Source organism: Clostridium sp. AF37-5, from assembly GCF_003477605.1.
In the GTDB taxonomy this organism is placed as follows: Bacteria; Bacillota; Clostridia; order Lachnospirales; family Lachnospiraceae; genus Eubacterium_F.
The window spans coordinates 1-57671 of record NZ_QUDR01000016.1 but is presented as its reverse complement, the minus strand read 5'-3'; the positions used below and the strand labels follow the sequence as shown (position 1 = coordinate 57671).

47 protein-coding genes and 1 pseudogene (1 of these 48 running past the window's edge) are annotated in these 57671 nt (G+C 40.7%); 41 read left to right on the top strand and 7 right to left on the bottom strand.

What is annotated here, in order from left to right; all coding sequences use genetic code 11:
- The 7 genes from DW019_RS15300 to DW019_RS10560 form a co-directional block, all read left to right on the top strand.
- Nucleotides 1-517, top strand: partial view of a collagen-like protein gene (locus DW019_RS15300; RefSeq protein ID WP_118443337.1) — the 3' portion only. 365 nt of this gene lie to the left of the window's left edge; 517 of the gene's 882 nt are visible here — the last part of the coding sequence; the start codon falls outside the window, past its left edge; it ends in the stop codon at nt 515-517.
- 15 nt (nt 518-532) lie between these two features.
- Nucleotides 533-1531: a collagen-like protein gene (locus DW019_RS14845; RefSeq protein ID WP_207663930.1), complete on the top strand. Its 999-nt coding sequence runs from the start codon at nt 533-535 to the stop codon at nt 1529-1531.
- Between the two features lie 15 nt (nt 1532-1546).
- On the top strand, nt 1547-1825 hold the full coding sequence (locus DW019_RS10580; RefSeq protein WP_022375925.1) for a hypothetical protein: 279 nt from the start codon (nt 1547-1549) through the stop codon (nt 1823-1825).
- Nucleotides 1803-2999, top strand: a complete 1197-nt coding sequence (locus tag DW019_RS10575) for a hypothetical protein (protein ID WP_117479101.1) — start codon at nt 1803-1805, stop codon at nt 2997-2999. Before DW019_RS10580 ends, DW019_RS10575 begins: the two co-directional genes overlap by 23 nt.
- A gap of 14 nt (nt 3000-3013) precedes the next feature.
- Nucleotides 3014-12952, top strand: a complete 9939-nt coding sequence (locus DW019_RS10570; RefSeq protein WP_118443336.1) for a hypothetical protein — start codon at nt 3014-3016, stop codon at nt 12950-12952.
- Between the two features lie 79 nt (nt 12953-13031).
- Nucleotides 13032-13466 carry a phage holin family protein gene (locus DW019_RS10565; protein ID WP_118443335.1) on the top strand — a complete coding sequence of 145 codons (435 nt, stop codon included), beginning with the start codon at nt 13032-13034 and terminating at the stop codon, nt 13464-13466.
- Nucleotides 13456-14160, top strand: coding sequence for a peptidoglycan recognition family protein (locus DW019_RS10560; protein ID WP_118443334.1), 705 nt, complete (start codon nt 13456-13458; stop codon nt 14158-14160). The genes DW019_RS10565 and DW019_RS10560 overlap by 11 nt, the downstream gene beginning before the upstream one ends.
- An 89-nt stretch (nt 14161-14249) precedes the next feature.
- Here DW019_RS10560 and DW019_RS10555 read toward each other — a convergent pair.
- The 3 genes and pseudogenes from DW019_RS10555 to DW019_RS10545 all read right to left on the bottom strand — a co-directional run.
- Nucleotides 14250-14345, bottom strand: a pseudogene (locus DW019_RS10555) (manganese catalase family protein); the annotation flags it as partial.
- A complete protein-coding gene (locus tag DW019_RS10550; protein WP_022376622.1) occupies nt 14345-14611 on the bottom strand; it encodes a spore coat protein CotJB in 267 nt (88 codons plus the stop codon). The pseudogene DW019_RS10555 and the gene DW019_RS10550, both read right to left, overlap by 1 nt.
- A complete protein-coding gene (locus tag DW019_RS10545; RefSeq protein WP_117479107.1) occupies nt 14611-14859 on the bottom strand; it encodes a spore coat associated protein CotJA in 249 nt (82 codons plus the stop codon). Before DW019_RS10545 ends, DW019_RS10550 begins: the two co-directional genes overlap by 1 nt.
- 153 nt (nt 14860-15012) lie before the next feature.
- Between DW019_RS10545 and DW019_RS10540 the strand changes: the two genes are divergently transcribed.
- From DW019_RS10540 to DW019_RS10520, 5 genes are all read left to right on the top strand, one after another.
- Entirely contained in the window at nt 15013-15393 is a 381-nt protein-coding gene (locus tag DW019_RS10540) for a transcriptional repressor (RefSeq protein WP_117479108.1), read from the top strand.
- Nucleotides 15394-15440: 47 nt separating this feature from the next.
- Entirely contained in the window at nt 15441-15983 is a 543-nt protein-coding gene (locus DW019_RS10535) for an NADH peroxidase (RefSeq protein WP_022376619.1), read from the top strand.
- A gap of 405 nt (nt 15984-16388) precedes the next feature.
- Nucleotides 16389-18662, top strand: a complete 2274-nt coding sequence (gene secD / locus DW019_RS10530) for a protein translocase subunit SecD (protein ID WP_118443333.1) — start codon at nt 16389-16391, stop codon at nt 18660-18662.
- A gap of 189 nt (nt 18663-18851) precedes the next feature.
- Nucleotides 18852-19889 carry a DUF6273 domain-containing protein gene (locus DW019_RS10525; protein ID WP_118443332.1) on the top strand — a complete coding sequence of 346 codons (1038 nt, stop codon included), beginning with the start codon at nt 18852-18854 and terminating at the stop codon, nt 19887-19889.
- 88 nt (nt 19890-19977) lie between these two features.
- On the top strand, nt 19978-22074 hold the full coding sequence (locus DW019_RS10520; protein WP_118443331.1) for a PDZ domain-containing protein: 2097 nt from the start codon (nt 19978-19980) through the stop codon (nt 22072-22074).
- Nucleotides 22075-22091: 17 nt separating this feature from the next.
- Here the strand turns inward: DW019_RS10520 and DW019_RS10515 are convergent, their stop codons facing one another.
- Together DW019_RS10515 and DW019_RS10510 are read right to left on the bottom strand one after the other, a co-directional pair.
- A complete protein-coding gene (locus DW019_RS10515; RefSeq protein ID WP_022377177.1) occupies nt 22092-22730 on the bottom strand; it encodes a thiamine diphosphokinase in 639 nt (212 codons plus the stop codon).
- Complete coding sequence (locus DW019_RS10510; RefSeq protein ID WP_118443330.1) at nt 22730-23563, bottom strand: Mrp/NBP35 family ATP-binding protein; 834 nt, start codon at nt 23561-23563, stop codon at nt 22730-22732. Before DW019_RS10510 ends, DW019_RS10515 begins: the two co-directional genes overlap by 1 nt.
- Before the next feature lie 154 nt (nt 23564-23717).
- Here DW019_RS10510 and DW019_RS10505 point away from each other — a divergent pair, with 154 nt between their 5' ends.
- The 9 genes from DW019_RS10505 (at nt 23718) to pfkA (ending at nt 34481) form a co-directional block, all read left to right on the top strand.
- The gene (locus DW019_RS10505) at nt 23718-24305 is read left to right on the top strand and encodes a hypothetical protein (protein ID WP_022377179.1); all 588 of its coding nucleotides are present in this window, start codon (nt 23718-23720) and stop codon (nt 24303-24305) included.
- A gap of 761 nt (nt 24306-25066) precedes the next feature.
- Nucleotides 25067-25993, top strand: a complete 927-nt coding sequence (gene hprK / locus DW019_RS10500; RefSeq protein WP_117479718.1) for an HPr(Ser) kinase/phosphatase — start codon at nt 25067-25069, stop codon at nt 25991-25993.
- 14 nt (nt 25994-26007) lie between these two features.
- Nucleotides 26008-26931: an ROK family glucokinase gene (locus DW019_RS10495; RefSeq protein ID WP_118443329.1), complete on the top strand. Its 924-nt coding sequence runs from the start codon at nt 26008-26010 to the stop codon at nt 26929-26931.
- A 12-nt stretch (nt 26932-26943) separates the two neighbouring features.
- On the top strand, nt 26944-27813 hold the full coding sequence (gene murB, locus DW019_RS10490; protein WP_118443328.1) for a UDP-N-acetylmuramate dehydrogenase: 870 nt from the start codon (nt 26944-26946) through the stop codon (nt 27811-27813).
- Between the two features lie 21 nt (nt 27814-27834).
- Nucleotides 27835-28728, top strand: a complete 894-nt coding sequence (gene rapZ, locus DW019_RS10485) for an RNase adapter RapZ (protein WP_022377183.1) — start codon at nt 27835-27837, stop codon at nt 28726-28728.
- Nucleotides 28707-29642: a DNA-binding protein WhiA gene (gene whiA / locus DW019_RS10480; protein ID WP_022377184.1), complete on the top strand. Its 936-nt coding sequence runs from the start codon at nt 28707-28709 to the stop codon at nt 29640-29642. Before rapZ ends, whiA begins: the two co-directional genes overlap by 22 nt.
- Entirely contained in the window at nt 29623-29874 is a 252-nt protein-coding gene (locus tag DW019_RS10475) for an HPr family phosphocarrier protein (protein WP_022377185.1), read from the top strand. The genes whiA and DW019_RS10475 overlap by 20 nt, the downstream gene beginning before the upstream one ends.
- Nucleotides 29875-29968: 94 nt before the next feature.
- Nucleotides 29969-33436 carry a DNA polymerase III subunit alpha gene (locus DW019_RS10470; protein WP_118443327.1) on the top strand — a complete coding sequence of 1156 codons (3468 nt, stop codon included), beginning with the start codon at nt 29969-29971 and terminating at the stop codon, nt 33434-33436.
- Between the two features lie 67 nt (nt 33437-33503).
- Complete coding sequence (pfkA, locus tag DW019_RS10465) at nt 33504-34481, top strand: 6-phosphofructokinase (RefSeq protein ID WP_118443348.1); 978 nt, start codon at nt 33504-33506, stop codon at nt 34479-34481.
- 68 nt (nt 34482-34549) lie between these two features.
- On the opposite strand, the gene DW019_RS10460 is transcribed toward pfkA, so the two are convergent.
- Complete coding sequence (locus DW019_RS10460) at nt 34550-34792, bottom strand: hypothetical protein (RefSeq protein ID WP_022377188.1); 243 nt, start codon at nt 34790-34792, stop codon at nt 34550-34552.
- Between the two features lie 230 nt (nt 34793-35022).
- On the opposite strand from DW019_RS10460, the gene DW019_RS10455 reads away from it, so the two are divergent.
- From DW019_RS10455 to DW019_RS10440, 4 genes are all read left to right on the top strand, one after another.
- Nucleotides 35023-35481, top strand: a complete 459-nt coding sequence (locus DW019_RS10455) for a DUF6465 family protein (RefSeq protein ID WP_118443326.1) — start codon at nt 35023-35025, stop codon at nt 35479-35481.
- A gap of 481 nt (nt 35482-35962) precedes the next feature.
- The gene (locus DW019_RS10450; RefSeq protein ID WP_117479726.1) at nt 35963-37180 is read left to right on the top strand and encodes an LL-diaminopimelate aminotransferase; all 1218 of its coding nucleotides are present in this window, start codon (nt 35963-35965) and stop codon (nt 37178-37180) included.
- A gap of 34 nt (nt 37181-37214) precedes the next feature.
- Complete coding sequence (locus tag DW019_RS10445) at nt 37215-38117, top strand: DUF1002 domain-containing protein (RefSeq protein WP_118443325.1); 903 nt, start codon at nt 37215-37217, stop codon at nt 38115-38117.
- A gap of 146 nt (nt 38118-38263) precedes the next feature.
- Complete coding sequence (locus DW019_RS10440; protein WP_118443324.1) at nt 38264-40144, top strand: oligopeptide transporter, OPT family; 1881 nt, start codon at nt 38264-38266, stop codon at nt 40142-40144.
- On the opposite strand, the gene DW019_RS10435 is transcribed toward DW019_RS10440, so the two are convergent.
- Entirely contained in the window at nt 40145-41902 is a 1758-nt protein-coding gene (locus tag DW019_RS10435; protein ID WP_118443323.1) for a flagellar hook-length control protein FliK, read from the bottom strand.
- Between the two features lie 104 nt (nt 41903-42006).
- On the opposite strand from DW019_RS10435, the gene uxaC reads away from it, so the two are divergent.
- The 16 genes from uxaC to DW019_RS10360 all read left to right on the top strand — a co-directional run bounded on the left by uxaC (nt 42007) and on the right by DW019_RS10360 (nt 57655).
- Nucleotides 42007-43416 (top strand): glucuronate isomerase, encoded by a 1410-nt coding sequence (gene uxaC / locus DW019_RS10430; protein ID WP_118443322.1) that lies wholly within the window; start codon nt 42007-42009, stop codon nt 43414-43416.
- A gap of 16 nt (nt 43417-43432) precedes the next feature.
- Complete coding sequence (locus tag DW019_RS10425) at nt 43433-46273, top strand: glycosyl hydrolase 115 family protein (protein WP_118443321.1); 2841 nt, start codon at nt 43433-43435, stop codon at nt 46271-46273.
- Nucleotides 46274-46386: 113 nt separating this feature from the next.
- Entirely contained in the window at nt 46387-47118 is a 732-nt protein-coding gene (locus DW019_RS10420; RefSeq protein ID WP_182431099.1) for a LytTR family DNA-binding domain-containing protein, read from the top strand.
- A gap of 2 nt (nt 47119-47120) precedes the next feature.
- Entirely contained in the window at nt 47121-48383 is a 1263-nt protein-coding gene (locus tag DW019_RS10415) for a GHKL domain-containing protein (RefSeq protein ID WP_182431098.1), read from the top strand.
- A complete protein-coding gene (locus DW019_RS10410; RefSeq protein ID WP_118443318.1) occupies nt 48370-48939 on the top strand; it encodes an accessory gene regulator B family protein in 570 nt (189 codons plus the stop codon). Before DW019_RS10415 ends, DW019_RS10410 begins: the two co-directional genes overlap by 14 nt.
- 90 nt (nt 48940-49029) lie before the next feature.
- A complete protein-coding gene (locus DW019_RS10405; RefSeq protein WP_118443317.1) occupies nt 49030-49182 on the top strand; it encodes a cyclic lactone autoinducer peptide in 153 nt (50 codons plus the stop codon).
- A gap of 379 nt (nt 49183-49561) precedes the next feature.
- On the top strand, nt 49562-50119 hold the full coding sequence (locus tag DW019_RS10400) for a leucine-rich repeat protein (RefSeq protein ID WP_118443316.1): 558 nt from the start codon (nt 49562-49564) through the stop codon (nt 50117-50119).
- A complete protein-coding gene (locus tag DW019_RS10395; RefSeq protein WP_118443315.1) occupies nt 50120-51202 on the top strand; it encodes an FtsX-like permease family protein in 1083 nt (360 codons plus the stop codon).
- Nucleotides 51202-52425 (top strand): ABC transporter permease, encoded by a 1224-nt coding sequence (locus DW019_RS10390; RefSeq protein ID WP_118443314.1) that lies wholly within the window; start codon nt 51202-51204, stop codon nt 52423-52425. The genes DW019_RS10395 and DW019_RS10390 overlap by 1 nt, the downstream gene beginning before the upstream one ends.
- Before the next feature lies 1 nt (nt 52426).
- Nucleotides 52427-53095 (top strand): ABC transporter ATP-binding protein, encoded by a 669-nt coding sequence (locus tag DW019_RS10385; RefSeq protein ID WP_118443313.1) that lies wholly within the window; start codon nt 52427-52429, stop codon nt 53093-53095.
- An 81-nt stretch (nt 53096-53176) separates the two neighbouring features.
- On the top strand, nt 53177-54223 hold the full coding sequence (locus DW019_RS10380; protein ID WP_182431097.1) for a leucine-rich repeat protein: 1047 nt from the start codon (nt 53177-53179) through the stop codon (nt 54221-54223).
- A gap of 25 nt (nt 54224-54248) precedes the next feature.
- The gene (locus DW019_RS10375; RefSeq protein ID WP_182431096.1) at nt 54249-55214 is read left to right on the top strand and encodes a leucine-rich repeat domain-containing protein; all 966 of its coding nucleotides are present in this window, start codon (nt 54249-54251) and stop codon (nt 55212-55214) included.
- 21 nt (nt 55215-55235) lie between these two features.
- Nucleotides 55236-55412 (top strand): hypothetical protein, encoded by a 177-nt coding sequence (locus tag DW019_RS15085; protein ID WP_182431095.1) that lies wholly within the window; start codon nt 55236-55238, stop codon nt 55410-55412.
- A gap of 95 nt (nt 55413-55507) precedes the next feature.
- Entirely contained in the window at nt 55508-56674 is a 1167-nt protein-coding gene (locus DW019_RS10370) for a leucine-rich repeat protein (RefSeq protein WP_118443310.1), read from the top strand.
- 65 nt (nt 56675-56739) lie between these two features.
- The gene (locus DW019_RS10365; RefSeq protein ID WP_118443309.1) at nt 56740-57201 is read left to right on the top strand and encodes a DUF3990 domain-containing protein; all 462 of its coding nucleotides are present in this window, start codon (nt 56740-56742) and stop codon (nt 57199-57201) included.
- Nucleotides 57202-57208: 7 nt separating this feature from the next.
- A complete protein-coding gene (locus DW019_RS10360; protein WP_347474419.1) occupies nt 57209-57655 on the top strand; it encodes a hypothetical protein in 447 nt (148 codons plus the stop codon).
- Nucleotides 57656-57671 lie beyond the last annotated feature (16 nt).

Genomic DNA, 57671 nt, shown 5'->3' with positions numbered 1-57671 from the left:
AGGAGAAAAGGGAGAGAAGGGTGATTGCGGACCGCAGGGTGTGCAGGGGCTGACTGGACCGGAAGGAAAAATTGGACCAGAAGGTCCACAAGGAATTCAAGGTGTGCAAGGTGAAAAGGGAATTCAGGGAGTGCGTGGACCACAGGGGACACAAGGGCTGCCTGGTCCAAAAGGGGAACAGGGAGTAAAAGGAGACAAAGGAGATACTGGAGAAACCGGGGTACAAGGATTGCAGGGGGTACCCGGAGAAACCGGACCACAAGGTTTACAAGGACCGAGAGGTGCAACTGGTGAAATCGGACCAGAAGGTCCACAAGGAATTCGAGGTCCAAAAGGAGATAAAGGAGATAAAGGCGAGAGAGGTGACAGTGGTGTAATCAATCCAATTAATGGATTCTTTTATCTGATGGGAGACGCTGACGGAAACCTATATGCGGTTACTACAGATGATGAGACACCGCCTCAATTTGAAATAGATTCTACTGGAGACATTTATTTAATATTACCGGATGAATAGATAGGAAGTGATACAATGGCAAAATTTTTGATTGGAAATTTTAAGGGGCCGCAAGGTCTTAAAGGAGAGAAAGGAGATACCGGGGCGCAAGGACCTAAAGGAGATACTGGAGCAACGGGACCGCAGGGAGAACAAGGGGAAAAGGGTGATACTGGTGCGAAGGGGGACACCGGAGCACAGGGACCACAAGGCCTTAAAGGAGATACCGGAGCAACGGGACCACAAGGACCCAAAGGAGACACCGGAGCAACGGGACCGGAAGGGCCACAAGGACCACAGGGAGAAACTGGACCACAAGGGATTCAAGGTGTTCAGGGACCAAAAGGAGATACTGGGGCGCAAGGACCAATGGGGCCGGCAGGAATAAGCACATTGCTTAATTATATTGCAACGCGTCCGGCATCTGCAGATAAATCGAGTACATCCGATAGGATGGGAGCAGTAGAAGCATTTGTTGCCAGTTCTAAGATGACAACGGGAAAGCCCGGGGGTGATGCAAAGATACTGCAAATGAATTGGGATAATACGAGTGGTTGGGATTCACAACTGGCCATGCTTAATAATGGAATATTGCAGCATAGAGCCATGTCAAGTGGAACTTGGGACACATGGAAGACGCTGCTGGATTCAAGTAATTATACAAAATACACAGCAAAATACGAAAAAGGAACATGGACTCCTAGACTGTTTAATACAGCAAGTAATGAGATTAAAACGTCAATTGCAGCGGCTACGGGAAATTATTATAGACTGGGAGACATTGTATTTATAGAGGCAATGATATTAACAACAAGTAGTTATGCTTGTCATCATATAAGCGGACTGCCATATGAACCTGACCATAGTCGTCCATCAAATGTCTATCCGATTGGAATTGTGTCGAGTGGCAATGGAACTAATTCACCATTTAATCTAATTAGCGGCAGTGGTTCATATTATGTCCAGAATGGGGCATACGCGTCCGGAAAAACATATAGCGATTGGTATGTATACGGTTGGTATAGAAAGGCTTAACGAGGAGGAATTGAAATGGAAATTAACGAAGAAAAAACGGTAGATATGTTGTCGACAGAGAGTGTGAGCATCTTAACAAGAAAGGTACTAATTGATGGAGAAGTGAAATCTCAGGTTGGAGAGAATCATAGACGAACCTATCTCAATTCCGTATCCGGAAGAGAAGAATTGTTGAAGGAGCAGACAGAAAATGTGGTAAATGCCGTGTTTGCAATATGGGGTTCGGAACCGGTGGTAGAGGAACCCATCATAGAAGAGGAGGATGAGGATTATGGCGAAAAAGAAGAGCAGTAGCAGTAAAATAACAATCACCAAAGCAACAACTGTGAAGACACCGACAATAAAGTCTTATACGCCATCGAAAGCAGTAAACGCCGCAAAGAGTACGTTGCAAAAGACGGAGAAGGCAAGGCCGGCAGCTTATACCAGTAAGTATGGAACACAGATAACCGGATTGGCGGATGCGATTGCAAATCGCAAAGGTTTTTCCTATGACTATACAAAGGATGCTTTGTATCAGAATTATAAGGACCAGTATCAGAGGCAGGCACAGTTAGGGATGCAGAATGCAACGGCGCAGGCGGCCGCGTTGTCCGGAGGATATGGAAACTCTTATGCGGCTACGGCCGGCAACCTTGCGTATCAGGAAAACATGTCAGCCTTGAATAATATAATTCCTAGTTTGTACGAGGCAGCGTACAACCGTTATCAGACGGATTTGGATAATCAGAGATCCGACTTGTCCATGTATCAGGGACTTGACGAAAGTGATTATGCGAAGTATCGGGACAAGGTTGGCGATTGGCAGGATGACAGAAACTATTATGCGAATCGATATGATGCGGCATATAATAACGATTTTAACAACTATACTGCGAATGTATCTAATCAGCAGTGGAAGTATGAACAGCAAAATGGCAACAGCCAGTGGAGACAGCAGCAGAACGCATCCAATTACTGGCAGAATAAGGATTACCAGTTATCAAAAAAAGCTAAGGCCGCTGCTGCATCCGCTAGTAAACGAAGTGCGTCGGGCAAAGGGGCATCTTCAACCGGTGGGATTAAGATTCCAACGGATATTAAGTCGAAGGTTAAGGAATTGGCTAAGAACAATGACACGCAGGGTATCGCAGAATATTTGAACAATATGGAAAAGAGTGGCGTGTTATCTGCTGATCAAAGCAATTATGTATGGAGTGTTTTATTGGGATATACAGCAAAAGATTTACCGACATATATAACCTCTGATGGAACTACTACGAGAGGGTTAAGCAAATATCCAACCTATGACAGTGCAGTGGCGGCCGGAGCAGATGCGAAGACTACATTATCCTATGTTGATTTTATGCGAAATCTGCCTAGCAGCAGGGAGTTACAGACAGTAGGCTCTTACAATGACTATTTGGAAAAACAGGTGAATAAAAACAAAAAGAAACAGTCCTCAAAGAAAAGCAAAAAGAAAAAGTAAGGAGAATATATATTATGGCAAATAAGAAAAAGAAACAGAATAATCATGCATCCGGTTCCGGGAGTATTATATCAAATTATTTTGAGAGTCAGGACAAGTTGTATGAAAGAGATATGCAGGGACAAAAAATAGCAAGTGAGACCAGAGCAAAGGCTGATTCTTATTATGGTGAGGATAAAAAGTATTCGGATACCGACTATACGAATCAGTCAGAATCCCGCTATCGCCGATTGGCAGAGAAAGCAGTAGAAATTAAAGAAAGAACGCAAAAGAACAGCGAAAAGTATAAGAGAACCAATACGCTGATTCGCAATGCAGCAAAGGCAGAAAATAATATGCTGTCGGAAATTCCGAGACGGGAACAAAGGGAAAAACAGGAACAGCAGAGAAGAAAGCAGAGAGAACAGCAGAGTACAAATGGAAGTAATGTTCGCAATAATAATGCGGAAAAGACAAACCAGTTATTTCGGACTTCATCTGGTAATACATACAGAAATCCATCACAAATGAACTATGATGAAATTCAAACTGCGCTTGCAAATGTAAAGGAAAATAAAGACTTGTTTAAGTCCAGAATCGCAGATAGTGGTTTGTTTAAACGGGGATTTTCGGGAGAATGGGAAAAAGTTCAGCCAAAAGATTTTGAGGAAAAGTTAGGAAAAAAAGGTGTATCGTGGGAAGATTACAAGGAATACACCAGTTTGTGGAATAAGTACCAGGATAATGTTGAGTATATGAAAGAACTGGAGAGTAATCAACCACGTGTAGAGCTGGAGCATGAATACGATAAGTTGGGGGATACCGATAAGCAGTTAGTAAAAAAGGCAGCAGATTATGTGTGGGTAGAGAAAAGAAAATACAGTGCAGATAAAAATCATTTAGTTCCGACGATACAGGACAAGCTGGAAGTAAGCAGTAATCCGGATTATTTGTCACAAGCATATGAGAAATTTCCTAAGTTGAAGGAATTAAAGGAAAAAGGAATTGATGTAGATTACATTATCGACAGCGAGAACATTAACACAGATAATAAAGAACAGGAGGCATGGGATGAAGGGACAAGAAAAATAGCAGACGAACATCCGGTAGTATCTAGTGCGTTAAGTGTGGGGTCAAACTTGCTTTCACCGTTGGAACTTGCAGAGGATGTAAATCATGCGGTTAAAAACCTGTCATCGGATAAGTCTTATCCCATTAATCATGCCAGCCATCCATACAGTTCTTATACGAATAATGTAAGACAGACCGTGTCAGAAGGCATCGATAATGATATCGGTAAATTTGTTTACAATGCTGGAATGTCCACGGTTGATTCTGCTGCGGATATTCTTGTGACGAAAGGGGTTAAGGGAACCAAGCTAGCAGGTGGGGCAGCTAGTGCGTTGATGGGAGCAAATGCGGCAAATCAATCGTACATGGACACCTATGAGAGAACAGGAAGTGCCGGACAGTCTTTGATTACCGGATTGGGAGCCGGTTTGGCAGAGTGGGCAAGCGAAAAGTTTTCACTGGATAGTTTTGAGGCGTTAAAAACAACAAATCCAAAACAGTTTCGCGATTTTGCAAAGAATCTTGTAAAACAGGGGGCGGTAGAAGGATCAGAAGAACTTGCTTCGGACTTTGCAAATGCATTTGTCGACCGTGCAGTTAATGGAAGTAAAAGTGAGTATAATGAAAATGTTAAAAATTATATCCAGCAGGGAATGTCAAAGGATGAGGCAAAGAAAAATGCACGGAAAGACTTCTTGATACAAGTAGCAGAGGACACGGCAGCAGGGGCTTTTTCAGGTGGTCTTTTTGGTACCTATGCAAATGTGTATTCGAAAGCACAGTATGAGTCATTAGTGAAAAAGAATGGGACATCGATTACAGAGGGAAATGAAGGCACAGATTTACTTGCATATGCTGCAAAAAGAGGTATGGACACTTACGAGAAGGCAAAAGATGATACGGAAAAATACGGTAAAATTTCAGTAGACATCATGGAAAATGCTGAAAATAATTTTACAGAAGCAAGAACGAGCGGAGAACTTGCAAGGGCGTATGAAGATGCCATTCGTGGTGTGCCGGATAGTCTGGGAGTAGAAATCGACCAGATGGCACGCGAGAAAGCACAGGAGTTAGCTAAAAAGAGTAAATATGCAAAATTCGAATCCGAGCGGCAGGCATTGTATGACATTATGGATGCCTCTGTTTCAAATGCAATGAAAAGGACAGTATCTCTGAATCAGAAAAGCGAGATGATGCAGAAGGAGTCTGTGTCGAAGCAGGAGGAAGATGCTACTGCTAATATAGATACTACATTCGATCGTGTGAATCTTGACGAGGGAATGGAACGGAATCAGCGACCGGTTGAGGTACAAGAACTACAGCCGGAAAAGACAAAGCAGAATGATGCACCGTCAGAAAATGTTACGAATGCTAATTTTAGAAAGACAGAGAATGCGGCATTTACGGCATCTGACGAACAAGTAAAGGTAAAAGGATTTCGGGAAATTGGGAAAGAATCGGCTACAGTAGAGACTACGGATGGTGAGGTAGTAAATCTTGCAGACTTGTCTTTTCAGGATGAAGGTACACAGAATTTGTTTAACATTGCATCAAAGATGGATAATGCGGCTGCGGCAACGGCACTTGTGGATTATTACAATGGTAAGGATAATGCCGGTGTTTATGCAAATAATTTCCGTATGGCATATCGTATGGGAAGATTGGGAAGTATCAGTTTTGATAAAATGATGCAGGCGTCTAAGTCATTTCGTATAATGAGTGACAAGGGAGCAATGCGTCTTGTGTATGAATTAGGAAAGGTACATGGAGAAAACGCAAAGGCAGCAGAGGCAGAAAACAAAGTTGCACCGGCGCAAAAAAAAGGAAAAGGTGAATATGAAGATTACCGCTATGCTTCGGAGGATAAGGATAGCTTTGTTCGCGTGAAAAAAGAATTGGCAAAGAAAACCGGATTGGATGTATTGGATTTAAATACCCTCACAGATAAAGATGCAGATACGGTAAATGGTTTATTGAATATGGATAGAGGACAGATGGCATTTGCGGAAGATGCAGAAAATAAATTTGGTGTAGTGATACATGAATCTTTGGAATTTGCATCGGTAATGTCGGAAAAAGAGTATCAGAAATTAATGGGAGTGATGCTTAATTACCTGGTAGAGAAACATGGAGCAGAGGATATCCACGCCTTAATTGAATCTTATCAAAGAGCCTATGAGCAGGTGGAAGGTGAAAAAAGTTATGAGGATGCTGCAGGAGAGTTAATCAACGATGCTGTCAGTGGTGTGTTTTATGATGAAGCCGGGGCAAAAAACTTTATTGACTGGGTAATGAAAGATGCGAAGCTGGATGTGAATGCAAAGAAAAATGTATTTCAGAAAATCGCAGATTTGGTAAAGCATGTATTTGAAAAGATAAAAAAATATATTGATGATACTCCTATGACAAAAGCGGCCAGACTGGCAGCAGAACTCAACGTGGAACAGAAGGAAAAGATTCAGCAGATGTTCATGGATGCCGTGGATAAAGCGGGGGAGAACTACAAGAAATTGGATAGTAATAATAAGGGTGAAGAAAAAGAGAAAAGAGGGAAGTATTCGGTCAAGGTAATTCCGGATACAATACAAGATGATATTAAAACGAACCTAAAAGATGTTGCAAATATGCCGACGGTGAGTAATGTGAAAGAAACGGAATTTTCAAAGGGGAAAATAAAACTTGTTGACCAAGTTGCAGAATTTTTCGATGATATCGGCAATAATGTTTATAATGAAATGTTAGGGGATGTTGAGTTAAGCCGCAAAGGAGTAAAAGATGATATATCACATGGGATTGGTCGTGCGAAGGCAATTTCCTTTAAAGCAATTCCTGATATTATTAAGAACGGGAAAATAGTGAATTATAGCAGTAACTATAAAGGAAAAGGTCATGCGAGAGTTGTAATTGCGGCACCAATAGAAATTGTTGGAAGTCAGGAAAAAATATGTGGCAAATATATAATGGCTGTTGTATTGCGTAGGGAAAATGCGAAGCAAAGATTTTATATGCATGAAGTAGCAACCATAAAAAGAGATGAATTGTTGTTCAAGACTAGGACCTATAACAAAGTTATAAGCAACCCTAGCAACAATCCATCTCTTGAAGAAATTCTAACCAACATTGTGGGGAATGTCAAGAACAAAGATAGTAAAATGACAAATGAAAAACCAACAAAGGAAAACAAGGACATTCGCTACTCTATTAGTGTTGATCTGGATAAGCAGATAGATGATGTGCTAAATGATACCGTACCAAAAGATTATACGCATGTATATTTGGGAGAAACAACGAAAGCCTTGAAAGAATTAGGCTGGAATGACCTTCCGATGCTTATGACAAACCAACACGTGTATAGTGTGATTAATGGGAAGGAAGATAAGGGTGCAAGATATAAGAAAATAAGAAATTATCATAATTTAGGCAAAGAAAAGTTTATGCATGTATTGGAAGACATTGAAAGCCCATGGATGATAATTAAATCCAATAACAAAGAAAATAATGCAGATTTGGTAATGGTATCTTCTGTTGTTGATAAGAATGGAAATGTTGTCATTGCAGCAGTTAAACCAAATGGGGTAGGAAGAAAGAAAACAGCAACGCTAGATGCTAATATTATGTTAAGCATGTATGGAAAAGAGTCTCTGCATAATTATGTCGAAAAAGCTGGAAGGGAGAACCGTATCATAAAAGTAAATCCTGATAAAGCAGTGGGTCCAACGGTCCAATTCCGAGGGAACATACTTCATCAGGATTATAAGGACAATCTAGCACGATACAAAGAGATTGTCAAGAACATTATATCTGGTGAAGGTGAAAAATATTCCACTCGTGTATCGAAACGTGCAGAAAATAGTAGAGAAGCCAATAGTGGAGAAAACAAGGACATTCGCTACTCTATTAGTGTTGATCTAGATAAGCAGATAGATGATGTGCTAAATGATACCGTACCAAAAGATTACACGCATGTTTATCTGGGAGAAACAACAAAAGCGTTGAAGGAACTAGGCTGGAATGATCTTCCAATGCTTATGACGAACCAACATGTGTATTCGACAATAAAAACGCAAGAAGAGGCAAAAAAAGAAAATCGTTTTAAACCAAAAACAAATTATCATGGTTTGGGAAAAGGATTATTTACAAAACTACAGAAGCAATTAGAAACACCAGCAATGATTATAAAATCAAATACAAATGAAAATAATGCGGATGTAATTTTGGTAACAAATGTAAAGGACAATCAGGGAAATGTTGTTATTGCAGCAATTAAACCCAATGGTAGTGGACGTGTTAAAGGTGAACATACGATTGCTAATGTTATGCTCAGTTTGTATGGGAAGAAATCAATACAGAATTATGTTGAAAGTGCTCGTAAAGAAAACCGGATAATAAAAGTAAATCCTGATGAAGCAGTGTGGCCCATGGGCCAATCCCATGGGGGCTTACTTCATCAGGATTATAGTAACAATCTAGCACGATACAAAGAGATTGTCAAGAACATTATATCCGGTGAAGGCGAAAAATATTCCCTTCATGTATCAGAGCGTGCAGAAAAACTGCGTCATTCATTGGCAGAAACTATGACAACAGAGGAAAGTCTGGTAGAAGAAAATGAGCAATTAAAGAAAGTTGTGGAGATGCTTCAGAGTGAATTTAAGCCGGGAAAGAAAACCATTCCGGAACCGGCACGTGTAGAGGCAGTATGTAAAAAAATATTGAAAAAATATCATTCGTCCTTTGATGCAGAAACATTTCGGGATAACCTGACAAAACTGTATGCTTATATGAATGAAGAGGGTGCGGATTATAAAGAGGCATTAAAGATTACTTCTGAGATTGCACGAGGTGTCCTTGAAAAAAGCACAGCAAAAGATATGACATTGTATAACGAGTACAAAGATTTACGAGAGTATTTCCGTAAAACAAAACTTGCGTTGTCGGAAGCCCAGAAAAGTGAAGTAAATTACATGTATGGAAGTATGGGAGAGTTTCGCAAGAGTAATTTCGGACGGCTTAGAATTGTTTCGGAGGGGACGACTCTTGATCAGGTCTGGGGAGAGTTAAGCGAGAAGTATCCGGAGTTATTTAAGGCGGATACCAATGACGGTGATATGATAGCAGAGGTAATGACGGTATTGGACGGATTGCGACCAACTTATCGAAATGCTTATGGGGAAGATATTGAGCAGGCATCTTATGACCTTGCCTTAAATATTTACAAGGAAATGAGTATGATACCACAGAGACAAACGTTTAAGGATAAGGCGGATGCCGCCGTAGAGCGTGAGTGGAAGGAAGCAAACCGAGTGTATCTTGCCATGCTCCAGGATTATCGCAAGGAATGTGAAAAGCAATTCCTTGAAGGATTAAAGGTGAGTATGAATGACCAGATAAAAAACAAGAATCAGAGAATCCGAGAGGCGTATGCTAAGATACATGATTATGCAAATGTGATTGAGACGACACAAAACGGAGAACTGATTCGTAAGTATCAGCATGAGATTGAAAAGCAAAAAAGGTACATCGAGAGATTAAAAAAAGGACAGGATAAAAAGATTGCGGAAATGAAGATTGAGAATCGTCAGTACCGTAAGAATTTATCTGAGCAGAAAAAACAGACAGAAGCAAAGAATAAGATTCGTCGTTTGCATAAGCAGATGAGACAAATGCTGATGAAACCAAAAGAGGGGATGTATGTGCCACAAGATTTGGTTCGGTCTGTAATTGATGTGTGCGAGGCTGTCAATTTGGGTGCGAAAGAAGGAACGCAATTATATAATGCGTTAGATGATGCAAGGCAGTATTTTGAGAAAATGAAAAATGATCCGGATTACAATTTTGCATCGGAATATGATGAGGATATTGACTATGAATTACAGCGTATTGCAAATAGGTTTAAGAATAATGGAAACAGCATTTATGATTTATCATCTGCGGATTTGGATGAAGTATATGATGCGATGAAAATGGTGTATAAAACGATTCGAAGGGCAACTGAGCTGATTCGCAAAGAAGGGGAAACAAATGCCAGAAAGGCAGCAGAACGAGTCATTCATGAGGTGCGTTCGGCAAAAGGAGTAAGTTCCTTTATGAGTACACATAAAGTTTTGAGAAAATTTCCGGAGTTTACTTTGAAATCTTTAAACTCTTATCGAGCATTCCGTCGGATTACCGGATATGCGGATGGAGAGTTTATGCAGGAATGGCGTGAGTTAAATGAAGGACAGCGAAAAATGCTGAAAATCCAGCAAGATGGTGAAGCTATTCTTGCGGATGTGATGGAGGACGAAAATGTCGTAAAATTGATGAAAACTTTTGATAAGAAGCAGGGGATGGTTGACACCGGTCTTGTTTATGAGGATGGCAAGAAGGTACAAGTGACGAAAGGAATGCGTATGGCTCTTGTTATGCATGGAATGAATAAGGACAACTTGCGACATATGATTTATGGCGGTGTTACGATGCCGAACATGGAATTATATTTAAAGGGAGATAAAAAGGGTGCCTATGACAAAACGAAAAAGGCTGTAGGAGTAACGTCCGCAAAGATTCAGGCGATGGAAGATGCCATGTCGCCGGAAGAGAAGAAAGTTCTTCGTGCTTTTAAAAAGTTATTTCATGAGTATACGGGGCGTGTAATTAATGAGACCTCGATGGAATTGTATGGGTTTAAAAAGGCAAACGAGAAGAATTATTATCCGATTTCGGTTGACCAAAATTATGTTGCTGCGGATATTACCGGTTTGAAAATGGATAAAACTTTGGAAGGTGCCGGCTTTTTGAAGGAGCGTGTACAATCGACAAAACCATTGGTATTGGAAAGTATCATTGATACAGCACAGAGGTCATTGAAGATTACCTCAGAGTTTGGTGGTCTTGCCATTCCAATCAGGAATTTTAACAAGGTATATAATGGGTCTACGTGGAAGGTAACAGATGTAGACAGTGAAGATGTATCCACTAAATCGGTATTAGTACAAGACGATACGGTTCATAAGGCAATGCAGGATGTGTGGGGCAGGATGGCGTCTAATTATATTGATAACCTGATTTCGGATTTGCAAAATGCGAGAACCGGGGAATCAACGGTCTTTGATATGCTCCGTGGAAATTTTGCGGGTTCTGTTCTGACCGGGAACTGGTCGGTTATTATGAAACAGGCGGCATCTTATCCGACAGCAGTTGCCACCCTTGGCTGGGAGCCGGTGATGAAAGCTCTTGCAAAGGGAGGTAAACACGGACTTCCGATTAGTAGTGCTGACCGAGAACTGATTGCAAAATATACGCCACTTTTATGGTATCGAAATAAAGGAAATTCAACACAGGAAATGGCTGATATTGATAATTTGAATAGCCTTACCAATCGTATGCCGGTGGTAAAAGAAGTAAAGAACATGATACAAAAGGTTGATGTTGCTACGGTTGGCAGACTTTGGTATGCGTCACAATATTATGTGGATGCAAATTATAAGGATTTGAAAAAGGAAACCGATGCGTATTATCGACAAGTGGCAGAAGTGTTTAATCGATGCGTGGAAGACACACAGCCAAATTATACGGTTATGCAGCGACCGGATTATTTGCGTGATCCAAGTAAAATTAAAAAAGTCATGTTTATGTTTATGACACAGCGTATGCAAAATGGCGGTATTTTATATGATGCAGCATGCAATCTGCATGCGAAAAACCAAAATGGAACCAAGGAGCAGAAGAAACAGGCAAGAAAGGAATTCGCTTGGGCAGTATCCAGTCAGCTGGTATCGGCAGCAGTGCTTTCTACGATGACATTTTTGGCAAGAGGTCTTTTGCATAAGGTAAATCCTTATCGTGATGATGAAAATGAACTAACAACGGAGAGTGTTATGTCTGAGTGGATGAATGGGGTGTTGGGTTCGTTGTCCGGTAGTTTTATAGGCGGTAATGAATTGTATAACCTTGTCTATTCGGCAATTACAAAGGAAAAGTATTATGGAATTGAAGTATCCCTGTTTAGTGAGATATCTTCTTTATGTGAATCAATCGTGAAAATGGGGAATGGAGTAATTGATGCATTCAGCGATTCAGACGAGGAGGCTGAGAATGGAAAGGATGCGATAAAGAATGCATTTTTTGATGCGGCTGGAGTAGTGGCGAAAATGTGCGGTATTCCGGTTGACAACGTAAAAAATGTAGCGGTTGGTATTTGGAAGAATGTTGAGGATGTGACATCCGGGGAAGGCTTGTTTTCGTTTTCGACGGACAAAGAGGAGCCGAAAGCGAATGTGTATGGAAAGAAAATTTATGATGCACTTATGGATGATGACAAAAAGACGGCTGCTCAATACCGTGAGAAGATGAAACAAAATGGGAAGAAAGGTGAAGGTGATGTGGAAACAGCGGTAAAGGACCAGCTGGCAAGTCGAAATGATTTAGTAAAGCAAGCGGCACAGTATCGTCTTGCAAAAAATCATAATGGTTATATGGAATGTTATAACAAACTTATAAAAATGGGATTTAATCATTATGAGATTGTAGCGGCTACCAACAGTGCATTAAATAAGATGCAGGACAAAACGGAATCCGGTGCAAAGGATGCACATGATTATCTTTCTTTTTACAAGAGCGATGATTTGGTTGCTGCCATTGAGGAGGGAAAAGGTTACGAAGAAATATTACAACAGATGTACGAGGAAGCAATGACGAAAATTGAAAAGGACGATGAAAAGCATGAACTTAGTGCCAGTAAGAAAGAGAAGAAAGCATTTGCGTCCATTCGATCGAAATTATCCTCTGAGTATAAAGACAAGTTTCGAAGTGCTAAAAATACGCATGAGAAACAGCTTATTATGCAGAAACTGTATAAGCTCAAAATAAAGGGTAAATGCATCTATACAAGCGATACGTTTAAAAAATGGAATGAGGAATAGGTGGTTCGCATGGGAACTAGGGGGTAAAACTTCTAGTTCCTTTGCTATACTGAGAAAAAAACAAAGGGGGACTTATAGAATGAAACAGATGATTTGTACGATTTGCGGGTTGATTGGAAGTAGCGTGGCAACGTTTTTTGGAGGATGGACTTCCGGAATGACAACGCTTCTCATTTTTATGACAGTGGATTATGTATCAGGATTGCTTGTGGCGGGTGTGTTTAAGAAGAGCAATAAGACATCAACGGGAAAACTGGAATCTCGTGCCTGCTGGAAAGGATTATGCCGAAAAGGAATGTCGTTTGTATTTGTTCTTGTGGCACATCGCGTTGATTTGGTAATTGGAACCGATTATTTTCGAGATGCTGTAGTCATAGCGTTTATAACAAATGAATTAATTTCCGTTGTAGAGAAGGCGGGGTTGATGGGAATTAAACTTCCGTCGGTAATTACAAAGTCCATTGAGGTATTGCAACAGAAAGCAGATAAGGAAGGTGAAACGAATGGAGATTAAAAAAAGAAGAGCAAAATCAATCAGTTATGGGAGCAAAAGGAGTTTAAAGGACATAAAGTACATTGTAATTCATTTCACCGGGAACAAAGGGGATACAGCAAAGAATAATGCTGATTTCTACGCTACTGGCAACACGAGGGAAGCAGGTGCGCATTTCTTTGTAGATAAAAAATCTGAGATTTGGGAGTCCGTGCCAATGGAATATACTGCCTGGGCGGTTGGTCACTTCTTTACTCGTAAGAACGGGGCTGCATCGTATTATAAGAAGTGCACGAATGATAACAGTGTGTCCATTGAATTATGTGATTGCAAAAAAGGTGTAAGTTGGGAACAGATGCTTGCTATTCGTGAGCTGGTGTTGTATATTCAGAAGAGATGTCCGAATGCAAAAACTATCATTAGACATTGGGACGTCAACGGCAAAGCGTGTCCAGAGCCAATGGTCGGTAAAGGTAACTTGAAATGGAAGCATCTTTACAACAAAATTATGTATAATTATCAGTACAGAGCCAAAGTAACAAAGGCAGCAGCTATCCGCTCATCTAAGGGTGTAAAACCTACAAATAAAATTGGCAGCATAAATCCGGGAGAGGTTGTCAAGATTTCTAAGGTGGTTGGTGCCTGGGGGCGTTTGTTGAACAAAAAGAATGACAAATGGCAATGGATTAGTTTGAAAAAGGTGAAAGAAATTTAAAAGTCTGAAATCCCTTTACTTTCAGTGAATTCTATGTTATTTTAAGGACAATCTAAAGTGAAAAAATCTTTTTATAACTCTCAGCACTACGGTCCACCCAGCTGACTGATTATTACTTTTGCCAATTTTGCATTCGGCGTTTTGATATTGACTGGGTATTCCAGTCGTCGTTCATACGTCCACATCAGCTGCACCCCCCTTCCCATGGCCACGGTTCATCGGTCCAGGTCCAGCCATCGTTTGTATCAATACCGGTTAAAAATAACGGTCCGCAGTGTTTTTCGTAATCGCAGACGGCTTCTTTGTACATCTGCTGGTAACGGTTGAAATAATCCATTGCCTTGCCATCGCAAGGATGAGTATCCAGATACATACCGGCGTCAATCATGCAGAATCCGGCCTCACGTACAGCGGTCATTTTCTGATGCTTTGAATGTCTGTTTTGATTCATCAATAAACACCTCGCCTTCCACAGGAGTTGTTTTGCATATAGGGCTGTCGGTTATGGCAGCCACAAGAACCGGAATGGGAGTGGTTTTGACTGCGGTCTGCCTGGCAGGCAGCCTGTGCACCAACAAACGGAAAAACTAAATCTTCGAAAATGGTGCCGTGTCTTAAGGCACATTCGCCCTCCATGACATTTTCAAAAGTCTGCCATGGGACATATGCCATTGCTAATGGTTTCTTTGAAAGATTCATAGAAACTCCTTTTTTGTTTTTACTATATATTATGTAGAAAAATGTCGAATGTGAAAAAAATAAAATTTATTGAGAAAAAGTATTGACAAGCAAAGATAAATGATATATAGTGATAACAGTAACAGTTACTATTATCAAAAAGGAGCGTGAGATATGGCTGGACTCAAGTATAGCAGGCAGCGGGAAGCTGTGTTAGTCTATCTGCGTTCAACAAAGTCTCATCCGACTGCGGAGCAGGTATATCAGAAAATCAGAGAAGAATTTCCTAAGATAAGTTTAGGAACGGTATACCGAAATTTAAACTTATTAGCAGACTGTGGTGAGATTTTGCGATTGAACTGTGGTGACGGGGTAGAGCATTTTGATGCAACGACCACCCCACACAATCATTTTATTTGTCGTCGTTGCAGACAGGTAATCGATTTGGAAGCCGACTGGGATTTTGAATTGGATACCAAGATGGATGACGAGTTTCCCGGAAAAATAGAAGGACATGAAATCTATTTTTACGGCATCTGTAAAAAATGTTTATAAATCACAAAAGTGGTTAAACTAATTTATCAAAAGGAGAGTGTATTAGTATGAAGAAATTTGTATGCAGCGTATGTGGATATGTTCACGAAGGAGACAGTGCACCGGAGCAGTGCCCGGTTTGCAAGGCACCGGCAGAAAAATTCAAAGAGCAGACTGGCGAAAGAGAATGGGCAGCAGAACATGTAGTAGGAGTTGCTAAGGGTGTCAGCGAAGACATCGTAGCTGATCTTCGTGCAAACTTTGAAGGAGAATGTTCAGAAGTAGGAATGTATCTTGCTATGGCAAGAGTGGCTCATCGTGAAGGCTATCCGGAAGTAGGTCTTTACTATGAAAAAGCAGCTTGGGAAGAAGCAGAGCATGCTGCAAAATTCGCAGAACTTCTTGGTGAAGTAGTAACTGATTCCACAAAGAAAAACCTGCAGATGCGTGTTGACGCTGAAAATGGTGCAACAGCGGGCAAATTCGACCTTGCAAAACGTGCCAAAGCAGCAGACTTAGACGCTATCCATGACACTGTTCATGAAATGGCAAAAGACGAAGCAAGACATGGCAAAGCATTCGAGGGATTGTTAAAGAGATACTTTGGCTAAGCTCCAAGCCATGCATAAAAATAAAAACAGCCCTTCATTGTGAGTTCACTCACAAATGAAGGGCTGTTTTTATTTTTATATACGGCGCGAGCCGTCCATGAGCCCGCTAGGGCGAATGGAGCAAGGCTTGGAGCAAAGAGAAGAGGGTGCGAGCCGTCCATGAGCCCGTCAGGGCGAATGGGGCAGGGCTTGGAGCAAAGAGAAGAGGGCGCGAGCCGTCCATGAGCCCGCTAGGGCGAATGGGGCAAGGCTTGGAGCAAAGAGAAGAGGGCGCGAGCCGCTTTTGTTTTATACTTGAAGAACCAATTGTTTTGTGATATAATCTAATCTCGAGCAGTGCTCGATAAGGGGGATTTTTACAGTAAGAGACCCTGGTAAGGATTTATAGTAAAGGAGATAAGTAACATGAACAGTAAAGTAAAGGGCGTTTTACAGGTCTTACTGGTTCTTGTGCTGATTGCAGCGTTTGCGTTTGTAGCAGCAAGGGGAATTGGTGGCGCACACAGAGGAAGCGCAAAGAACATTCGTCTTGGATTGGATTTGGAAGGTGGCGTGAGTGTCACATATCAGGCTTACAAGACTGATAGTACCGGTAAGAGAACCGGTGAACAGCCAACCGATAAAGACATGGCAGACACGATTTACAAGATGCAGAAACGTGTGGAAACATTAGAGAGCACGGAAGCTGCAGTATATCAGGAAGGTAGTGACCGTGTCACAATCGATATTCCGGGTGCCAGTGATTCAGAAGAGGTTTTGAAGGAACTTGGTAAAGCTGGAGCGCTTTATTTCATTTTGTATTCAGATCTGAAGACTGAAAAAGGCGGCACACCAAACGAAGGTGATAAAGTCGTTTACGACAAATCGAAAGTCCTTTTGACCGGTGACATGATTGGTGAGGCAACTTCCGGCAGCAGACAGCAGGAAGGCACCGGAAAGACTGAATATGGTGTTTCTATTAAGTTCGCAGGCAAAGGAATTAAGAAATTTGCTAAGATTACCGGAGAGCATGTTGGTGAGCAGCTTGCCATCGTATATGATGAGAAGTTAGTTTCTGCACCAAACCTGAAAGAAGAGATTTCCGGCGGTGAGTGCTGGATTTCGGGAAGCTTTACTTCTGAGTCCGCAGAGCAGCTTGCTTCTACCGTACGTATCGGTGCTCTTCCGTTGGAACTTGAAAATATTCATGGTAACGTAGTAGGAGCAACACTGGGAAGTCAGGCATTGAAATCCAGTTTGTTTGCCGGCGTTGTTGGTTTGATTCTCGTAATCATTTTCATGATTGTTATGTACCGCATCTCCGGTGTGGCAGCCAGCATTGCATTGATTTTCTATGTAGGTGCTATGCTGCTTGCACTGAATGGTTTGAATGTAACATTGACCCTGCCCGGTATTGCGGGTATTATCCTGAGTATTGGTATGGCGGTGGATGCAAACTGTATTATATTTACACGTATCCGCGAGGAATTGGCAACCGGCAAGACGGTAGCGTCTGCGATTGATAATGGATTTTCCAAAGCAATGTCCGCCATTGTCGATGGTAACGTGACAACTTTGATTGCTGCTTTGGTACTGTATCTCAAGGGTTCCGGTACGGTAAAAGGTTTTGCGATGACACTTGGTATTGGTATTGTGTTGTCTATGTTTACTGCTTTGTTTATTACAAAACTTTTGATGAAAGCATTCTGTGCACTGGGTATGACAAATACTTCAATGTATGGTATTCAGAAAGAGCGTAAGACAATTAACTTTATTGGTAACTGGAAGAAATATGTTGTTATTTCCGGAGCTGTTGTTGTAATCTGTGTGGCAGGACTTGTTGTCCGTGCTGCTTCCGGTGGTCCATTATTTAACTATAGTTTAGATTTTGCCGGTGGTAACTCAACATCTGTTGACTTATCTAAGACTGTAACCGATGAAGATAAACAGAAAGCAGAAGATACTGCAAAATCTGTTATTGGAAGCGGTAAGAGTGTTGAAATTTCGGTTGCTGATAATACAAAGATTGTTGTTCGTACTGAGGAACTCAGTGAGCAGAAGTCGGAAGAATTGAAAGCAACGATGGCGAAAACATTTGGCGTGGATGAATCTACCAAAATTGAGTCCGAGTTCATCAGTGGTTCTGTCAGTGATGAAATGAAAGTGGATGCAGCTGTAGCAACTCTGATTGCGACACTTTGTATGTTGCTTTATATCTGGATTCGCTTCCGTAAACTTTCAACCGGTATCAGTGCTGTTTTGGCACTTATTCATGATGTAATTGCTGTGCTGACTGTTTATGTAGTGGCAAGCGCGTTTATTCCGGTCGGAAGTACCTTTATTGCATGTATGCTTACGATTGTCGGATATTCCATCAACGATACCATCGTAGTATTTGACCGTATTCGCGAGAATAAAGCTAAGGCTACATCAAGAACAAGTCTTGCAGAAATTATCAACAAGAGTATTACAGAGACATTGTCTCGTTCCATTAATACTTCGGTAACTACCTTTATCATGGTATTTGTGTTAGCTGTATTCGGTGTGGATTCTGTACGTCAGTTTGCAATTCCGTTGATTGTAGGTATTATTTCCGGATGTTATTCATCCGTATGTGTAGCATCACCATTGTGGTATGTTCTTTCCGGAAAGGGAGAAAAAGAGCAGAAAGCAGTCACTTATTCTAAGAAGAAAAAATAATTCTTTGTGAATAAATATTGGAACAAGAAAAGAAGAAACTACAAATCGGAAAACAGTAATGTTCATGCGAATGATAGTTTCTTCTTTTTCGTATGACGAACAAAAGATGTCAAAAAGTTGATAATTAAGCACAATCTATGTTATACTACCAATACAGCCCGCATAAGAGACAAAGGAGGATTCCAGTGCATGGCAAAGGGAGATAAAAAGAAAAAGAAAAAAGAGGTCATTGAACTGACGCCGGCGGAACGGTTTGTCCAGTTAAAGACATTAAAGAGAGCGACAAGATGCCTTTTAGTAGATGAAGATGTTTATCGTATCTATGTGCGCCTTACAAAAGATTTTGCACAGATGGATGCGTTAGGCAAAGAAACTCCATTTGAAGGATGCGAGGAATGTGCTGCGTTAAGTGAAGAGTGTGCAGCTCTTGCAAAAGAATGGAAAAAGAAACTGCCGGCAGAAAAAGAAGTAATTTCACGAACTGTTACGACAACAGTGAAAAAGCAGGAAGAAGATGACAACAAGAAAAAAGGAATTGTAAAATGGATTGTTCTTGCGGTTATTGTTGCAATGATTGTCTGCTATAATGTTCCGGCAACCCGTTATCAGTTAGCCGGACTTTCTGCAAAAGTTGGTTTTGATAAATGGGCATCGTCCACATACGAAAAACTGGGCGATTATAAAGATTGTAAAAATCAGATTGTTTTGCTTGAGAAAAAAGCCATCGAAAAAGTGAAAATTGGTGGTGTTGTGAAGTTTGGAACTTGTGACTGGATGGTTTTGGAGCGTACAGATGGTAAAGCTCTGCTTACAAAATATATGGCAGATAATAAACATCCATACCATGATAAATCAGAAAAGGTTACATGGGAGAGTTGTGCACTGCGAAAGTATCTGAATGGTGAATTCCTTGAGGACGGTAAATTTACACCAGGGGAATTGGCGATGATTTTGACTACAAATGTTGAAAATGTTGCAAATGAAGAGTTTGGGACGGACGGTGGCAAGAATACGCAAGATAAAGTGTTTTTGATGAATGAGCCGGAGTTTGCCAAATATAAGAAGAAACTGAAAGCAAAGGCAAAGACAATGCGGCTGCGTACACCGGGCAAAGATGCCACGGCAACGACGTATGTTTCTGCACTGGGGGATATTATTACCTATGGTTTCCCGGTGGACGAAAATGGTGCCTGCATACGTCCGACGATGTGGGTAAATTTGAAGTAAGGATGCCTATGTTTTGCCACGATTGCATGATTAAATGTAACTGTTCGGTAAAGGACAGTTACATTTTTTTAGGAAGGAAGCGTAAAATATGAAGTGTAAAAAAAGAATACTATTGTTAGCGCTGTTACTTTTTTCCACTGTATTAATTGGTGGGATGAATGTTCAGGCAAAGAAAAAGACGAAGCCAAAGTCATTGAAAAAAGCAAAGATTACTTTGGCAAAGAGCAGTTATACATATAATGGAAAAGCCAAAAAACCAGCTGTTACCGTAAAACTTGGCAAGAAAAAACTGAAAAAAAACAGGGATTATACGGTCAAGTATACAAAAAATAAAAATGCCGGAACGGCGAAAGTTACAATTAAAGCTAAGAAGGCTAAAAAAGGGAAAAAAGCCAAATATAAGGGCAGCAAAAGCAAAACTTTTAAGATAAAAAAAGCAAGTCGTCTGCTAGTACCGGACAAAGCAGCATATTCAGCCGTTGAAGGAGATGGTTCATTTTCGATTGTAGCTAAACCATCGAAAGGCGGTGGAACGGTAACATATGCCTGTGCGACAGCCGATGTGATCAAAGTCACGAAAGCCGGTAAGGTTACGATTGTTAAAACGTTTGATAAGACATGTAAAACATTGTCCAAGCAGACAAAAGATACGATTAAGAAAGTTTCGACAAAGGTAACCATGAGTGTGCCAGCAACAACAAATTATAAGGCAGCTTCGACTTCCGTTACCGTTACGATTAACAAAAAACCGGTACGTGTTTTCAGTACCTATGACAGTATTAATAAATACAGCTATCCGTCGAAGAGTCCACTGTCTCCGGGATTTACTAATTATAAAAAACTGACAGATTTAAAATGGACAATTGTGGATAAGTATCAGATGCCAGGGCTTGCACCGACTGCTGATGAGGACTGGACAAAAAATTATATTCAGTGTAACAATCTCTGTCCGCAGGGTGTCTGCATGGCAGGAAATTATATGCTTACGACAGCATACTGTATGGATGATTTGCACAACAGCTGCATTTTCGTTTACAACAACAAGACGGGCGAATTTTTAAAGACGCTAGTTTTAAAAGACCAGAAGAGCCACGTGGGTGGAATTACTTATGATGAGAAAAATAAAAACATCTGGGTCTGCCACTCAAACAAAGATAAAACGACAGGAATGTATTCACTTGAGCGCATTACATTGTCGGATTTGGTGAAATATGCGACAGGCAAAAAAGAATATACATCATCCGGTAAAGTGGAACTGCATCAGATTCCAACAAAACCATCGACGATTTCCTACAATAAAAAGGACGGTTATCTGTGGGTGGCACAGTTTAGTGTGGCACCGGTTGCCGGTGACACTTCGGAGGATGAAGATTCGGACGAAGAAGTAGAGGAAAATGATACCAGTGCACCGCGTATGTATGCATATGAGTACGATGCAAAGACAAACGAATTAAATCAGGTTCGTATTGTTACGAATCCTGCCGAAGAGGATTATCTGGGAATCCAGACAAAAGAAGTACAGACAGAAGCAACCGCAGAAAATGAGGCAAAGACAAGTGTTCAGGTTGCAACAGTGTACTCTTCTTCCTCTGTTTTACTTGCGGAAAAAGGAAGCTCTGCTACAGCAAAAGAAAAGCTGAAAAAAGGCGATGTTATTTACTCGGTTAATAATGAGCTGATTACAAGTGCAAAACAGCTTTCGGAATTACTGGAAAAATGTACGAAAGGAACTGCAGTAACGCTGGAAATTCACCGTACAATTCCAGCAGAAAACGAAGGTGCGGAGCCGACAGAGCAGATTTTGACAGGAAAAATTATTTTGGATGTCCGTGGCAATGTGTTGTACCGCAGCACACCGAATTATGTGCAGGGAATTACATTTTCCGGAGACCGTACAATCTTTAGCTGTTCCTATGGAAGAAACAGTACAAAGAAGAGATTTTTATCCGAATTACAGGTGTATAACCGTGCAGATGCGACCGATGATACGATGCTTGGCGAGTTAGAACTTGCCGTAGCACTGCCGCCAATGGTAGAGGAAGTAGAAGTTGTGGGAGATGAAGTGTATATGATATTTGAATCCGCTGCCACCACGTATCTGGAAGGAACGGATGGCAAGGGTCAGAGTACCTGTCCGATTGACAAAATGATTGCCGTAAAACTCGGACTTGATTCAATAAAATAGAAATATAAATAGAAAATTTAAGGGCGATTCCACAAAACAGCTAATGTGCCATTTGACACGCTGATGCTTCCCTTTCTGCCGGTAAACTCATTGCTGACACCAAGAGGGAATGAATTTGTGAGGGTCGCCCCTTCTACTTCATAATGAAATCCCTGAATGGTGACATTTGTGCTCACGTCGCTCAAAGAAAAGACGGAACATATATTTCCGGTGGTATTTTCCGGTAAATCTTTTCCGAATGTAATGACGCCGTTTGTGACAACTTTTAGTGCATAGTCATCTCCAATTAAGGTTCCGACGGCATTATGCCGGTTTAAGAATGTAAGCGTCTGAATATTAGCTAATGTGTGGTCTAAGCGGCCGCCTAAACCGCCATAAATTTCAAAATTTGTGTATCCTTTTTCCAAACCAAGTCGTGCGGCAAGCATCATGTCCGTATCATCTTTTTCTTTTGGGTGTCGGATGCAGTCGGATGGCAGATGGCTGGATGCCGAAACGGAATCAAAGTCACCAATCACATAGTCGGCACGCAGCCCGATTTTTTCTAAATAGTCAAAGCCGCCATCAACAGCGATGACCAAATCATCTTTTCCTAATTCGATATGGCAGGGGGATTGTTCCCCTGCCCCAAATAAATAACAGACTTTTGTATCCACTATCTCTGACCTCTTTCAATAACAAGCGCAGCATCCTCCAGATAGGAGCAATCCAAATCCTCTACCGTGCCGTTGTCGCAGGCAGAAGCAAGTGACGGGTTAATTGGCATCTGGGCGAGTACCGGTACATGGTATTCTTCAGCAATTTCACTGATGTGGCTCTCGCCAAATACATGAATTTTCTTACCGCAGTCAGGGCAGAGTGCATAGCTCATATTTTCCACAAGACCAAGAACCGGAATATTCATAAGAGAAGCCATTTTCATTGCTTTACCAACAATCATAGAAACCAAATCCTGCGGACTTGTAACAACGACAATGCCATCAATCGGAATGTTCTGGAATACGGTAAGTGCAACATCACCGGTTCCGGGCGGCATATCGACAAACAGATAATCGACATTATCCCAAAGGGTGTCAGACCAGAACTGGCGAACCGTTCCGCCAATCACCGGACCACGCCATACAACCGGGTCACTTTCATTTTCCAAAAGAACATTAATGGACATAATATCCACGCCGTATTTTTTTGATTTTACAGGGAAAATCGTTGTTTCATTTCCCTGCGCTTTTTCGGTGATACCAAATGCCTTCGGAATCGAAGGACCGGTAATATCGGCATCCAAAATACCGCAGTGGTATCCACGACGCGCAAATTCAACCGCAAGCAAATCGGTAACCATTGATTTTCCTACGCCGCCCTTTCCGCTGACGACACCGATAACCTTGCCGATTTTGCTATTTGGATGTGGTGCTACTAAGAGACTTTTTGGGTCTTTTGAACCGCAATTGCTGCTACAGGTGGAGCAGTCGTGCGTACATTCTTCACTCATTTTAATTTCTCCTTAATAAAAATATTTCTATGCTTACTCTAGTACGAAAGGGGCAGATTTGTCAAGTTGTAATATTATGAGGGAAAACTGCCGATAATATACTTACAGATATGTTGTAAATGGATTTGCGAAAAGAACACAAGGAGGTGTTTGCATGACGACGTTAGGAGAACTGCGGAATAAATTCAGTGCAGTACATAAGCAGTACAATTCAACGGCGTTTGAATTGTCTAAAAAACTAAATGAGACGAAGGAATTGATAAAGCGTGTTCCCGAAGGAGACAAACTGTTTGGGGAACAGGCAGCGGTTTTGGAACTCCAGTACAATGCGGTGAAAGACCAGCAGAAGATTTATGATGATTTCATTCACCAGTTTATGGACAAATGGGATGCTGAGCGTGAGATGGTAAGCGCAAAGCAAAATGCCGAAGCAGAAGGGGATTATTATAAGGAAATGGGTAAAATTCTTGCGGTGGCAATGCGCATGTTCCACGGGGATATCGTTCCCGGCTCGGACGAGAAAAAACTTATGGAATTCGACAGTGATTTGTATCAGATGGCGAAAAACGCACAGATGATGGCAAAGCTTAAAGAACGGAAAAAGTATGATTCGTTGTGGGACGATGAGGAGAAAAAAGAATTGGAAGACCCTATAGAAGCCGCGGATGCAAAAGAAACATCACTTGAAGCACCGGAGGTTGTAAGTGTGGATGAGGTAATCGCAAAAAGTACCGAAGGATGAGCAGTGGGCGGATTTTGGCTTTGTAAGTCATCAAGAAAAGTTTGCGTTTCGTGGGCGCTTGCGCTCATTGAGTGCGTAGCGGTATGGGCACTGAAACTACCAGTGCCACATACCGACGTACTCAAAACCCACTCTCCACAAATCTTTTCTTGATGATTTACTGAAACTCCAAAAGCCTTCCAAGCTGTTAATTGTTAAAAATTGGCCATTTGAAGGCTTTTTTTGATGAGGGCAGAGCCTTATGCAACCTTAACCTTTATAAAAAGATAAAAGAGTTGCATGAATTTTGAAAAGATGCATCTGCAAGCAACCTAAAAGCAGGAAATGAGAAGAAAGGGTTGTGTTTTTCGTGTGATTTGTCCGAATAAAGTCAGATAATCAGGTGAAAATGCAACCATTTAGGTAAAATTAGGTGAAAAGAGTTGTCTAGAAAGTATGTACCTCTTCACCTCCCCAAAAAACAAAAATCTCACCGCAGAAATATGCGAAGTGTTCGTTACTAGTCTTTTTAGTATTCCAGTAATTTATCAAGAAAAGATTTGTGGAGAGTGGGTACAAACACGTGGGTATCTGGCATGCGTAGTTGGCATGCCGATACCCCTACGCGTTTGTTTAGCGAGAGCACCCACGAAACACAAACTTTTCTTGATAAATTACGGAACCTAAAAAACTAGCAACGAACACTTCCCACAAACTACCGTTGAAAAACGCCCCCCAATATGGTATCATCACAATAGAATATCAGGGAAGGAAGTACTGCCATGTATACAGTGTCTTTAGAAAAATTTATCCAGAAAATGAAAGTTAAAAATCTTACACCGGATGTTGATATTTCGGCGATTGAAATTACGCAGTCAGACGTAAACCGTCCGGCGTTACAGCTTGCGGGTTTTTTTGATTATTTTGACCATCACCGAATCCAGATTATCGGTCAGGTAGAACATACGTATATGGAAAAGCAGGGAATTGAGGAAAGTCTTAAGCAGATGAAACGAATTCTCTCTTACAAAGTTCCGGGCATTGTTTTTTGCCGTGATTTGCCGGTGCCGGAAGAGTTTTTGCAGTTGGCGAACGAATATGAGATTCCGATTTTACAGTCGCACGCTGACACTTCTGCATTTTCCGCTGAGGTTACGAGATGGCTGAAAGTAGAACTGGCACCTAGAATCAGTATTCATGGCGTGCTTGTTGACATTTACGGCGAGGGCGTACTGATTACCGGTGAGAGCGGTATCGGTAAAAGTGAGGTTGCGCTGGAATTGATTCACAGAGGACACCGATTGGTTTCAGATGATGTGGTAGAAATCAAAAAAGTAAGTGATGAGACGCTGATTGGTTCAGCTCCGGATATAACAAGACATTTCATTGAACTGCGAGGCATTGGAATTATTGATGCCAAGACACTCTTTGGTGTAGAAAGTGTAAAAAACACACAGTCGATTGACCTTGTCATTCAGTTGGAAGAGTGGAACAAGGAGCAGGAATATGACCGCATGGGATTGGAAGAGCAGTACATTGAATACCTTGGAAATAAAGTAGTCTGTCATTCGATTCCGATTCGACCGGGACGAAATGTAGCCATTATCTGCGAGTCGGCGGCGGTTAATTACCGACAGAAGAAGATGGGATATAATGCAGCGAGAGAATTGTACAACCGTGTGACGAGTAATAACTTTGGTAAGGCATAGAAAGGACGGATGATATGGCACAGTATTATGTTGGGGTTGATGTGGGAGGAACGACCGTAAAGATGGGAATGTTCTCAGATACCGGAGAACTTTTGGATAAATGGGAAATTCCGACGAGACGAAAAAATAATGGAAAGTATATTCTGTCAGATATTGTAGATAGTATCGAAGAAAAAAGAGAAACCTTTGAGGGGAATATCAAAGGAATCGGTGTTGGTATTCCGGGACCGGTTACTGCTGACGGAACAGTATTAAAATGTGCCAATCTGGGATGGGATGTATTCTCGGTTTCTAACAAACTGGCAAGTTTAACCGGCGTTGGCAATGTAAAAGTTGGAAACGATGCGAATGTAGCTGCGCTTGGCGAGATGTGGAAAGGCGGTGGCAGAGGCTATGACAGTATTGTCATGGTGACACTTGGTACCGGCGTTGGCGGCGGTGTCATTTTACAGGGAAAAATTTTGACCGGCTGTAAAGGTGCCGGTGGAGAAATCGGTCATATGAAAGTTAATATGGATGAAACTCGTGTCTGCGGATGCGGAAACAAAGGCTGTTTGGAACAGTATGCTTCGGCAACCGGAATTGTGAATATGGCAAAAGAAAATGTACCGGAAGGTTCTTACTTAGCAGATAAAAAAGTTACGGCAAAAGCTGTTTTTGATGGTGCCAAAGAGGGCGATGCTTACTGCATGGAAGTGGTTGAGAAATTTGGCAGATATTTAGGCGTTGCATTAAGTAATGTTGCTCATGTGGTAGATCCGGAAGCCTTTGTTATCGGCGGCGGGGTATCAGCAGCAGGACAGATTCTTTTAGATGTAGTAGAAAAATATTATAATGAAAATTCCATGTTTGCCTTGAAAAACAAGAGTTTCCACTTGGCAGAACTTGGCAATGATGCCGGCATTTATGGTGCTGTGCGAATGGTGCTTTTTAAATAGAAGGAGAGAAAAATGATTCGACTGGAACAGGAACCGCTGCGGACTCATACGACATTTCGGATTGGCGGACCGGCAGCGTACTATTTCATACCGGAGCGAGAAGAAGAAATTATTGAGGCACTGGATTTTGCAAAAGAAAAAGGACTTTCTTACTATGTGATTGGAAAGGGAAGTAATATGCTCTTTTCCGATGACGGTTTTGATGGTGTTATCATTGAAATTGGAAAGGGATTGGAAAAAATAGAAATCTCAGATGATGGTGTTGTGACGGCACAGGCTGGTGTTTCGTTAGCTTATATGGCATCTCGATTGGCTTCAAAAGGGTTAAAGGGGTTTGCCTTTGCCGGAGGAATTCCGGGAACATTAGGCGGAGGTGTTGCGATGAATGCCGGTGCCTATGGTGGAGAAATCAAAGATTGTATTGTAAGTGCCAAAATATTGACTAAAGAGGGTGAAAGAATTGTCTTAGATAAAGAGGCATTGCAGCTTTCCTATCGAAACAGTGTGATTCTTCAAAAAGGCTATTTGGTTTTAGAGGCAACATTTTCTTTTGAAAAGGGAAATCCGGCAGAAATTCAGGAAGAAATCAAAGAGTTAAATAAAAGACGCCGCGAAAAACAGCCGTTAGAGTACCCGAGTGCAGGCAGCACATTTAAACGTCCGGAGGGATATTTTGCCGGAAAACTGATTGAAGATGCAGGACTTAGGGGATACCGTGTGGGTGACGCGCAGGTTTCCGAAAAGCATTGCGGCTTTGTGGTAAACCGCGGTGAGGCGACTGCCAAAGATGTGGCGCAGTTAATAAGTGATGTGCAGAATCGTGTGATGGATGAATTTGGCGTTAAGTTAGAGCCGGAAGTCCGCATGATTGGTTTTGAATAATAAGAAAAGGGGGAACTTTGCATGAGATTTGTCATAGTAACCGGGATGAGTGGCTCCGGAAAGAGTTCCGTAATGAAAATATTAGAAGATGATGGATATTTCTGTGTGGATAACCTGCCGTTGTCTTTACTGCCTACGTTGATTCAATTGACGGAGGATTCCAGCGAGGAAATTGAGCGGGTGGCACTTGGCATTGACATCCGTGGCGGATATCGTTCGTTAAAAGAAGCCGCTCATGTACTGGATGATTTAAAAAGCAGAGGTTATACGCTGGAAATTTTATTTTTGGAAGCGTCAACGTCAGTTCTTGTAAAGCGCTATAAAGAGACAAGAAGAATGCATCCGCTGGCACAGGGCGGCCGCATGGATAAAGCAATTGAAGATGAGAGAGCACTTCTTTCCGAACTGAAAAAAAGGGCGGACTACATCATTGATACAACGACACTTTTGATACGTGAATTGAAACAGGAGATTGACCGCATTTTTGTGGAGCATGAGGATTTTTGCAACTTTTATCTCACATTTGTTTCTTTTGGATTTAAGTATGGAATTCCTTCGGATGCCGATTTGGTTTTTGACGTGAGATTTTTACCGAACCCTTTTTATGTGGATGAATTAAAACCACTTACCGGAGATGACAAGCCGGTATACGATTATGTTATGAGTTCACCAAAGGCAGTTGAGTTTAGAAACAAAATGAAAGATATGCTTGATTTTCTGATTCCAAACTACATTGCGGAGGGAAAAACGCAGTTGGTGATTGCAATTGGCTGTACGGGCGGCAAGCATCGTTCCGTGACATTAACCAATGCGATGTATGAGGAGTATGCAAACACGGAATATGGCTGCAAAAAAGAGCATAGAGATATAGAGAAGGACCGGTTAAGATATATATGTCGTTCGCAGGAAAAGTAAAAGAAGAACTGCTTGGGCAAATGGGAAAAGCCAGACATTGCCAGTTAGCAGAACTGGCGGCGTTTTTTGCCGTGTGTGGGCAGATTTACATGAATGAAGAAGGTGAATGTCAGGTTAAGTTTGTGACAGAAAACTTGACAGTTGCGAAGAAATGCTATATGTTAGTTAAGAGAGTCTTTCATATTGTGCCGGATGTGTCCGTAAGCGGACATCATCAATATTCACTTTTTCTATTGGAAGATGAAGATGCAAGGGACTTTATGAAAGCAATTCGAGTGCAGGAATATTCGCCATTTTCGGTGGAGTGTATTGGACAAAAAGCCTGTTGCAACCGGGCTTTTTTAAGGGGAGTCTTTTTGACAAGTGGTTCCGTTACCGACCCAAACAGTGGGTATCATTTGGAAATCGCAGCTGGAGATAGAGAACATGCTGCTCGGATTTTGGAGATTATGGGTATTTTTGGAATTGAGGCAAAAACGATAGAAAGAAAGCATAATTTTGTCGTATACATGAAAGAAGGAGCGGCGATTGTTGATTTTTTGAATGTTGTCGGTGCGCACAAGGCACTGATGGAATTTGAAAATGTTCGCATTTTGAAAGAAATGCGAAATTCCATTAACCGTCAGGTAAATTGTGAGACCGCAAACATTAAGAAGACGGTTTCGGCAGCAGCAAGACAGACGGAAGACATCCGTTATATTCATGATACGATAGGCTTTGGTAATTTATCTGAGAATTTGTCGCAGATTGCGAAATTACGTTTGGAGAATCCGGATGTTTCGCTGAAAGAATTGGGACAGATGTTAGAACCGCCAATTGGAAAATCCGGGGTGAACCACCGATTGCGCAAATTAAGTGAGATAGCACAAGGACTGCGATTACAAGGAGGAAAACATGATAAGGAAGAACATTGACGTCAGTTTAGGCGAGGATGGAGCAAGACCAATTGCTATGCTGGTTCAATTAGCAAGCCAGTATGTGAGTAACATTGAAATCCATCGTGATACTATGACAGTAAATGCAAAAAGTATTATGGGCATGATGACACTGGGACTCGCAAAGGGACAAAAGCTGGAGCTTCTTATTGATGGGGAAGACGAAGAGACTGCTATGAAAGAGATGGAGAATTACCTGACCGGAAATTAGCAGATAAGAAATAGTAATGGTTACAGGCTACTGTCCGAACCGGGATGTTACGGTTTGTATAGCGGCCTTTTTATTTTAGTGAATGGGGGATACCATGGAATTTACGCATTTGCATGTACATACGGAATATAGTTTGTTAGATGGCTCCAGTAAAATCAAGGAGCTTGTGAGTCGTGCCAAAGAATTGGGAATGGACAGTCTGGCAATTACCGACCATGGCGTGATGTATGGCGTGGTTGATTTTTACCGTGCGGCAAAAGCAGCAGGAATTAATCCGGTTTTGGGATGTGAAATTTATGTGGCACCCGGTTCACGCTTTGACAGGGAAGCAGGAAATGCAAAAGAAAGCCGTTATCATCACCTGGTGCTTTTAGCAGAGAATGATATAGGATATGCAAATCTTGTTAAAATTGTTTCCCGTGGTTTTACAGAAGAATTTTATTATAAGCCACGAGTGGATTATGATGTGTTAGAAAAATATCATGAGGGAATTATTGCGCTGAGTGCATGCCTCGCAGGTTCAATTCCAAGTTTTCTACGCCGTGGGCTGTATGAAGAGGCAAAGCAGGAAGCGTACCGGTTACAGGGGATTTTTGGTGAAAATAATTTCTTTTTAGAACTTCAGGATCATGGTATTCCGGATCAGAAGACGGTCAATCAGGGACTGCTTCGTCTGCATCAGGAGACAGGGATTGATTTGGTGGCGACGAACGACGTCCACTACATTTACGATTCGGATGCAGAAGCACACGACATTCTTTTATGCATTCAGACCGGAAAGAAAGTCAGTGATACCGACCGTATGCGCTACGAGGGCGGACAGTATTATTTGAAATCTGCTGAGGAGATGGAGGCATTATTTCCGTATGCCAAAGAGGCGCTTGAAAACACTCATAAAATCGCCGAGAGATGTCATGTTGAAATTGAGTTTGGTGATTATAAACTGCCGCACTTTGATGTGCCGGAGGGAGAGACTTCTGAAAGCTATCTGCGAAAACTCTGCAAAGAGGGGCTTTATAAACGTTATCCAAAGGAGCAGGCAGAGCAGTTGGAAGAGCGGTTAAATTATGAGCTTGATACCATTTCTACGATGGGATTTGTTGATTACTTTTTGATTGTTTGGGATTTTATTAAATATGCGAAAGACCATGGAATTCCGGTAGGTCCGGGACGTGGTTCTGCAGCCGGCTCTTTGGTGGCATATTCTTTGAATATTACGGATTTGATTGATCCGATTAAATATAACCTTTTGTTTGAGCGTTTTCTAAATCCGGAACGTGTGACGATGCCGGATATTGATATTGACTTCTGCTATGAAAGACGTCAGGAAGTTATTGATTATGTAACGAGAAAATACGGAGCCGACCACGTGGTGCAGATTGTAACATTTGGTACGATGTCAGCGCGTATGGTAATCCGCGATGTCGGACGTGTGTTAGACCTTCCGTATGCATATGTAGATAGTGTGGCAAAGGCGATTCCAATGGAGCTTGGTATTACGATTGCAAAAGCGATGAAAATGAATCCGGAACTGCGCACGATGTATGAAACGGATGATTCAGCGAAGAAACTGATTGATATGGCAATGCGTTTAGAGGGACTTCCCAGACATACTTCTGTTCATGCGGCGGGTGTTGTAATCAGTCCAAAACCGGTCGATGAATTCGTTCCGCTATCAAGGGCTTCGGATGGCAACATTACGACGCAGTACACGATGGTAACGTTAGAGGAATTAGGTCTTTTGAAAATGGATTTTCTGGGACTTCGTACGCTGACGGTAATCCAGAATGCGATTCATGGTGCGTTTGATGTACACGACATTGACTATAATGATAAAGAAGTATTTGATATGATAAGTTCCGGACACACAGAAGGCGTGTTCCAGTTAGAAAGTGCGGGGATGAAAAACTTCATGAAAGAGTTAAAGCCGCACAGCATGGAAGATATTATCGCCGGAATTTCTTTATATCGTCCGGGACCGATGGATTTTATTCCGAAATATATAGAGGGAAAAAATAATCAGGATAATATTCAGTATGACTGCAAGGAACTAGAGCCGATTTTAGCACCGACCTATGGCTGTATTGTCTATCAGGAGCAGGTTATGCAGATTGTGCGTGATCTGGCCGGGTACAGTTATGGGCGAAGCGACCAGGTGCGCCGCGCCATGTCTAAGAAAAAAGCAGATGTCATGGAGAAAGAAAAGAATTATTTCATCTATGGCAATGAAGAAATTGGCGTGGAAGGCTGCATTAAGCGAGGAATCCCGGAAGAAGTGGCAATTAAAATATTTGATGATATGACCGATTTTGCGAAATATGCGTTTAACAAATCGCATGCGGCGGCTTACGCTGTCGTTTCATATCAGACAGCGTATCTAAAATGTCATTATCCGGTTGATTTTATGGCGGCGTTGATGACTTCTTTTATGGAGCATACCGGGAAAATTACGGAGTACATTATGAACTGCCGTAAAATGGGAATTGAAATTCTGCCACCGGATATCAACGAGGGAGAGTATCGTTTTACGCCGTATGAAGGAAATATCCGCTATGGACTTGCTGCTATCAAGGGAGTCGGCAGACCGGTTATTGATGAAATTGTCGCAGAGCGCAAGCTTGGCGGCAGATACCGCTCGTTGAAAGACTTCTGCATGCGTTTATCTGGAAAATCGGTGAATAAACGAACTGTTGAAAGTTTTATTAAGTCGGGCGCACTTGACAGCCTGCCGGGGACCAGAAAGCAGAAAATGTATTCTTACATCAGCATTATGGATGGTGTAAATCAGGAGAAGAAAGGAACGCTTTCCGGTCAGATGTCCTTGTTTGATTTTGCCAGTCCGGAGGAACAAAAAGAGTTAGAAGTAAAAATGCCGGATGTAGGTGAATACGAAAAAGAAGAAATTTTAGGTTTTGAAAAAGAAGTGCTGGGTGTGTATATCAGTGGCCATCCGCTGGAAGAATATGTGGCAACATTAGAGAAAAATATTACACGTACGACGGCTGACTTCGAAGTGGTTGACGGCGAGACGGAGCCGAAAGTGAAAGACCAGGAGAGAGCGGTTATCGGCGGTATGATTACCGGACGAACGGTAAAAGCAACCCGTACGAATAACATGATGGCATTTCTTACGGTAGAAGATTTGTATGGAACGGTAGAAGTCATTGTCTTTCCACGCGATTATGAAAAATACCGCACACTTTTAGAGGAAGATGCAAAAGTATTTATTCAAGGCCGTGTGACTGTTGAAGAGGACAAGCCTGCGAAACTTATTTGCTCCGGTGTTGTGCCATTTGATGCCGTGGAAAAAGAACTGTGGATTCAATTTCCAACACGTGCGGATTATGAAGAAGCAGAGCAGACTTTATTTGCCATTCTTGGAAATTACGATGGCACGGAAAATGTTTATATTTATTTGTCGAAAGACCGTGCGAGAAAACTTTTGCCAAAGAGCCGGTGCACGAAAGTATGCAAAGAATTGCTGTCGGAATTGTATACTAAATTTGGCGAGGATAATGTGAAAGTCACGGAAAAGAGTATTGAAAAAAAATTCCGGGCATAGTAAAATATACATGTATGAGAAATGATAAATGAAACAGATAAAACATAAAATTGGAGGAAATCGGATTATGGCGAAAAAGGTAACGACAATTGGTGTATTAACAAGTGGTGGCGATGCACCGGGAATGAATGCTGCGATTCGTGCAGTAGTCAGAGCCGGTATTTCCAGTGGTCTGAAAGTAAAGGGTGTCCGTCGTGGATATGCAGGACTTTTGGAAGAGGATATTATTGATATGGACACGATGAGCGTTACTGATATCGTTCAGCGTGGCGGCACAATTTTATTTACTTCCCGCTGTAAAGAGATGATGACACCGGAAGGCCAGCAGAAAGCTGCTGACATCTGCCGCAAACATGGCATTGATGGTATGGTTGTAATCGGTGGTGACGGTTCTTTCCGTGGAGCTCAGAAACTTTCTGCAAATGGAATTAACACAATTGGTATCCCGGGAACCATTGACTTGGATATTGCCTGCACCGAATACACGATTGGATTTGATACTGCCTGCAACACGGCAATGGAAGCCATTGATAAGGTTCGTGATACTTCCGCTTCCCATGAGCGATGCAGTATCATTGAGGTAATGGGAAGAACGGCCGGACACATTGCATTATGGTGTGGTATTTCCAACGGTTCCGAGTATGTTTTGATTCCGGAGCGTGCTGAGGAAAACGATGAAGAGGAAATTATTAAAAAGATTATGTCAAAGCGTCGTATCGGAAAGAAACATCATATTATTGTAAATGCAGAAGGTGTTGGTCATTCTCATGAAATGGCAAAACGAATTGAAGCTGCAACCGGCATTGAGACGCGTGCAACGGTGATTGGGCATATCCAGCGTGGCGGAAATCCTTCTTGTCGTGACCGTGTATACGCATCAGCAATGGGAGCAAGAGCTGTTGATCTTTTATTGAAAGGTCAAACAAATCGTGTAGTTGCATATAAAAATGGCGAATTTACTGATTTTGATATTGACTATGCATTGCAGATGACAAAAGATATTGACGAGCACTTGTATAGTATGACAAAACGCCTTTCACGATAATTGGTATGGTATAGAAAAAGAACTCATAGACCATCTGGTTTATGAGTTCTTTGTGTTATGATGAATTTTTATTCTTCTTCCATGTCATCAGGAACTAATGTATCGTCTGCTTCTTCTGATTCTTCATCCGGTGAGAGTGTCACGTAGTCGCGGTCATCATCGTCCTCATCATAAAGGTCATTGTCAAAATCGTCGTCATCGTAATCATCCAGATAATCTTTCATCAGAACATTTTTCAAGAAATACAATATACCACCTACTGCTGCTGCAACTGCAGTCAGACCAAGGAGGAATTTTACAAATTTTTTCATTTTAATATCCTTCCTTTCTTACGCATTTATTATATCCATTGCGCTAGTATTTATCCTTATTTTACGTGATAGAAGAAAAAAAGTAAAGAGTTTTTGGTGAAAGTGTATGTATTTATTTGACAAACAGCTTTTTTTTAGTCATAATAGCAATTGTAAAGAATTAATAAAACATGTATAATATTTTACATATTATGATACAATGTTTTATCAGAAGTAATGGAGGGATTCAGATGACTACGAACAAGGCAAACAAAGTATCAAAAACAACAACAGCAAAAACTGCAGCAAAGCCAGCTGTGAAACCGGCAGTAAAAACAACAGCAGCTCCTGCAAAAGAAGAGCCGAAAAAAGAAGCAGTAAAGCCGGTTGCTAAGGAAGAAAAACCAGTAGCAAAAACAACGGCTGCAAAGACGGTCAGAAAGACAACAAGAAAACCGAGAAAAACAAGTAAAGCTACGATTCGCAAGACAGCAGCTACTGTTGACTCAGAAGTTTTTGTTCAGATTTACGGACAGGAATTTTCCCAGCAGGAAATTATGGAAAAAGTTGTGGCAGCATGGGAAGCAGAAGGAAAGAAAATTACATCTATTAAAAGAGCAAAATTGTATGTAAAACCGGAAGAAGGAAAAGCTTATTATGTAGTAAATGAAGGCTTGAAAAACGGTTCTACAGGTGCTGTAGATTTATAAAGATTACAAAAAGGAATCCAACGGGTTACGAGACGGGATAACGCTTCGCGTTATAGTCTCATACCCCGTTGGATTTTTTTGTTTCATAGTGGCAATAGGGGGGAGAAATATTTGTGATGATAGTTAGGCGGTAACTTTATATAAATGTGAATGGAACGGTTGCGACCAATTAAGAGCAGAAAATATAAGTTTGTATCAATGTGTATTGCCAATTTATTTGGATTCCAGTAATTCCGTAGAAAAACTTTGTGACTCGTGGGTTTGAGTACGTCGGTATGTGACGCTGGTAGTTTCAGTGCCCATACCGCTACGCACTCAACAAACGGGAGTGCCCACGAGACGCAAAGCTTTTCTACGGAATTACGGAAAACAAAAAAGTGCCAACACCCACTTGACGCAAACTTACACTCTCCCGCGCTTGCATTAGCAGGCGTTTTCGTGTAAAATGTCAATGACATAACTACAGACAGGAGGCATAAAAATGTTTAAAGTAAATGATAACTATTTAAAGCTGCCGGGCAGTTATCTTTTTTCTACGATTGGAAAAAAAGTAGCCGCTTACAAGGAAGCGAATCCCGACAAAGAAGTCATTAGTTTAGGAATCGGCGATGTAACACAGCCTTTGGCACCGGCGGTAATCGATGCTCTTCATAGTGCGGTAGATGAGATGAGCAAAGCAGAAACATTCCACGGCTATGCACCGGATCTTGGATATGAATTTCTGCGCCGTGCAATTGCTGATAACGATTACAAATCCCGCGGTGTTGACATTGCACTTGATGAGATTTTTGTCAGCGATGGTGCAAAAAGTGATTCCGGAAACATTGTTGATATATTTTCTCAGGACAATGTAATTGCCGTTACAGACCCGGTTTACCCGGTTTATGTTGACAGTAATGCAATGTCAGGAAAGACCGGAGAATATCTGAAAGATAAAGAGTGCTGGTCAAATGTAATTTATATGCCATGTACGGCAGAAAATAATTTTGTGCCGGAACTTCCGGAGAAGACACCGGATATTATTTATATCTGCTGCCCGAACAACCCAACCGGTACGACGCTGACAAAAGAGCAGCTTCAGAAGTGGGTTGATTATGCAAACGAAAAGAAAGCAGTTATCATTTATGACGCTGCCTATGAAGCATACATTTCTGAAACGGATGTGCCACACAGCATTTATGAGTGTGACGGCGCAAAAACCTGTGCGATTGAGATGAGAAGTTTCTCAAAAAATGCCGGATTTACCGGAACCCGTCTTGGATTTACAATTGTGCCAAAACAGCTTGTTGACAGCAATGGAACGATGCTTAACAGCCTTTGGGCAAGACGCCATGGAACAAAATTCAATGGTGCACCATACATCATTCAGCGTGCCGGTGAAGCAGTGTACAGCGAAGCAGGCAAAGCACAGACAAAAGAGCAGATTGCTTATTATATGAATAATGCCAAAGAAATCAGAAACGCACTTTCCGGTATGGGATATACTGTATTTGGCGGTGTAAATGCCCCATATATCTGGCTTCAGACACCGGATGGCATGAAATCATGGGATTTCTTTGATATGCTGTTGGAGAAAGCAAATGTAGTAGGAACACCTGGTTCCGGATTCGGACCAAGTGGAGAAGGATATTTCAGACTGACTGCTTTTGGTTCAGCTGAAAATACGAAAAAAGCATTGGAGCGAATTAAAGCTTTGTAAAAAGCAGACCGGGGAAAGGAAGATAGGTGATACGATGAAACAATCCATTCGTTTGGCACTGGTTAGTGCCCTTGCATTAGTTTTGTGCCTTGTGCCGGGAAAATATACGTTTGCCGATTCGGTGTCGGTAAAACCATTTCTCGCATTTGGTGCAGATTTATCAACGAAAGAAAAAGCGCAGGTAATGAAGCAGTTTGGAATTACAAATGAAGAACTCGCAGATTATCAGACAATCACAGTGACAAACAAGGAAGAGCATCAGTATCTGGATGAATATCTTGCTTCCAAAGTAATTGGAACGAGAGCGTTATCGTCGGTTATGATTGAAGAGGCAGATGCCGGCAGCGGAATCGAGGTAGAGACACATAATATTTCTTTCTGCAGCAAGGAAATGTATACGAATGCCCTTGTGACCGCCGGAATTTCGGATGCCAAAGTGACGGTTGCCGGACCATTTCCGATTTCCGGTACAGCTGCTTTGGTTGGTGCGATGAAGGCTTACGGTGAAATGACCGGCGAAGGAGTCGATGAGGCGAGTTCCGATGCAGCGACCAATGAGCTGGTAGCAACGAGTGAGCTGGCAAACGACATCGGTAAGGAAAAGGCTGCTCAGTTTGTGGCACTTTTGAAAGACAAAGTAGTCAGCGGCGATTTGACATCGGAAGATGAAATAAAAGACGCAATTAATGAAGCAGAAAAAGAATTGAATGTTTCCATTGATGATGAGATGAAAACCAAGATGGTTTCGTTGATGAAAAAGATTGGCGGACTGGATTTAGACCTTGGTAAAATTCAGAATCAGGCGCAGAATGTCTATGATAAAATTAAAGACATGGGAATTGATTTGGATGATGCCAAAGGAATCTGGGCGAAAATCTGTGATTTCTTTGTCATGATAGGAAAGGCAATTGCTGACTTCTTCTCGAATTTGTTCTAAGTAAAATCAGGAAAAATTTAAAACTGTAATATGTAAAACTGCTGTCTTAGAAAAAAATACTATGGCAGCAGTTTTTTTGCCGTCAGGAATAGAAACATTAGTAATTTGGGTATGCTAACAAGAAAACAAGTACTGGAGGCATAGCTTTGGAAAAGGAAAAAGAAGAGTTTAAGCCCTTTGTTCCGGCGGAAAAAGAGATGAAAGAATTTAGCATAACCGCTGTGATTGTTGGTGTTTTGTTAGCCGTTGTTTTTGGTGCGGCAAATGCATACCTTGGACTTCGTGTGGGAATGACGGTGTCAGCGTCAATTCCGGCGGCGGTTGTATCAATGGGGATTCTGCGCGGTTTGCTGCGCCGCAATTCTATCTTAGAAAGTAATCTGGTGCAGACAATTGGCTCGGCAGGAGAGTCATTAGCGGCAGGTGCCATTTTTACGCTGCCTGCGTTATTTTTGTGGGCAGAAGAAGGGAAGGCGGAGACGCCGGATTTGTTTACCATCACAGCACTTGCTTTGTGTGGAGGCGTTCTTGGCGTGCTTTTTATGGTTCCGCTGCGCAAAGCATTAATTGTAAAAGAACATGGGGTGCTTCCATATCCGGAAGGAACGGCGTGTGCGGATGTGCTGCTAGCCGGTGAAGAGGGTGGAAGCGGCGCAAAAACTGTTTTCTTTGGCATGGGTATTGCTGCTCTGGTTAAGTATATTGTCGATGGGATGAAGGTAATTCCGGGAGCGGTTATGGTGCCCGTTAATTCCTTAAAAACATTGTTTTCCGTACAGGTATATCCCGCACTTATGGGAGTGGGATATATTTGTGGAATCCGAATTGCCTCGTATATGTTTGCGGGAGCGGTTCTTGGCTGGTTTGTTTTGATTCCGGCAATTGTGTCTTTTGGCGGTGAAAGTATTTTGTATCCCGGTACGGTGCCAATCGCCACTCTTTATAACGAGGGCGGGGCAAGTGCTATCTGGAGCTCTTATATCCGATATATTGGAGCGGGAGCTGTGGCGGCAGGAGGCATTATTAGTCTGGTGAAAACTCTGCCACTTTTATTTTCCACTTTTTATGAAGCGGTGAAGGCAGCACGGAGTGGTAAAGAAAAAAGCGAAAAGCGCACGGAGAGAGATTTAGATATTCGGGTTGTCATTGGAGGAATTGTTCTGTTTGCATTACTCATCTGGCTTGTTCCGGCACTTCCGATTTCGTTTTCCGGGGCATGGCTTGTCATTTTATTTGGCTTTTTCTTTGCAACCGTATCTTCGCGCATGGTCGGACTGGTGGGCAGCAGTAACAATCCGGTTTCCGGTATGACGATTGCTACTTTATTACTCGTGACGGCATGGTTAAAGGCGACAAATACCATCGGAATGCCGGGGATGATAGCAGCAATTTCGATTGCCTCGGTAATCTGCATTGTGGCGGCTCTTGCTGGTGATACCTCGCAGGATTTAAAAACAGGTTTTTTACTGGGGGCAACCCCGAGACGCCAGCAAATTGGCGAGTTGATTGGCGTGGCTGTGTCAGCGGTTACAATCGGCGGTGTGATGATGCTTTTAAATCATGCGTGGCAGTTTGGCAGTGAGGCGTTAGCGGCACCGCAGGCAACTCTTATGAAAATGATTACCGAGGGTGTCATGGAGGGAAATCTTCCGTGGACACTGATTTTTATTGGCGTTTTTATCGGCGTGGCGGTTGAATTTATGGGCGTTCCGGTTCTTCCGGTGGCAATTGGACTGTATCTGCCGTTTGAATTATCGGCTTCGATTTTGGTGGGAGGAATTTTGCGTTATGTTTCATCTGGGAAAAAGAAAGATGACGAAGGAGGAATTTTATTTTGCTCCGGTCTGATTGCGGGAGAGGGGCTGATGGGAATTGTTCTTGCTCTTTTGGCGGTCTTTGGAAAAAGTGATAAAATTGATTTGTCGCATTGGATGGATACCGGAATTTTCGGTGCCGCGGCACTTGTGTTTGTGATTGCTGCCTGTATCCTGATTTCTGCAAGAGAAAAGAAAAAGCCTGCGGACTGATTACGCCCGCAGGTCAAAATTGTATCGTTTCATATCACCGATTGGTGCCTTGTTTGTTGCCAGAAAATCATTGACAATATCGACTTCTTTTTCTTTGAGCGAAAGTTCGGAGGTGCAGGCATAACCCTGTGCGTTAATGGCATCCTGCAAAAGTTCTACATTGCGCTCGAATAAATGAAGTGTATCTTTTTCAGAAACAAAAAAGTTTAACGAAACCGTAGTGTTTTCTTTAGCAATTCGGATATCTAAGGTGCCAAGGTGCTCCATGTCGAGATGGAGAAGAACTTTTAAGCTATCCGGGTTCTTTTTCAAGGCTTCCTTGCGTGTCATCACATACAAATCTGCATGTGCATTCTGATTTTGCAGTTTAATCGGAAGCTGAATATAAGGAAATGTCTCATTTAGCGTTTTCATAAAGTTTAGGTTTTCTGTCATATCGGAGGCAGAAGATGAAAGTTTGCTAAAGACATCTTTGCCTAACACGGTTTGACTGAAATGAGAGAGCGTTTCCCACTCTTTTGCCATTTTCTCATATGTTTCCGTGAGCGCACCGGGCTCTTTTAGCTGTTTTGGCGAAATCGTCCAGTTGGAAAGAAACTGTCCCTTAACAAGTTTTCGAAAGGCGTCCGAGGATATAAGTTTTCCTGCCTGCCCATCGGTGAGGTTAGGAAGCATTTGTTTTATCTCGGTTAGAAAACGGCTGACCGAAAGTGTACCATCGGCAAGCTGTTTTTTTGCGGCTTCGGAAAAAGGAAGGTCACGTAACTGCTCGTGGACTGCTGCGCGTTCTTCCTCCGGGAGATAGGCACCTACTTCTTCTTTGGAAAAAGTGGGATTTTCCGGTTCCGGCGTGTTTTTTGATCCCACGGATTCGGTCAAATTATTAATCAGATTTTTTACCCGCGAAAAAGGGGTGGAAGTTTCTGCGCCCGCTGTGCCATTGCTGCCATCTTGAACGGGATTTCCCATGGTGTTTGCAGCTTCTTCACCGGTTTCCGGGATAGGTGCTTCTGAATTTTCCTCGGCGGATACGGCAGCGGTCTCGTTTGCCTGCTCAGTCATTTTCGGCACGGTCACACCCTCTAACGCTAAGTCTAAGAGAGCGGAAGCAGTTTCTTTTGCCAATGCAGGAACCTGACTGCCGATTGCGTGAAGCATATCACCAATCGAATCGGTGAGCGCATCCATTTTATATAATAACTGGTGTGTCTGGTTCTGATAGTTCTCAAACTGGAGAACGGACTCGTTTGTCATTGGCAGTCCCAGACATTTCATCGTGATGACGGAGTGGACGTCGGCTTCCGGGTACTGGGCACACAACTGAATCGATGCCATAATGTTTTCACGGCTGATGGACTGGCTATTGCTAAGAAGACTGCGCACCACATCCAGATTACGCGGAGAGCGTGGAAGCAGCGCTTCCTCAAGTGCCTGGGCAATGGTATCTTCCATATTTAACAAATAAGCTCCTGTAGTCGCTTTCATGTAAATGGTGTTATTTTCAAGACCGGTAATCAGAAAAGCAGCCTTTTGTCCGATGGAATACTGATTGGCATCGGGAAGCTGGCCGGTAAAGGATGATCCGTCTTCCATGGAAAGGGTAATGTCATTTCCGTGGATATCACTAATGACACCCCGCAGTGTCTGCCCCTCACGCAGGTGCAGTGTGGAATTTCCGGAGCGGTAGGTTCTTGTCTGGGAACGGATTCCCTGCGAGGAACCACCATTGTTCTGAATGGAATTACTGATAATTGGCATAGCGTTCTCCTTTCAATTTCTTTGGTTTTTGGTGTATTACCTTTTGACCCTAATACGATTATATGCTAAAATAAATGGTAACGCAATATTTAGGAGGAAAGACCATGAAACCATTTATGGATAGCGATTTTTTACTACAAACAGATACGGCAAAAAAACTGTATCATGATTATGCAAAACAGGTGCCGGTGTTAGATTATCATTGTCACCTTGTTCCAAAGGAAATTGCAGATGATATACATTTTAAAAATATGACAGAACTTTGGTTAGGAGCTGACCATTATAAGTGGCGCGTCATGCGCTCGAATGGTGTCGATGAACGCTTCATCACAGGGGATGCCTCCGATGAAGAAAAGTTCCATGCTTTTGCAAAAGCCCTGCCAAACTGCATTGGTAATCCGATGTATCATTGGTGTCACTTGGAACTACAAAGATATTTCGGCATAAATGAGACTTTATCTGAGAAGAATTGGAAAGAAATTTACGATAAATGCAATGAAATTTTGCAAAAGCCGGAGATGTCCGCAAAAAATCTGATTCGTATGTCAGGAGTCACACTTGTTTGTACAACTGATGATCCGATTGACGATTTGCATTACCATGAGCAGATTGCCGCAGATTCGGATTTTGATGTGCAGGTTCTTCCGGCATGGCGTCCGGATCTTGCGATGAGTCCGGAAAAAGAAGGATTTGTTTCTTACATTCAGAAACTTGGTGAAGTAAGCGGCGTTACCATTACGGATTTTACAACGCTCAAAGAAGCACTTGTTAAACGTTTGGATTATTTCGCAGAGAGAGGCTGTGTAGTTTCTGACCACGGTTTGGATTATGCAGAGTTTTGTCCGCTTAGTGAGGAAGAAGAAAATGCACTGGTAAAGAAAAGTCTTGCCGGTGAGACTTTGACCGAAGAGGAATTAAAACAGTACCGCACAATGTGCATGCTGTTTTTAGGTGCTGAGTACAAAAAGAGAAACTGGGTTATGCAGCTTCACTATGGTGCAAAGCGCGAGAATAATGAACTGGTATTTAAGAGCGCCGGTGCCAACGCCGGAATCGACTGCATTAATCCAAAAGGATTTGTTGCTGAAGTTGCAGATTTTATGAATGCCTTAAACCGCGAGGGAAATCTTCCAAAAACGATTATTTACTCCTTAAATCCAACCGACAATGCATTGATTGGAACGATGATTGGATGTTTCCAGGGAGATGGCGTGCGCGGCAAAATCCAGCAGGGTGCTGCCTGGTGGTTCAATGACCACAAATACGGTATGGAAGAGCATATGAAATCACTGGCTTCTTTAAGCCTTCTTGGCAATTTTGTTGGTATGCTGACGGATTCGAGAAGTTTTATTTCTTATCCACGTCATGAGTATTTCCGTCGTATTTTATGTAATTATATCGGAAATCTTGTGGAAAATGGCGAGTATCCGGAGGATTATGACCTCTTAGGAGAAATCGTGAAAAATATTTCATATTACAATGCAGTAAATTATTTTGGCTTTGACTTAAAATAAGAAAGGAAACAGTTTTATGTTTGAATTGGTAAAAGGAACACAGGCTGCGAGCCTTTACATTGCAAAAGAGGCGGATGATTTTGCGGGACTTTCCCACGTGGCAGAAAAAATTCAGAAAGATATTGAACTTGTCACGGGTGTGGCGCCGAAAATTTGTGATGCGATGCCGGAGGGATATTCGATAATTCCGGGTACCATTGGAAAAAATCCGGTGATTGATGAAATGATTGCAAATGGGAAACTGAATGTTTCTCAATTAGACGGAAAACGGGAGAGTTATGCTCTTTGTCTTGTGGACGGCGATAAACTGGTGATTGCCGGAACAGAGACTGTGGCAACCCTGCATGGTATGTATCACATTTCTGAAAAAATTGGTGTGTCGCCATGGGTGTACTGGGGAGATGCTATTCCGCGCAAACAGGCAGAAATTGTTTGGGATGAGAGCATCGAATTTACCTCAAAAGAGCCTTCGGTTAAATTCCGTGGATTCTTTATGAATGATGAGTGGCCGTCTCTCGGCAACTTTGTCATGAATACGTTTGGTGATTTTAATGTGAAATTTTATGACCGGGTATTTGACCTTTTGCTCCGTTTAAAGGGCAATTATTTCTGGCCGGCGATGTGGTCTGCTTCTTTGTGCTTGGATGGAAGCAAAGAGGATCCACTGGCAAATGTAAAATTAGCGACAGACCTTGGTATCACGATTGGAAATTCTCATCATGAACCTTTGATGCGCTCCAGTGAAGAATGGGATAAAGTAAAGACCGATACGAATAATGTCGGTTATGGAAAAGACTGGAATTATTATACCAATGGCGAAGGCTTGTACCGTTACTGGGAAGATGGCGTAGAGAGAAACAAAGACTTTAAACATATGATTACGATTGGTATGCGTGGTGAGCGTGATACGACAATGCTTCCGGAAGGTTCCTCGATTCAGGAAAATGTGGAACTGCTTCGCAAGATTATTGCAGACCAGTTAGAGATTATTAAGGCAAAAGGCTGCGGTGACATGCCAAAGATGCTTGCCCTTTACAAAGAGGTAGAAGATTATTATTACGGTGGCGATGGCGTAGAAGGTTTAAAAGACTGGGCTGCACTTGATGACACGATTCTTCTTTTGTCGGACGATAACTTTGGAAATGTGCGTACACTGCCAACCAAGGAAAACCGCGACAGAAAAGCCGGTTTTGGTCTGTATTATCATTTTGATTATCATGGTTCGCCGGTTTCCTATGAATGGGTTAATTCGACACCGCTTCCAAAAGTATGGGAGCAGCTTACCATGGCATATGAGTACGGTATTAAAGATTTGTGGATTGTCAATGTCGGAGATATCCGTCCGCAGGAACTTCCTCTTTCCTACTACATGGCACTTGCTTATGATTATGAGGGAATGGGAATCAATCATCCAAATGAAACCGATGATTTCATCCGCGGCTGGGTAGAAGAGCAGTTTGGCGGCGTTGTAGAAGATGACGATGTCAAAGAAGAAATTGTTTCTGTTTTGAAAGCATATACAAGAATGCATGGTAACCGCCGTCCGGAAGTAACATATCCGGATACCTATCATGTGACACACTACGGTGAAAGCAGTAAAATGATTCATCTCTGCCACCGCATTAAAAAGATGGCAGACGACATTGATGGCAAACTTCCGGAAGAAGCAAAGGCAAGTTATTATGGACTTGTTTATTATCCGGCAGTTGCAGGGGCAAATGTTCAGTTGATGAATCTGTATGCAGCGAAGAATCAATTTTATGCGAAGTATGGTGTGGCAGCAGCAAAAGATTATGCAGAAAAAGTAAAACAATGCATTACATATGATGAAGAACTGACAAATTATTATAATAAAGAAATGGCAGATGGCAAATGGGATGGCATGATGCTTTCGGCACACATCGGTTTTACGCATTGGAATGATGAGGACTGGAAGTACCCGGAGACCGTTCAGGGAGCTGTATCGGATGAGAATAAGCTGCTTGTTCATGCAGCCGATTCCGATTGCTTTGTATCGGAAGGGGAGGTTTCTCTTCCTGAGTTTACTTCTGTTGGTGAAGAAACATATCTGCTTCAGGCTGCAAATGCCAAAGATGCTTTGCTTGATGTGACACTTACATGCGAGGATGATTTTGTTTCGATTCGTGAATTATCCTGTGGTCCACAGTCTGTCCGTAATTTTGAGGTGTCCGTTGACTTCTCAAAACTTACCGGGACAAAAGAGTCTGAAATCCTTGTTCAGGCAGCAGGCTGTGAAGTGAAAGTAAAAGTTAAAGCAGTTGTAGTAACGGAGAAGCTGCCATCGATGACATTTGTAGAGCGCGATGGTATTGTCTCGATGGAGGCAGAACATTTTGCAGCGAATGAATCAAAGGATGGCAAGGAATGGAAATGCCTGAAAGAATATGGTAAAACCCTTTCTTCTATGAAAGTGTATCCGATGGGAACAAACTTTGACAAACCGGGCGAGGGACCAAGTCTTTCGTATTCCGTTTTGATTCGTGAGGGCGGTGAGTACACACTGCGTGTGATTACAGCACCGACGAACAGCTTGGAAGATGGACGCAATATGCGGTATGCCGTTTCTTTTGATGACGGCAGTGCGAGTGAAGTTAAGACTGTTCTTGATGAGCATTATAACATTGGTGGCGGCCACAGCCGTGCCAGAGACTGGGCAGAGGGTGTTTTAAATAACTGCCACTATGGAGAAACGAAGGTAACATTGGATAAGGGCGTACATACAATTCATATCTATTGTATGGAATCCGGTCTGGTTTTGCAGAAACTTGTGCTTAGTCATGAGGGAGATGTCAAAGAATCTTACTTTGGACCGACCGAGAGTGGGGTTGTGAGATAGGATTTTGACCGTTCAGGGACAAAAAATGACCGTTCATGCCAATTTTGTGCGTGAGCGGTTATTTTGTGTTATACTTGGTTTGCTTACAGATAGTAAAGGAGAGGAGCGGAGAAATGAAAATAAGAATTGCATGCTGTGATGATGAAAAGCAGCAGTTGGAATTATACAAAACGATGTTTACGAATATTGAAATGCGTCAGGATATTAAATTAAATGTTGAATATTTTTTGTCGGGAAATTTTATGCTGGAAAGGTTTCAAAGTGAAAAAAATCCATTTGATTTGGTGTATTTGGATATGGATATGGATGAGAAAAGCGGCTTGGATCTGGCAAAAGAAATCCGGCAGAATTATCATAGTGACTGTTTGATTTTGTTTTTGACAAACTATCCGAAGTATATGCAAAATAGTTTTGATGTAAGGGCATTTCAATATATGATTAAACCGGTTCAATTTGATGAGTTTGAAAGAAAGTTTAATGCAGCTAGAAAATACTTGGAAAAAGATGATAAAAATCGTGTAGTATTAAAAATAGATGAGGATAATGTTGTCTTTTTTACAAACGAAATTTATTATATTGAAAAAGAGAAAAGTTCCAAACAATTTCTGGTGTATTTGGAGGATAAATGTGTAGTGGCAAAAGGGGTATTGAGTGCAATTGAAAATCAGTTGCTGGAACAGCATTTTATGCGGACACATCGTTCCTATCTGGTAAATATGAAACATATTCGGAGAATTCAGAAAAATGATTTGGTTTTATCCAATGGGAATTTGGTTCCGATTAGCAGACGGAAAGAAAAAGAGTTGAAACAGCAGTTTATGAGATATGCGATACTGGAGAGATGAGAATGAGTGAATTAATGTTTGCGTTAGCCGGAATTTTTGATACGTTAGTGATAGCAATTTATTTTTGTGGAATTTTTAAAAAGAAATGGGCACGGGGTACTTATGTTTCAATTGGTGTGGTGTCTGCAATTTGGTTTGTTATTTCATACTTTTTGTCCGTTTATCATTTACAGATAGGAGTAGTAATAGCCAGTCTTCTGTCGCTGTTTTTTCTTTCCTGTGCTTTTGAGGGAAAGCTTGGAAGCCATATTTTTCATGTAATATTTACGCAGGTTTTAGCTATGGTGTCTGAACTTGTTGCGGTTTTTATCGGCCAGTTGATTCCGGGAATGCTCCCAGAAGGGGAATTTGAAGCGCAATCGGTCGAATTAGTTATTTCAAAACTATTTTTCTTTGTGTTTATTATTTTGGTATTGACAATTCGAAAACAACAAGAAATTATGCCGACGCGATTTTTGCTTTATTTTTCGCTGGTTCCATTTATGAGTTTGTTTGTTGTTTATGGCTTGGCGAATGGACAGGGGATTGCTCTCAGTTTTTCACTTCTGGCAATATTAGCGCTAAATATAATTGCCTATTATTTGCTATATTTGCTGGCTAGTTTTGCTGCCAATGAGGCACGTGATGAAATGTTGGGAGAACAGATTCGAAATCAAAGAGAAAATTATGAGAAACTATCACAATCATTTAAGCAGGGAAATAAACTTATGCATGATGTGAATAAGCATTTGCGTCAGGTCGGAGCATTGCTTGAAGCAAAAAAATGGGAGGATGCATTGGACTATATTGCACGTATTGAGGATGCTATGTATAAAAATTTCCATGTTGTTAATTGCGGCAACGTGGTAATTGATTCTATCTTGAGTAATTTAAAAAATCAATTGGATGAGCAGGGTAATATTCTTGTCTTGGAATTGCACGTGGATTCAGCAAAAATTATGTTGGACGATTATGATTTGGTTACGGTGCTTGGTAATTTGGCAGATAATATTTCAGAGGCGGTAAAAGAACAGAAAAATGCGAATGTATATATACGAATTGAAACGACTGAAGATGAATTTTTGATTTATACAAAAAATCCTGTTAGCAAAGAAAGGCATAAGAAAAAGAATCCATGGTTTCATGGGCTTGGATTGCAGAATGTTACATCTGTGGTGGAACAATATGGTGGTTGTGCAGAGTATAATAAGAAACAAGAAGAATTTGAAAATATGATTTTGATTCCGTATGTAAGCGAAGGGGAGGAAGAAAATGAAGCCAAGTGAATATTTTGCCGATGTTATGCAGAAAAATTATGTTATAGCAGTGGATGAATATGAGTTATATCAATATTCTTTGAATGCTTTATTTGAAATGGCGGGTAATATTATATTTTCTATTCTAATTGGCGTGCTTTTTCATAAATTGCCGATGACACTATTGTTTTTAATGGTTGTAATTCCGGGGAGAAGTGTATTAGGTGGGTGTCATGCCAAAACGGCAGGGGCTTGTTTTGTATTGTCGCTAAGCGTTCTTTTTGGCTGTGTTTTGCTTCCTTTTTATCTCACAGGGATATCGGTATGGATTGTTAGCTTTAGTTTTATTATTCTAGAAGTCTTATTGTGGATAATTGCTCCTGTTGAATGTAAGAATAAACCATTTATAGGAAATCAGAAAAAACGGTGTCAAACATATTCCAAAGTAATTATTTTATTGCTCGGTGCGCTTTTTATGGCTTTTTTGTTTATGAAAATGAGTGAGTATTTGTTGGAAATCTGGCTTATTTTAGTGTATTTTAGTGCCACAATTCTTATAGAATTGCATAAAAAATTAAAAATTTGACCGTTTAGGGACGAAAAATGACCGTTCGCGCCGATTTTGGTTTTTGAGGATGATTCTATGTTATGATAGGAAAGAAGGGAGGCGAAAGTTATGAGAAAAAAAGGTTTCGGCAAAAAATTCTTAAATCATCTTGCTTCTCTTGCTTTAATTGCAGGAGTAATCTCATCCAGTACTGCTTGCAGATTTGTTTTGCATCAGCCGGCAATGCCGGATAAAATGAAAAAACTTCTTGGTGAAAAATAAATCGAATATTTTGTCAGATTTTCTCCGTTTGGAACGTTATAGTAAATAGATACTTCAAACGGAGAAGATTTTGACCGTTCAAGGATGAAAAATGACCATTCGTGCCGGTTTTGGTTTTTGCGAAGGGTTATATGCTATGATAAGAGTGTAAGGGAGGTGACAGAATGTATTCAGATATGATTTACAGAGTAATGATTGAAAAAAGCGTTCTTTTCATATGGTAGCGGAATACCGAAAAGAATTACACATACACAAAATCAAAAACTATTGCGAAAATGGAAGCAGAAGGAAATGGTAATACAGCAAGTACTACCGTTACAAATATTGCAAAAAGCAAGCGTTTTTATTCTGAAACATATTTTATAGGGAGGAATTATATATGGCTAGAAGTTCACGAATCATAATAATCTTTGTTGTTATCACGTTGATACTGGGAATTGGCTGCCTGTTTCTTATTGATTTTTCAGGTGGTGCTCAGAACTTGCAGAATGCTCAAAAGAATACTGTGACAGAAGTGGAGAATGATGCGCCTGGAAACAAAAAAGTTGAGGCAGACAGATGGTCCGTTATTGAAGGGCGTTTAAGTATTTTCTCGGATACGGAATTAAAGAAAAAGAGTAAACTGGTTGTTCCGGCTGTCTATGAAGGAGAGAAAGTTCGGTCGTTGGATGTTACATGCAGTGAGGGGACATTTTCCAATTATCTTACATATGTAGAAATTGAAGAGGGAATTGAAACGATTGAATATGGTTTTGTGTCATGTCCGAATTTAAAGACGGTTATAATTCCTGACAGTGTAAAGAAACTAGACGAGTACGAGTTCAGAGATTGCAAAGATAAAGTTACTCTTTATGTAAAAAAACACTCTTACGCAGAAAAATGGGCAAAAAAGCATAAAATTAAGTATGCGTACGGAAAACCAAAGGAGGGAGCATAAATGGTTTTTAAGAATGTAACGGATTTGATGAAAAGGCATACAGCGCTTTTTGTTATTTTGCTGATTTCACAGATTTTTGCGCTGCTTAGCATCTTTTTTGTTTTTGGAGTTTTTCAAAATAATTTGTATGAGTTATGCGATAACCATGACTCGAAGTCTTTAGAGGCGACAATTGATAATCAAAAAATAACGAGTGATGATATAAATAAGATTTTTATGACCATGGTAGAAGAAGAAATACCGATTGATTATTTTTATGTGGAAGCGGAAAGCAAAGATGGGAAAAAGTCATTTTTAGATCGTGCTCAATATAAAAATGGTAAATATGGTTATAGTGATTCGGTCTATGAAAATATGAAGTACGGATTACAGGGAAGCTATTATGAAGATAAAGACTACAGAAATAAAAATAAAGTTGTTGTAATCAATGGAGAAGATAAAAAAGATGTAGGAGATACGATTGTTTTAGGAGAGGAAACATTTGATATTATTGGCAAAGATGATATAAATGATCCGGGCGAGTATGAAATTCCATTTACTGCGTTTCCTAAGAATTGTGTATGGATACGATTAAACTTTGGGTTGGCTCAATTGCCGACACGAGCTCAGTATGAAACATTCCGTGATTTGCTTTTATCGTATGGCTGTAAACCGGCAGAATTTTATGTCTCGAATAATGCGGATTTAAGACAAGAGTATTCGATGCTTGTGGTTAGTGCGTTACTCGCAATTTTAGCAGGCGTTAATATGTATATGATTTATCGTTTTATTTTTAAGAAAAGACGAAAGAAACTTGCTGTTTTTTTATTATGTGGCTGCAGCAAGAAACGTGCCCGGATGTTATTTTTTACTGAAATTTTATGTAATATGTTATGCGTTGTAATTGTGGCAACAGGCTTGTTTCGGTTTGTGGTTTTCCCACAAATGCTTACTTGGTTTAAGTATGTGGACCGAATATACGGCATAAAAGAATACGGCACGATTATAGGAATTTTTCTTTTTGTCGTATTGCTTATTGGGTATGCTTTGTCATTTTCTATTACCAGAAAAAGTATCCTGGATTTTAAAAGGGGGGAATTATAATGGGAATATTAGCAATTGGTGAATATATCAAGCATTGGAAAAGAAATGTTTTTGTTGTTATACAGATTTCCGTGCTGCTGCTTGTATTGTGTGTGTCAGTTACCATGTTGGCGACAATATTCAGGGCATATAAACCGGTACAGCACATGGCGGATAAAAAAGGAATTTATGTAACATCTTTTGGTTATCATGGAGTAAATGCAAAGGATATAGCAAACGGCATGAAAAAGGTTGAATCCGTTTATTCGTGGGGGAGTACCACGTTAGCTAATCAAGGTGAAAATGCGGATATGATTACGGCTGTTTATCCGGAAGATGTTTTAAATGATTATGCACCCGATTTATCAGAGGGAAAGTGGCTGACGGATGCGGACGATAAAAAAGGTGTTCTGCCGGTCGTGATTTCGGAAAATTCATATGGGTGGAGAACAGGGAGTGTGTTGAACTTTCAACAAATCGATGAAAGCGGAAAAACAAAGAACATAAAAGCGGAAGTTGTTGGCGTCATGGAAGAAGGAACAAATGTAATTGGGCATGATTTTGGTCAGGGGCAAGTTTTGCAGAACGATTACAGAGATATTTATTCCACATACCGCTATGAGCAGGAGAAGAGTGTTCTGATTTTGATCGGGGAACAGAAGGCAAAAGAAAATGGTGTTACCTATACATTTAATCAGGATCATTTTATCGTGTATCAGGATGATATAACAAAATACGAAATGAGTTCTAATAGTCATGCTTTGAAAAGAACTCTGGGGACGGGAAATGATGGAACTACGATTGACAGCTCGTTACAAGAGTTTATGAAAAATACAAAACATCATTTGCAAAAAGAATCAATGATGTATTTGCCGGTGTTGATATGTGTGCTGATTATCACGATTATTAGTATTGTTAATGTATGCGCCCTAAATATGTCAGATGATTTATATCACAATGCGATATTTAGTCTGCTTGGGCTTCCGTGGAGACGATGTGTATCTTTCTCGGTAATACAAAGTTTTTTAACCGCATTTTTCTCCGTGGTAATGTTTTTTGTTTTGTTTGCAACGGTTCAAAAATTAAATTTGACAGAATATTTACTGATTAAGTTGGACTGGATAACAGTTGTTTCTATAGTGGTTATGCTGGTGGTGTTATGTTTTGTGCATTGGATTGTTCCATATATTATTTTATGCAGAAAGCAGCCGGTTGAAGTTTTTCGGGATAGGAAAGGAGAATAAAATGATTTCGATTAAGAATTTAGTGAAAATATATAATAAAGGAAAAGGAAATGAATATAAGGCTTTAAAAGGAATTGATTTTCAGGTTCAGGATGGAGAACTGGTAGCGGTTATTGGAAAATCCGGTGCCGGTAAATCCACTTTGCTGCATGTTTTGGCAGGGATTGATAGTTTTGAGAGCGGCAGTTACCACGTTGGAAACCAAGATGTGGGACAGATGTCGGAAAAACAATTGGCGGAGTTTCGAAATAAAAGTATTGGAATGGTTATGCAGGATTTCGCTTTGATAGAGGAATATACCGTGCAGGAAAATCTTCTGGTTCCGCTTATTTTTGGTAAGGTGAAAAAAAGAGAGCAAGGTAAAAAGATTATGGATGTTTTGGAAAAGGTAAACATCGCGGAATTGAAAGATAAACGGGTCAATCAATTGTCCGGCGGGCAGAAACAAAGAGTAGCGATTGCCAGAGCCCTTATTAATTCTCCGGAGTATATTTTGGCAGATGAGCCTACAGGGGCACTCGATAGCAATACATCGGATGACATCATGGATGTGTTTGAGGAGTTAAATAAAAATGGGCATACGGTTATCATAGTCACGCATGATAATGGTGTGGCTGCCAGATGCCAGAGGGTGATTGAGATAAAAGACGGAGAAGTGTTGTCCGAATAATAAAAAATGCAACTTATTCGCTGCCTAAATCGTATTGTTTACATAGAGGCAGTGAATAAATTACAAATAGGAGGTCTAAGTATGAAAAAAATAATTAGAACATTAGTAACTTTTGGTTTGGCGGTGTCGGTTATCATGCCGGGAGCGCGAGCTTTTGCACAGGAGAATACAAGCGCTGAATTTACATATACGGGAAGTAACGACAGTGATTATAAGGGGCAGAGTACGGTTGTTATTGAGGGAAAAGCAAATTCAGGCAATACTGCGGAATTACAGTGTGTAACAGTAGATATGCGAAAACTCGCGCAGTTTAAAAATGCAAAGGTTTTGAAATTTGCAAAGGGAGTCAAGTATGTTGCGTTTAAGACAAAGCCGGATACAGGAGACAAACTGGATGATAAAATTACAGGTCAGGATTATTTGAAATCAGCAGATAAAACGGGTATTGAAAAAATTGAGTTTTCTTCCGATTTTGTAAAGCCATATTCACATGATTGGGGCAATTGCATTGAAGAAAAATTAAATCAGTGTTTTCCTAAATTAAAGAAGGTTTCCATTTCGAAAAATAACAAGTATTATAGGGTGTCGAATGACGTTATTTTTTCAAAAGATGGAAAGAAATTAGTTATGTACTTGGCAAACAGACCGGGGAAAAACTATAAAATTCCGGCAAAATGCAGAAAGATTGGATATTACGCCTTTGAGAATGTTCACAATCTTAAATCTGTGACTATTTCAAAAAACATAAAATCAAAGAATGTAAGTTTTGCAAATGCGGAAAAACTTGAGAAAATAAGTGTTTCTAAAAAGAATAAGGTGCTTGCCTCAAAGAATGGAGTTTTATACAATAAGAAAATGACTACATTGCTTGAGTATCCAATGGGTAAAAAGAACACAAGTTTTAGAATCCCAAAGACTGTGAAAACAATGGATTATGTGCCGGATAACATTTTTATGAAAAAACTTTATGTGCCAAAGAAATTTACATCTGTGTACTATATGAAAAATTGGAAGTCGCTGACAGAGATAAAACTTGAAAAGGGTAACAAAAAACTGGTGGTAAAAGGCGGAGTGATTTACAATAAAAAGCATCCGGAATGGAAATATGATTTCGGAAAAAATAAATAGGGATAACGCAAGGGAGGAGAAAAATATGAAAAAAAGAAAGATAATCCAAATAACAGTATTTACAGCATTATTATTAACGCTGTCCCTTGCATCTGCCGGCACAATGGCAGGTGCAAAGACAAAAAATGGTTTTACCTACAAGATAACAAAAAATCAGGTTAAAATCGTTTCATGCAGTAAGAATCAGAAACGAATTGTGATTCCGAACAAGATTGCAGGGAAAAAAGTGACATCACTCGGTGCCAATGTATGGAAGAAATCATCGAAGGTTCAAACGGTTGTATTACCAAAGTACTTGAAAACAATCGAAAAAAAACAGGCAGATTATGCATGGGGAAATATCGTTAAGAAAAAGAATATATTTTCTACACCATTTACCGGATGCGGTAAGTTAAAAAATATCAAAGTGGCAAAGGGAAATAAATATTTTTGCTCTGCTAAAGGTGTTTTGTATACAAAAAACAAGAAGACGCTTTTGGTTTATCCGGCAGGGCGAACTCAGAAGTCTTATACGATTCAGGGAAAGACAACGCAGATTGGCGAGGCGGCTTTTGAGTATGCTAAATATTTGCAGAAGATTTCATACGGTAAAAAATTATTTTATATTTCAGACGGGGCATTTTTTGCGTCTGGTTTAAGAAGTGTGGAGCTTGCAAAGAATATTTCTAATGTTGGGTTGTATGCGTTTGCTTACAGTACGAAACTTCAAAAGGTGACACTTGGAGATAAGGTGGAACAAATTAACACTCCTTTTATCGGCTGTACAAGTTTAAAACAGTTTAAGGCAGATAAAAAGGAAATCGGATATTATGCAGTAAATGATGTTCTTTATTATAAAGATAAAGAAAAAACATATATGAAATGCTATCCGGCAGCGAAGCAGGAGGATTCTTACGAATTTCCGGCTGGTGTAAATGGCGGCGGCTTGTGTTTTGCTAATTGTCGTTACCTGAAAAAGGTTGTGTATGCAAAAGATAGTATAATGGGGTAGGATTTTTATGAGTGCCGCAATTTGACTGTGGTATTACCTGATGTTGTGGTGAATCCGGCAATAGGAAGTGAAAATGATTCTTATGATGGTAAGTGGGAGCCGTTTAAGAATTGTACAAATTTTATTTTGCAGGGAAAAAAGAATCCATTTATGCAGTCGTATGCGGTAAGTAAAGGTTTTACTTATAGTATTGTTTGATGAATTTTAGTAAATGTGTTATGCAACTTATTTGCTGTCTCAATCGTATTATTTACAAAGAGGCAACGAATTTACTGTGAGGGGGGACTATAACTATGAAAAAAAGAATAATTAGAACATTAGTAACTATGGTTTTGGTGGTGTCAGTTATCATGCCGGGAGCGCAAGTATTTGCGCAGGAGACGCAGTCCGTTGAAATGAGGTCTTTAGGTGAATTGACTGATGCAGGAGATAAACTGAAAAAAGAAGAATGGGACAAAATAAAAACATTTCGAGGATGGGGTCATGAAGTTTGGAAATGCGGAGATTATACAGGTTTTTTATCAAATGATAAAAAGGCATTTTGGATTAACGGAATAAAGATTTCGGCAGATACGGTTGAGGTGAGAATTCCATCTGAAATAAATGGTATTAAAGTTACAAAGATAGGTGCATATGATTTTAACGCGGATTATTGCAGTATTTTTGAGAGATTTCCTTATGAGGAAGATAAAATGAGTGCGCCGGCTTATCGTGATGGTAGAAATATTACAAAAATTGTTGTACCTGAGGGAGTGAAAGTTATTGGTCAAAATACATTTGCGCACATGAAAAATCTTAAGCGTGTAAGTTTGCCACAGTCTGTAACAACATTGGAGCATAATGTGTTTTACAAAGACAATCAGTTACAAAAAGTAAATATTGCTGCCGAGAATAAAACATTTAAAGCTAAAAAGAATGTAATTTATTCTAAAAATGGTAAAAGTCTTTATTTGATTTATGGTAAAGTAAAATCAATAACTATAGATGCAAAAGTGAGACAAATTGTTAATTCGGAGAGCCATAAAGTTACAAATAACATCGGTGCGCTGGCTCGTGGCATAAAAGTGTTTATCCACAAAAAGAATAAAGTATTTGGGGCAGACAATGGATTCGTTTATTTGAAAAAAACAGGCGAATTACTGTATTACGCAAATAAATCAAAAGACCCGGTATTACCAAAAAGTATTAAGAAGATTACGAAAAAGACATACTGGTGTACTTCCTATATTAACAAATTTACGTTATCTAAAAATGTGAGGTATGTAAATGGAAATTATCTGCCGGTGAGAGAAGGGTACCTGAGGAAATTTTATATACCGGGGAAAAATAAAGTTAAATTTGTGAATTGTGATGCCCTTGATTTGCAGTCTAAAGTCACCGTTTATGTAAATAGACACCTAAAATCATATTATAAAAAGGTGTTTCGGAAATGTAAAAATGTAAAAGTGAGAATAGGATGAAAAAATAAAGATTGAAACCTATCTTCTAACTGGTGTATTATAAAAAGGCAGGAGGTAGTTATGATATGGCAAAAATGACAGTTTATCATGGTGGATATCAGCCAGTAAAAGAACCGGAAATTCGTATAGGAAGAAATACGAAAGACTTTGGTAATGGATTTTATTGTACTATCATTAAAGAACAGGCGCAAAGGTGGGCAAAGCGGTACGATACTAAAATTGTGTCTACCTATGATGTTTGTTTAAATCCTAAGTTAAATATTCTGGAATTTGAAGAAATGTCAGAAAAATGGCTTGATTTTATAGTGGCATGCCGCAGCGGGAAAATGCACGATTATGATATTGTTATTGGGGCAATGGCAGATGACCAAATTTACAATTTTATTTCAGATTATATGGATGGGGTAATTACGAGGGAACAATTTTGGGTATTGGCTAAATTTAAGTATCCAACACATCAAATTGCTTTTTGTTCGGAAGAGGCTTTGAAGTGTTTAGAATATCGAAACTTTGAGGAGGTATTATAAATGATTGGTGAAGGCAGAGAACCGAAAAAAGATAATGTATACATGTAGTTTGATTGATTATATTGCTCGTAAAACAAAGAATAAACGTGTGGATGTTGTGAACCAATTAGGCAAAGAGAGAATTCAAAAAATTTACGACTTAGCGGATGTATATCACTGTGACAATATTTCCAGAGTAGCAGATGATTTTATTAAAGAAGCCAAAATTGAGCAGGGTGATTTTGACAACGTAGGTGAGTGCCAATATTCAATTCCTACATATTGGGATATTGGAAAAGTGTACAAGCGCTTAATCAAACAAGTGGCAGAAGATGAAAAAATCGATGTTGTAGATGCATTGGTTCAGGTTTATCGTTCGTTTTTAAGTAATAAAATTGACGATTATAATAGCAGCGTTTATTATGAAAATCCATCCTATTTATTTGAATGTTATAAGCAAAATAAAATGCTGTAAAACAAAGGGACTGTCC

Excerpts from the sequence above, each read along its gene's own strand:
- DW019_RS14845 (WP_207663930.1), top strand. The coding sequence starts at position 533 with ATGGCAAAATTTTTGATTGGAAATTTTAAGGGGCCGCAAGGTCTTAAA.
- DW019_RS10580 (WP_022375925.1), top strand. The coding sequence starts at position 1,547 with ATGGAAATTAACGAAGAAAAAACGGTAGATATGTTGTCGACAGAGAGT.
- DW019_RS10575 (WP_117479101.1), top strand. The coding sequence starts at position 1,803 with ATGGCGAAAAAGAAGAGCAGTAGCAGTAAAATAACAATCACCAAAGCA.
- DW019_RS10570 (WP_118443336.1), top strand. The coding sequence starts at position 3,014 with ATGGCAAATAAGAAAAAGAAACAGAATAATCATGCATCCGGTTCCGGG.
- DW019_RS10565 (WP_118443335.1), top strand. The coding sequence starts at position 13,032 with ATGAAACAGATGATTTGTACGATTTGCGGGTTGATTGGAAGTAGCGTG.
- DW019_RS10560 (WP_118443334.1), top strand. The coding sequence starts at position 13,456 with ATGGAGATTAAAAAAAGAAGAGCAAAATCAATCAGTTATGGGAGCAAA.
- DW019_RS10550 (WP_022376622.1), bottom strand. The coding sequence starts at position 14,611 with ATGAATCAAAACAGACATTCAAAGCATCAGAAAATGACCGCTGTACGT.
- DW019_RS10545 (WP_117479107.1), bottom strand. The coding sequence starts at position 14,859 with ATGAATCTTTCAAAGAAACCATTAGCAATGGCATATGTCCCATGGCAG.
- DW019_RS10540 (WP_117479108.1), top strand. The coding sequence starts at position 15,013 with ATGGCTGGACTCAAGTATAGCAGGCAGCGGGAAGCTGTGTTAGTCTAT.
- DW019_RS10535 (WP_022376619.1), top strand. The coding sequence starts at position 15,441 with ATGAAGAAATTTGTATGCAGCGTATGTGGATATGTTCACGAAGGAGAC.
- secD (WP_118443333.1), top strand. The coding sequence starts at position 16,389 with ATGAACAGTAAAGTAAAGGGCGTTTTACAGGTCTTACTGGTTCTTGTG.
- DW019_RS10525 (WP_118443332.1), top strand. The coding sequence starts at position 18,852 with ATGGCAAAGGGAGATAAAAAGAAAAAGAAAAAAGAGGTCATTGAACTG.
- DW019_RS10520 (WP_118443331.1), top strand. The coding sequence starts at position 19,978 with ATGAAGTGTAAAAAAAGAATACTATTGTTAGCGCTGTTACTTTTTTCC.
- DW019_RS10510 (WP_118443330.1), bottom strand. The coding sequence starts at position 23,563 with ATGAGTGAAGAATGTACGCACGACTGCTCCACCTGTAGCAGCAATTGC.
- DW019_RS10505 (WP_022377179.1), top strand. The coding sequence starts at position 23,718 with ATGACGACGTTAGGAGAACTGCGGAATAAATTCAGTGCAGTACATAAG.
- hprK (WP_117479718.1), top strand. The coding sequence starts at position 25,067 with ATGTATACAGTGTCTTTAGAAAAATTTATCCAGAAAATGAAAGTTAAA.
- DW019_RS10495 (WP_118443329.1), top strand. The coding sequence starts at position 26,008 with ATGGCACAGTATTATGTTGGGGTTGATGTGGGAGGAACGACCGTAAAG.
- murB (WP_118443328.1), top strand. The coding sequence starts at position 26,944 with ATGATTCGACTGGAACAGGAACCGCTGCGGACTCATACGACATTTCGG.
- rapZ (WP_022377183.1), top strand. The coding sequence starts at position 27,835 with ATGAGATTTGTCATAGTAACCGGGATGAGTGGCTCCGGAAAGAGTTCC.
- whiA (WP_022377184.1), top strand. The coding sequence starts at position 28,707 with ATGTCGTTCGCAGGAAAAGTAAAAGAAGAACTGCTTGGGCAAATGGGA.
- DW019_RS10475 (WP_022377185.1), top strand. The coding sequence starts at position 29,623 with ATGATAAGGAAGAACATTGACGTCAGTTTAGGCGAGGATGGAGCAAGA.
- DW019_RS10470 (WP_118443327.1), top strand. The coding sequence starts at position 29,969 with ATGGAATTTACGCATTTGCATGTACATACGGAATATAGTTTGTTAGAT.
- pfkA (WP_118443348.1), top strand. The coding sequence starts at position 33,504 with ATGGCGAAAAAGGTAACGACAATTGGTGTATTAACAAGTGGTGGCGAT.
- DW019_RS10460 (WP_022377188.1), bottom strand. The coding sequence starts at position 34,792 with ATGAAAAAATTTGTAAAATTCCTCCTTGGTCTGACTGCAGTTGCAGCA.
- DW019_RS10455 (WP_118443326.1), top strand. The coding sequence starts at position 35,023 with ATGACTACGAACAAGGCAAACAAAGTATCAAAAACAACAACAGCAAAA.
- DW019_RS10450 (WP_117479726.1), top strand. The coding sequence starts at position 35,963 with ATGTTTAAAGTAAATGATAACTATTTAAAGCTGCCGGGCAGTTATCTT.
- DW019_RS10445 (WP_118443325.1), top strand. The coding sequence starts at position 37,215 with ATGAAACAATCCATTCGTTTGGCACTGGTTAGTGCCCTTGCATTAGTT.
- DW019_RS10435 (WP_118443323.1), bottom strand. The coding sequence starts at position 41,902 with ATGCCAATTATCAGTAATTCCATTCAGAACAATGGTGGTTCCTCGCAG.
- uxaC (WP_118443322.1), top strand. The coding sequence starts at position 42,007 with ATGAAACCATTTATGGATAGCGATTTTTTACTACAAACAGATACGGCA.
- DW019_RS10425 (WP_118443321.1), top strand. The coding sequence starts at position 43,433 with ATGTTTGAATTGGTAAAAGGAACACAGGCTGCGAGCCTTTACATTGCA.
- DW019_RS10420 (WP_182431099.1), top strand. The coding sequence starts at position 46,387 with ATGAAAATAAGAATTGCATGCTGTGATGATGAAAAGCAGCAGTTGGAA.
- DW019_RS10415 (WP_182431098.1), top strand. The coding sequence starts at position 47,121 with ATGAGTGAATTAATGTTTGCGTTAGCCGGAATTTTTGATACGTTAGTG.
- DW019_RS10410 (WP_118443318.1), top strand. The coding sequence starts at position 48,370 with ATGAAGCCAAGTGAATATTTTGCCGATGTTATGCAGAAAAATTATGTT.
- DW019_RS10405 (WP_118443317.1), top strand. The coding sequence starts at position 49,030 with ATGAGAAAAAAAGGTTTCGGCAAAAAATTCTTAAATCATCTTGCTTCT.
- DW019_RS10400 (WP_118443316.1), top strand. The coding sequence starts at position 49,562 with ATGGCTAGAAGTTCACGAATCATAATAATCTTTGTTGTTATCACGTTG.
- DW019_RS10395 (WP_118443315.1), top strand. The coding sequence starts at position 50,120 with ATGGTTTTTAAGAATGTAACGGATTTGATGAAAAGGCATACAGCGCTT.
- DW019_RS10390 (WP_118443314.1), top strand. The coding sequence starts at position 51,202 with ATGGGAATATTAGCAATTGGTGAATATATCAAGCATTGGAAAAGAAAT.
- DW019_RS10385 (WP_118443313.1), top strand. The coding sequence starts at position 52,427 with ATGATTTCGATTAAGAATTTAGTGAAAATATATAATAAAGGAAAAGGA.
- DW019_RS10380 (WP_182431097.1), top strand. The coding sequence starts at position 53,177 with ATGAAAAAAATAATTAGAACATTAGTAACTTTTGGTTTGGCGGTGTCG.
- DW019_RS10375 (WP_182431096.1), top strand. The coding sequence starts at position 54,249 with ATGAAAAAAAGAAAGATAATCCAAATAACAGTATTTACAGCATTATTA.
- DW019_RS10370 (WP_118443310.1), top strand. The coding sequence starts at position 55,508 with ATGAAAAAAAGAATAATTAGAACATTAGTAACTATGGTTTTGGTGGTG.
- DW019_RS10365 (WP_118443309.1), top strand. The coding sequence starts at position 56,740 with ATGGCAAAAATGACAGTTTATCATGGTGGATATCAGCCAGTAAAAGAA.